This window comes from Pseudomonas sp. CFBP 13727 (assembly GCF_014841915.1).
Classification (GTDB): Bacteria; Pseudomonadota; Gammaproteobacteria; order Pseudomonadales; family Pseudomonadaceae; genus Aquipseudomonas; species Aquipseudomonas baltica.
In genome coordinates this window covers 1-57,671 of sequence record NZ_JACYUT010000004.1, presented here as the reverse complement: position 1 = coordinate 57,671, position 57,671 = coordinate 1, and the positions used below count along the sequence as shown (strand labels likewise).

At 62.0% G+C, this 57,671-nt stretch carries 39 protein-coding genes, 1 tRNA gene and 1 pseudogene (1 of these 41 running past the window's edge); 16 read left to right on the top strand and 25 right to left on the bottom strand.

The features are described 5' to 3' along the window. The 3 genes in view from IFT76_RS13550 to IFT76_RS13540 are tightly spaced (at most 2 nt apart) and all read left to right on the top strand, a layout consistent with a single transcriptional unit that may run on beyond the window. Positions 1-454, top strand: partial view of a MetQ/NlpA family ABC transporter substrate-binding protein gene (locus tag IFT76_RS13550; RefSeq protein ID WP_192058821.1) — the 3' portion only. Its footprint begins 338 nt before the window's first position; 454 of the gene's 792 nt are visible here — the last part of the coding sequence; its start codon lies beyond the left edge, outside the window; its stop codon occupies positions 452-454. A gap of 2 nt (positions 455-456) precedes the next feature. After that, positions 457-1,587 (top strand): methionine ABC transporter ATP-binding protein, encoded by a 1,131-nt coding sequence (locus tag IFT76_RS13545; protein ID WP_192058819.1) that lies wholly within the window; start codon positions 457-459, stop codon positions 1,585-1,587. Further along, entirely contained in the window at positions 1,577-2,221 is a 645-nt protein-coding gene (locus tag IFT76_RS13540; RefSeq protein ID WP_122480625.1) for a methionine ABC transporter permease, read from the top strand. The genes IFT76_RS13545 and IFT76_RS13540 overlap by 11 nt, the downstream gene beginning before the upstream one ends. A gap of 141 nt (positions 2,222-2,362) precedes the next feature. Here the strand turns inward: IFT76_RS13540 and IFT76_RS13535 are convergent, their stop codons facing one another. The 12 genes from IFT76_RS13535 to dibA all read right to left on the bottom strand — a co-directional run bounded on the left by IFT76_RS13535 (position 2,363) and on the right by dibA (position 16,652). After that, positions 2,363-5,422, bottom strand: a complete 3,060-nt coding sequence (locus IFT76_RS13535) for an efflux RND transporter permease subunit (RefSeq protein WP_192058817.1) — start codon at positions 5,420-5,422, stop codon at positions 2,363-2,365. Continuing rightward, on the bottom strand, positions 5,419-6,489 hold the full coding sequence (locus tag IFT76_RS13530; protein ID WP_122480627.1) for an efflux RND transporter periplasmic adaptor subunit: 1,071 nt from the start codon (positions 6,487-6,489) through the stop codon (positions 5,419-5,421). Before IFT76_RS13530 ends, IFT76_RS13535 begins: the two co-directional genes overlap by 4 nt. Beyond that, entirely contained in the window at positions 6,486-7,565 is a 1,080-nt protein-coding gene (locus IFT76_RS13525; RefSeq protein ID WP_192058815.1) for an efflux RND transporter periplasmic adaptor subunit, read from the bottom strand. The genes IFT76_RS13530 and IFT76_RS13525 overlap by 4 nt, the downstream gene beginning before the upstream one ends. A gap of 156 nt (positions 7,566-7,721) precedes the next feature. Then, positions 7,722-8,504 carry a MetQ/NlpA family ABC transporter substrate-binding protein gene (locus tag IFT76_RS13520; protein WP_122480629.1) on the bottom strand — a complete coding sequence of 261 codons (783 nt, stop codon included), beginning with the start codon at positions 8,502-8,504 and terminating at the stop codon, positions 7,722-7,724. 100 nt (positions 8,505-8,604) lie between these two features. Beyond that, positions 8,605-9,552 carry a sigma 54-interacting transcriptional regulator gene (locus IFT76_RS13515; protein WP_192058813.1) on the bottom strand — a complete coding sequence of 316 codons (948 nt, stop codon included), beginning with the start codon at positions 9,550-9,552 and terminating at the stop codon, positions 8,605-8,607. Positions 9,553-9,605: 53 nt separating this feature from the next. Beyond that, the gene (locus IFT76_RS13510) at positions 9,606-10,187 is read right to left on the bottom strand and encodes an alpha/beta hydrolase (RefSeq protein WP_192058811.1); all 582 of its coding nucleotides are present in this window, start codon (positions 10,185-10,187) and stop codon (positions 9,606-9,608) included. Between the two features lie 408 nt (positions 10,188-10,595). Beyond that, entirely contained in the window at positions 10,596-11,585 is a 990-nt protein-coding gene (locus IFT76_RS13505; protein WP_122480632.1) for a sulfate/molybdate ABC transporter ATP-binding protein, read from the bottom strand. A gap of 3 nt (positions 11,586-11,588) precedes the next feature. Then, a complete protein-coding gene (gene cysW, locus IFT76_RS13500; protein WP_122480633.1) occupies positions 11,589-12,455 on the bottom strand; it encodes a sulfate ABC transporter permease subunit CysW in 867 nt (288 codons plus the stop codon). A gap of 14 nt (positions 12,456-12,469) precedes the next feature. Continuing rightward, entirely contained in the window at positions 12,470-13,288 is an 819-nt protein-coding gene (gene cysT / locus IFT76_RS13495) for a sulfate ABC transporter permease subunit CysT (protein WP_056844570.1), read from the bottom strand. Positions 13,289-13,417: 129 nt separating this feature from the next. After that, positions 13,418-14,428 carry a sulfate ABC transporter substrate-binding protein gene (locus IFT76_RS13490; protein WP_192056525.1) on the bottom strand — a complete coding sequence of 337 codons (1,011 nt, stop codon included), beginning with the start codon at positions 14,426-14,428 and terminating at the stop codon, positions 13,418-13,420. A gap of 58 nt (positions 14,429-14,486) precedes the next feature. Further along, positions 14,487-14,669, bottom strand: coding sequence for a sulfur starvation response protein OscA (oscA, locus tag IFT76_RS13485; RefSeq protein WP_043191814.1), 183 nt, complete (start codon positions 14,667-14,669; stop codon positions 14,487-14,489). 117 nt (positions 14,670-14,786) lie between these two features. Then, positions 14,787-16,652 (bottom strand): phosphodiesterase DibA, encoded by a 1,866-nt coding sequence (gene dibA / locus IFT76_RS13480; RefSeq protein ID WP_192058809.1) that lies wholly within the window; start codon positions 16,650-16,652, stop codon positions 14,787-14,789. 146 nt (positions 16,653-16,798) lie between these two features. Between dibA and desA the strand changes: the two genes are divergently transcribed. The 3 genes from desA (at position 16,799) to IFT76_RS13465 (ending at position 19,809) form a co-directional block, all read left to right on the top strand. Beyond that, positions 16,799-17,983 (top strand): delta-9 fatty acid desaturase DesA, encoded by a 1,185-nt coding sequence (desA, locus tag IFT76_RS13475; RefSeq protein WP_122480636.1) that lies wholly within the window; start codon positions 16,799-16,801, stop codon positions 17,981-17,983. 161 nt (positions 17,984-18,144) lie between these two features. Next, positions 18,145-19,134, top strand: coding sequence for a GGDEF domain-containing protein (locus tag IFT76_RS13470; RefSeq protein ID WP_240998864.1), 990 nt, complete (start codon positions 18,145-18,147; stop codon positions 19,132-19,134). A gap of 279 nt (positions 19,135-19,413) precedes the next feature. Continuing rightward, positions 19,414-19,809, top strand: coding sequence for a hypothetical protein (locus IFT76_RS13465; RefSeq protein ID WP_192058807.1), 396 nt, complete (start codon positions 19,414-19,416; stop codon positions 19,807-19,809). 78 nt (positions 19,810-19,887) lie between these two features. Here the strand turns inward: IFT76_RS13465 and IFT76_RS13460 are convergent, their stop codons facing one another. Further along, complete coding sequence (locus IFT76_RS13460) at positions 19,888-20,025, bottom strand: hypothetical protein (RefSeq protein ID WP_192058805.1); 138 nt, start codon at positions 20,023-20,025, stop codon at positions 19,888-19,890. 454 nt (positions 20,026-20,479) lie between these two features. Between IFT76_RS13460 and IFT76_RS13455 the strand changes: the two genes are divergently transcribed. Then, the gene (locus IFT76_RS13455) at positions 20,480-20,875 is read left to right on the top strand and encodes a hypothetical protein (RefSeq protein ID WP_192058803.1); all 396 of its coding nucleotides are present in this window, start codon (positions 20,480-20,482) and stop codon (positions 20,873-20,875) included. 78 nt (positions 20,876-20,953) lie between these two features. Here IFT76_RS13455 and IFT76_RS13450 read toward each other — a convergent pair whose 3' ends face one another. The 3 genes from IFT76_RS13450 to gabD form a co-directional block, all read right to left on the bottom strand. After that, complete coding sequence (locus tag IFT76_RS13450) at positions 20,954-22,171, bottom strand: HDOD domain-containing protein (RefSeq protein ID WP_192058801.1); 1,218 nt, start codon at positions 22,169-22,171, stop codon at positions 20,954-20,956. Positions 22,172-22,359: 188 nt separating this feature from the next. Further along, positions 22,360-23,640 (bottom strand): 4-aminobutyrate--2-oxoglutarate transaminase, encoded by a 1,281-nt coding sequence (gene gabT / locus IFT76_RS13445; protein WP_192058799.1) that lies wholly within the window; start codon positions 23,638-23,640, stop codon positions 22,360-22,362. A gap of 124 nt (positions 23,641-23,764) precedes the next feature. Continuing rightward, positions 23,765-25,207: an NADP-dependent succinate-semialdehyde dehydrogenase gene (gabD, locus tag IFT76_RS13440; RefSeq protein WP_122480676.1), complete on the bottom strand. Its 1,443-nt coding sequence runs from the start codon at positions 25,205-25,207 to the stop codon at positions 23,765-23,767. A 308-nt stretch (positions 25,208-25,515) separates the two neighbouring features. Here gabD and IFT76_RS13435 point away from each other — a divergent pair. The 6 genes and pseudogenes from IFT76_RS13435 (at position 25,516) to IFT76_RS13415 (ending at position 30,812) form a co-directional block, all read left to right on the top strand. Next, positions 25,516-25,592: transfer RNA gene (locus IFT76_RS13435), tRNA-Arg, on the top strand. Between the two features lie 325 nt (positions 25,593-25,917). Further along, a pseudogene (locus IFT76_RS21045) lies at positions 25,918-27,033 on the top strand (methyl-accepting chemotaxis protein); the annotation flags it as partial. After that, positions 27,016-27,888, top strand: a complete 873-nt coding sequence (locus tag IFT76_RS21040; protein WP_446731103.1) for a methyl-accepting chemotaxis protein — start codon at positions 27,016-27,018, stop codon at positions 27,886-27,888. The pseudogene IFT76_RS21045 and the gene IFT76_RS21040, both read left to right, overlap by 18 nt. A 221-nt stretch (positions 27,889-28,109) precedes the next feature. Then, positions 28,110-28,739 carry a LysE family translocator gene (locus IFT76_RS13425; RefSeq protein WP_192058795.1) on the top strand — a complete coding sequence of 210 codons (630 nt, stop codon included), beginning with the start codon at positions 28,110-28,112 and terminating at the stop codon, positions 28,737-28,739. A gap of 111 nt (positions 28,740-28,850) precedes the next feature. After that, positions 28,851-29,738, top strand: coding sequence for a bestrophin family protein (locus IFT76_RS13420; RefSeq protein ID WP_192058793.1), 888 nt, complete (start codon positions 28,851-28,853; stop codon positions 29,736-29,738). Between the two features lie 78 nt (positions 29,739-29,816). Beyond that, the gene (locus IFT76_RS13415; protein WP_185794809.1) at positions 29,817-30,812 is read left to right on the top strand and encodes a zinc-binding alcohol dehydrogenase family protein; all 996 of its coding nucleotides are present in this window, start codon (positions 29,817-29,819) and stop codon (positions 30,810-30,812) included. A gap of 46 nt (positions 30,813-30,858) precedes the next feature. Here the strand turns inward: IFT76_RS13415 and IFT76_RS13410 are convergent, their stop codons facing one another. The 7 genes from IFT76_RS13410 to IFT76_RS13380 form a co-directional block, all read right to left on the bottom strand. Further along, a complete protein-coding gene (locus tag IFT76_RS13410; RefSeq protein WP_122480644.1) occupies positions 30,859-32,298 on the bottom strand; it encodes an efflux transporter outer membrane subunit in 1,440 nt (479 codons plus the stop codon). Then, entirely contained in the window at positions 32,295-33,185 is an 891-nt protein-coding gene (locus IFT76_RS13405) for an efflux RND transporter periplasmic adaptor subunit (protein ID WP_192047920.1), read from the bottom strand. The genes IFT76_RS13410 and IFT76_RS13405 overlap by 4 nt, the downstream gene beginning before the upstream one ends. Further along, on the bottom strand, positions 33,182-33,391 hold the full coding sequence (locus tag IFT76_RS13400; RefSeq protein WP_043191852.1) for a DUF1656 domain-containing protein: 210 nt from the start codon (positions 33,389-33,391) through the stop codon (positions 33,182-33,184). Before IFT76_RS13400 ends, IFT76_RS13405 begins: the two co-directional genes overlap by 4 nt. After that, entirely contained in the window at positions 33,388-35,478 is a 2,091-nt protein-coding gene (locus IFT76_RS13395; RefSeq protein WP_192058792.1) for an FUSC family protein, read from the bottom strand. Before IFT76_RS13395 ends, IFT76_RS13400 begins: the two co-directional genes overlap by 4 nt. Further along, entirely contained in the window at positions 35,475-35,927 is a 453-nt protein-coding gene (locus IFT76_RS13390; protein ID WP_122480647.1) for a MarR family winged helix-turn-helix transcriptional regulator, read from the bottom strand. Before IFT76_RS13390 ends, IFT76_RS13395 begins: the two co-directional genes overlap by 4 nt. Before the next feature lie 208 nt (positions 35,928-36,135). Further along, positions 36,136-37,512 carry an HlyD family type I secretion periplasmic adaptor subunit gene (locus tag IFT76_RS13385; protein WP_122714232.1) on the bottom strand — a complete coding sequence of 459 codons (1,377 nt, stop codon included), beginning with the start codon at positions 37,510-37,512 and terminating at the stop codon, positions 36,136-36,138. Next, positions 37,502-39,655 carry a type I secretion system permease/ATPase gene (locus tag IFT76_RS13380; RefSeq protein WP_122480649.1) on the bottom strand — a complete coding sequence of 718 codons (2,154 nt, stop codon included), beginning with the start codon at positions 39,653-39,655 and terminating at the stop codon, positions 37,502-37,504. Before IFT76_RS13380 ends, IFT76_RS13385 begins: the two co-directional genes overlap by 11 nt. Before the next feature lie 847 nt (positions 39,656-40,502). On the opposite strand from IFT76_RS13380, the gene IFT76_RS13375 reads away from it, so the two are divergent. Together IFT76_RS13375 and IFT76_RS13370 are read left to right on the top strand one after the other, a co-directional pair. Next, complete coding sequence (locus tag IFT76_RS13375; RefSeq protein ID WP_192058790.1) at positions 40,503-53,501, top strand: retention module-containing protein; 12,999 nt, start codon at positions 40,503-40,505, stop codon at positions 53,499-53,501. A gap of 121 nt (positions 53,502-53,622) precedes the next feature. Further along, entirely contained in the window at positions 53,623-53,961 is a 339-nt protein-coding gene (locus IFT76_RS13370) for a tryptophan synthase subunit beta (protein ID WP_122480651.1), read from the top strand. A 72-nt stretch (positions 53,962-54,033) separates the two neighbouring features. On the opposite strand, the gene lapD is transcribed toward IFT76_RS13370, so the two are convergent. Then, positions 54,034-55,986: a cyclic di-GMP receptor LapD gene (gene lapD / locus IFT76_RS13365; protein WP_192058787.1), complete on the bottom strand. Its 1,953-nt coding sequence runs from the start codon at positions 55,984-55,986 to the stop codon at positions 54,034-54,036. Positions 55,987-55,997: 11 nt separating this feature from the next. Further along, positions 55,998-56,660 (bottom strand): cysteine protease LapG, encoded by a 663-nt coding sequence (gene lapG / locus IFT76_RS13360; RefSeq protein ID WP_240998858.1) that lies wholly within the window; start codon positions 56,658-56,660, stop codon positions 55,998-56,000. Positions 56,661-56,920: 260 nt separating this feature from the next. On the opposite strand from lapG, the gene IFT76_RS13355 reads away from it, so the two are divergent. Further along, a complete protein-coding gene (locus IFT76_RS13355) occupies positions 56,921-57,613 on the top strand; it encodes an FCD domain-containing protein (RefSeq protein WP_192058785.1) in 693 nt (230 codons plus the stop codon). Positions 57,614-57,671: the final 58 nt, after the last annotated feature.

The window sequence follows — 57,671 nt, the reverse complement described above, 5'->3', positions numbered from 1 at the left end:
CTTCGACGAACTGCCCAAGGGCGCGACCGTCGCCATTGCCAATGACCCGATCAACAGCGGCCGAGGCCTGCAACTGCTGGCCAAGGCTGGCTTGATCACCCTCAAGCCGGGGGTTGGCTACAAGGCCACCGAAGAGGACATTCTCACCAACCCCAAAAACCTGAAGATTCTTCAGGTCGAGGCGGTGCAGCTGGTGCGCGCCTACGACGACGCCGATCTGGTGCAGGGCTACCCGGCCTACATTCGCCTGTCCAAGACCTTCGACGCAGGCTCGGCGCTGCTGTTCGATGGTCTGGATCATCCTGAATACGTCATCCAGTTCGTGATCAAACCCGAGCGCAAGGACGATCCACGCCTGGCCAAGTTCATCGACATCTACCAGCATTCGCCAGTGGTGCGCGCCTCGCTCGACAAGGTCAACGGCAAACTCTACCAAGTCGGCTGGAAGGAGTGAGCATGCCCACCACCAATGTGCAACGCAGGCTGGCCGCTACCGCCGGCATTGCCCGGCCTGCCGAGCCGCTGGAACTGCATCCACAACTGGCCAATGCGCTGGTGCGTTTCATCGGCGTCGGCAAGACCTATGAGGGCGCCCAGGGCCCCGTGCAGGCGCTGCAGGGCATCGACCTGACCATCGAGCGCGGCGAAGTGTTCGGCATCATCGGCCGCAGCGGCGCTGGCAAGTCGTCGCTGATCCGCACCATCAACCGGCTTGAGCAGCCCAGCAGCGGGCGCGTGCTGATCGATCAGGTGGACATCGGCGAGTTCGACGAGGACCGCCTGGTGGCCCTGCGACGGCGCATCGGCATGATCTTTCAGCACTTCAACCTGATGTCGGCGAAAACCGTGTGGCAGAACGTCGAGTTGCCACTCAAGGTCGCCGGTGTGCCCCAGGCCGAGCGCTGGCGCAAGGTCGGTGAACTGCTTGAGCTGGTTGGCCTGCAAGGCAAGCGCGACGCCTATCCGGCGCAGTTGTCCGGCGGGCAGAAGCAGCGTGTCGGCATCGCCCGGGCGCTGGTGCACGACCCGCAGATTCTGCTCTGCGACGAAGCCACCTCGGCGCTGGACCCGGAGACTACCGAGTCGATTCTCGCCCTGTTGCGCGATATCAACCAGCGGCTGGGGCTGACGGTCATCCTGATCACCCACGAAATGGCCGTTATCCGTGCCATCTGCGACCGCGTGGTGGTGCTCGAAGGCGGCCAGGTGGTTGAGCAGGGCCCGGTGTGGCAGGTGTTCGGCAACCCCCAGCATGAGGTCAGTCGGACCTTGCTGGCCCCGCTGCAACACGGCCTGCCCGAGGAACTGCGCGCCCGTCTGCGCAGCACGCCTGCAACGCCTGGCGCAGCGCTGGTACTGCGACTGCGCGTGACCGGGGCACAGGCCGGCGAGGCGGACCTGTCGTCGTTGTTCAACCTGCTGGGTGGCCAGGTCAGCCTGCTGCAGGGCGGTATCGAACGGATTCAAGGTCGCGCACTGGGCAATCTGGTCGTGGCGGTAAGCAATTCGCCCCACGACCGCGAGCATCTGCTGCAACGCGCCGGGCAATGGGCACAACGAGTAGAGGAGCTGGGCTATGTGGTTTGATCGTCTGTTGCAGGGCGCCCTGGACACCTTGCTGATGGTGGGCGTTTCCTCGTTGATCGCGCTGCCCGTGGGCGTGGTGATGGCCGTGGTGCTGGTCACCAGCGACCGTGGCGGTATCTACCAGGCGCCCGCGCTGAACCGCGTGCTGGGCGCGTTCGTCAACCTGTTCAGGTCGGTGCCGTTTCTCATTCTGATGGTGGCGCTGATCCCGTTCACCCGGTTGATCGTCGGTACCACCTATGGCGTGTGGGCGGCCGTGGTGCCGTTGACCATCGCTGCGACGCCGTTCTTTGCGCGCATTGCCGAGGTCAGCCTGCGCGAGGTCGACCATGGCCTGGTCGAAGCCGCGCAAGCCATGGGCTGCCGACGCTGGCACATCGTCTGGCACGTGCTGCTGCCTGAAGCGCGACCGGGCATCGTGGCCGGCTTTACCATCACCGTGGTGACCATGATCAATTCATCGGCGATGGCTGGTGCGATCGGTGCCGGCGGGCTGGGCGACATCGCCTACCGCTATGGCTACCAGCGATTCGACAGCCAGATCATGCTCACGGTCATCGTGTTGCTGGTGGCCCTGGTGACCCTGATCCAGTTCGGCGGCGACCGATTGGCGCGGGTGCTCAACAAGCGCTAGTCGCGGAACCGAGATGCGCCCTTCGCGGCCGCTGACCGCTCCTACGGGGGATAATGTCCTGCGTAGGAGCGGTCCGTGGCCGCGAACGCCACGCTGCGGTATCTCAGACGGAGCACCCTACTTTCTTTTGCCCAACCTGAATCAAGCTTCCTTCCCCTCGCCCTCGTCTTCCTTGATCCGGTACCAGGCCACATACAGCGCCGGCAGGAACAACAGGGTGAGCAAGGTCGCCACCACGATTCCGCCGATCATCGCGTAGGCCATCGGGCCCCAGAACACCTCGCGGGCGATCGGGATCATGCCCAGACTGGCGGCTGCCGCCGTGAGCAGGATCGGCCGGCGTCGATGCTCGGTTGCCTCCAGCACGGCATCCCACGGCTTGTAGCCATCGCGCTCGTAGGCGTCGATCTGGGTCACCAGAATCACCGAGTTGCGGATGATGATACCGATCAGCGCCAGTATCCCGAGAATCGCCACGAAACCCATGGGCGTCCCGGTCGGCACCAGCGCCAACACCACACCGATGATGCCCAGCGGCGCCACGCTGGCCACCAGGAACATCTTCTGCACACTGTGCAGCTGGATCATCAGGAAGGTCGCCATGAGGAACAGCATCAACGGCACCACCTTGGCGATGGGTCCCTGCGCCTTGCCGCTTTCCTCGACCGTACCACCGGTGGCCACCTTGTAACCCACCGGCAGGCCTTCGGCGAATTTCTCGATCTCGGGCTTGAGCTGGGCCACCAGATCGGTCGGCTGGATATCGTCGCTGACCGCCGCCTTCAAGGTGATGGTCGGCAAGCGATCACGCCGCCACACCAGCGGCTGCTCCAGCTCGTAGCGCACGGTGGCGAAGGCCAGCAGCGGAATCGAGGTGCCGCTGGGCGTGACGATCTGCAGGTTCTGCAAGGTTTCCGGCGAACCGCGCTCGGCGTCGTTGGCACGGCCGACCACGTTGACCAGATAGATATCGTCATTGACCTGGGTCACCGCCGAGCCGCTGACGATGGTGTTCATCAGCTTGGCCACGTCTTCGGACGACAAGCCCAACTGCCGCGCCTTGTCCTGGGCGATGTCGATGCGCAGCACTTTGCCCGGCTCGTTCCAGTCGTAGATCATCTCGCCGACGTGCGCGTTCTGGTCCAGCAAGGTTGCCAACTCGATGGCGTGCTTGCGCACCTGGTCGATGTCCTTGCCGCTGACCCGATACTGGATCGGCCGGCCCACCGGCGGCCCCATTTCCAACGCCTGGACGTAGGTGCCGATGCCGACGAAGTCTTCGCGCAGGCGCTTCTTCAAACGCTCGGTCAGCGCGCCACGCTGCTCCAGGCCTTTGCTGACGATCACCAACTGGGCGTAGTAAGGGTTCTCCAACTGCTGGTCCAGCGGCAGATAGAAACGGATCGCGCCCTGACCGATGTAAGTGCTCCAGCGCGCGATGTCCGGATCATCCTTGAGCGTAGCCTCGAGGCGGTCGACTGCCTTGCGCGTTTCGTTGATCGAAGCGTTTTGCGGCAGGTTCAGGTCCACCAGGATTTCCGGGCGGTCGGACGAAGGGAAGAACTGGTTCTGCACGAAACGCATGCAGAACAGCGCCGCAGCGAACAGCAGCAACGTGCCGATGATCGTCAGCCAACGGTGGCGCATGCAGCCCAGCAGACCACTGTGGAACCAGCGCGCGACACGCCCCGGCTGCTCCGGCTTGGGTTTGACGTTCTTGCTCAGGATGTGCACGCCGATGACCGGTGCGAACAGCACCGCCACCACCCAGGACACCAGCATGGCCACCGCGATCACGGCAAACAGGGTGAAGGTGTACTCACCGGCCGAGCTGGCGTTCAGGCCAATCGGCACGAAGCCGGCCACGGTGACCAAAGTGCCGGTGAGCATCGGGAATGCGGTCGAGGTATAAGCGAAGGTAGCCGCCTCCTCCTTGCTGTCACCCGCTTCCAGGCGAGTGACCATCATTTCCACGGTGATCATCGCATCGTCCACCAGCAGGCCCAGGGCGATGATCAACGCCCCCAGGGAAATGCGCTGCATGGTAATGCCGCTGTACTCCATGAACACGAAGACCATGGCCAGCACCAGCGGAATCGAGCAGGCCACCACCAGGCCGGCGCGCACGCCCAGGCTGATGAAGCTGACGATCAGCACGATGACCACGGCCTCGAACAAAGCGCTGGTGAACCCACCGACGGCCTTCTCGACCACCTCGGCCTGGTCCGAAACCTTGTGCACGCCCACGCCCACCGGCAACTGCGCGGTCAACGCGTTCATGCGCGCATGCAGCGCGGTACCGAATTCCTGAATGTTGCCGCCGTCTTTCATGGCAATGGCCAGGCCGATGGCGGGCTGGCCGTTGTAGCGGAACATCGGCGCGGCCGGGTCTTTGTAGCCACGTTCGATGTCGGCGATATCGGTCAGCCGGTAGAAGCGGTCGTTGAGCCTGAGGTTGACCGTTTCCAGGTCTTTTTCCGACTTGAACTGGCCCGAGGTGCGCACCGAAATGCGTTCCGGCCCTGCTTCGATCACGCCCGCCGGCGTCACCGCATTCTGTGCCTGCAGCGCGCCGACCACCTGTTGCTGGTCCAGGCCCAGCGCGGCCAGTTTGCGCGTGGAGAAATTCAGGTAGATCACTTCGTCCTGCTGGCCTACCAACTGAACCTTGCCCAGGTTCTCGACCTGACGGATCTCGGCGCGCACCTGCTCCACGTAGTCGCGCAGCTGCCGCATGCTCAGGCCGTCGGCAGTGAAGGCGTAGATGGAGCCGAACACGTCACCGAATTCATCGTTGAACGAAGGCCCCTGCAGGCCCTGGGGGAAGGTGCCGCGAATATCGTCGACCTTCTTGCGCACCTGATACCAGATCTCTGGAATCGCCTTGGCATTGGTGGTGTCGCGCAGGTACACGAACACCGTCGACTCGCCAGGCCGCGTGTAGCTTTTCACGTAGTCCAGGGAGTCCAGCTCTTCGAGCTTCTTTTCGATGCGGTCGGTGACCTGCTTGAGCGTTTCATCCTGGGTCGCGCCCGGCCAGCGGCTCTGGATGACCATGGTCTTGATGGCGAACGCCGGGTCTTCTTCACGGCCCAGGTTGAAATAGGAGAACACGCCCATCAGCAGGCCGACGAACATCAGGTACCAGACGAAGGACTGGTGCTTGAGCGCCCAGTCGGACAGGTTGAAACTTCCCTTCATTGCCGGCTCGCCTCGTCCAGTTTGATTTTCTGCCCGGGTTTCAGGCTGTTGACGCCAGCGCTGACCACGCGCTCACCCGCCTGCACACCGCTGCCCAGCACTACGACGCCACGGTCGCGGCTGAGCACGGTGACCGGGCGCGGGTTGACGGTCTTGTTCTGGACGTCCACCAGCCACACCTGGGTCTTGCCATCGACTTCCTGCACTGCGGTCTCCGGCAATTCCAGGCGCTGCGCGATACTTGAACTCAAGGTCACGCTGATCGCCGTGCCCAGGCGCAGGCCGGCGGGGCTTTCGCGCAGGGTCAGGCGTGCGCGACGGGTGCGCGTCGCACTGTCGGGCCGCGGCTCCAGCTCACGCAGGGTGCCGGTGGTGGCAACGCTCGGGTCGAGCTGGGACTGCACACGAAACTCCACGCCCTCGGGCAGGGTTTCGGCCAGCCCGTCTGGCAGGTCGATGACCGCCTCCTTGATATCGGGACGGGCCAATACCACCACCTCTTCACCGGCGCTCACCACTTGCCCGACTTCCACTTTCCATTGATTGACCACGGCGGCGTGGTCGGCGCGCAGCTCGCTATAGCCCAGTTGATCCCTGGCTTGGCTGACGGCGGCCTTGGCCTGGTCGAGCGAGGCCTGGGCGGTCTTCAGGTCGGTCTGGGCGATGTCCAGGCCAGCCTGCGCACCGACGCCACGGTCGAACAACTCCTGCTGGCGGCGAGCATTGGCCTGGGCATTGATGAACTGCGCCTGCACGCGGGCCAGATCACCCTGGCTCGAACGCAACTGGTTCTGCTGGTCGGTCGGATCGAGGGTGGCCAGCAGCTGGCTCTTCTCCACCTGGCTGCCGACATCCACCGCACGCCGGGCGATACGCCCCGATACGCGAAAGCCCAACGTGCTTTCGTAGCGCGCCTGGATATTGCCTGCGAAGCGACCCAGGCTCTGCTGGTCCAGGCCCTTGACCTCGACCGACAGCACCGGGCGGATCGGCTCGGGAGCTTGCTCTTCCTTCGAACAGCCTGCCAGCAACAGCACGGCCGCAGACAACGCGATCACCGCCTTCATGGCTGGCGCTCCTCGGCAATTTCCACCTGCATGTCCGGGTGCAGCAACTGCCCGCCGGCGACGACCACGCGGTCGCCGTTCTTCAAGCCATCGGCGATCACCACCTTGCCGGTCAGGTAACGGCCCACGTCGACCTTGCGCAGATTGACCTTGTCGCCTTCCCCCACCACCCACACGGCAGGCTCGGCGATGTCCTTGGTCAACGCCGACCAGGGCAGCTCGACGCTGGTCTTGCCCGGACCGTTGAGCGATGCGTTGACCACCGAGCCGAGGTCCATGCCCTTGGGCAGGCCTTGCAGGGCGATCTTCACGCGCACAGTACCGGTCTGCGCGGACACCGCTGGGGTGACTTCGCGCACCGTGCCGGTGGTCTTGATCGCCGGCTCGTCGAGCAGGCTGACGGTGATCGGCTGCTGGCCGGCCGGTTGGGCAAACAGCGACTCGTACACGTCGAATACCGCATCGCGGTCGCCATCGCGGGCCAGGCCGAAGATCGGCGCAGTGGCCTGTACCACCTGGCCAACCTCTGCCTGGCGGGCAGTGATCACGCCTGGGGCGTCGGCCACCAGGTCGGTGTAGCTCAATTGTTCACGGGCATTGGCCAACTGGGCGCTCGCCGCCGCCAACGAACTCTGCGCACCGCGCAGCGCCGCCTGGGCCGAGTCGTATTCACTCTGGCTGGTGTAGCCCTTGGGCAGCAGCTTCTGCTGGCGCACGAAGGCCGCCGATGTCTGTTTCACACGTGCCTGTTCGGCGGCCACTGCAGCCTTGGCCGAATCGACGTTTGTCTGCAGGTCCTTGGGGTCCAGGCGCGCCAGCACCTGCCGTGCGCTGACATGATCGCCCACGTCCACCAACCGCTGGATGATCTTGCCACCGACGCGGAACGACAACTGGGTCTGGATGCGCGCCTGCACATCGCCGGTGAGATTGACCGCAGCGGCGAACCCGCCGCTCTGTACATTCTCCACGCGCACGCGCGGATGCGTCGGCTCGATGGGCTTGTCTTCACCACACCCCGCCAGCGCAACCAACAAAAGGGAAACCCCTACAACCTTCCAACGAGGACCAGCCATGCAGGCTCCTTTGCGTGCGCTGTGATGCCAGGTGTGTATGCGACTGTGGCCGTGATGCGAGGTTCATTTGCCGGGAATGGCCCTGCCCGGACAAAGCAAAACGCCGACACTGTACAAGCTGTCGGCGCTCAGGTGAACCGTTGTCACACTCGGGAATCAGAACGCCGGCAATACCGCGCCGCTGTACTTCTTCTCGATGAAGGCTTTCACTTCGGGGCTGGTCAGCGCCTTGGCCAGTTTCTGCATGGCCGGGCTGTCCTTGTTGTCCGGACGGGCCACCAGGAAATTCACGTAAGGCGAATCCGATCCTTCGATCACCAAGGCATCCTTGGCCGGGTTCAGGCCGGCTTCAAGTGCGTAGTTGGTGTTGATCATGTCCAGGTCGACCTGGTCCAGCACGCGCGGCAGCATGGCCGATTCCAGCTCCTTGAACTTGAGGTTCTTGGGGTTGCTGGCGATGTCCTTGGGGGTGGCCAGGGCGTTGCTCGGGTCCTTCAGGGTGATCAGGCCGGCTTTCTGCAGCAGGATCAACGCACGACCGCTGTTGCTGCCCTCGTTGGGGATGGCGACGGTTGCGCCGTCCTTGAGTTCGCTCAGCGACTTGACCTTCTTCGAGTAACCGCCGAAGGGCTCGACGTGCACGCCGATCACGGTGACCAGGTTGGTGCCCTTGCCCTTGTTGAAGCTTTCCAGGTACGGCAGGGTCTGGAAGTAGTTGGCGTCCAGACGCTTTTCGTTCACCTGTACGTTGGGTTGCACGTAGTCGGTGAACACCTTGATGTCCAGCTCGACGCCTTCCTTGGCCAGGGTCGGCTTGATCAGCTCGAGGATCTCGGCGTGGGGAACCGGCGTGGCGGCGATCACGAGTTTTTCTGCCGCGTTGGCCAGGCCGAAAGACAGGGAGGCCGCCAGAGCGGTGAACAGCAAAGCCTTTTTCATGCTAAGTCCTTGAAATTGGGTGGCGGCGGCAGCAATCGGCCAGCCTTGCGCGGACAATACCGGGAATTAATATTCCTACAAATACCTTTTAGTTTGCTGCTTATGCCTTTTTACTCAAGCGCTCGACGCTGCGGTTCAGCAGCGCTGCCAAAGCAACCGGCTCGGCGTGCTCGGTGGCCTGCGTCAACAGCTGCTCGAGATGCACGAGCAAGTCCGTGTTCGCGGCCGCTGGCAGATTGAGATGCTCGGGCAGGATCTCGTCGCCGCGGCTGACCAGCAGGGCAAAATGGATGACGTTTTCCAGCTCGCGGGTATTGCCGGGCCAATCATGGCGCTCCAGCGCTCGCTGCGTATCGGCGCTGATCAGCGGCACCGCCAGGTTCAGACGGTGGCTGTAGATGCCCAGGAAATACTCGGCCAGGGCGAGGATATCGCCGGTCCGCTCGCGCAACGGCGGCAAGGTCAGGCGGCCTTCGCCCAGATAGGCGTGCAACCGTTCGTTGAATTTCCCCGCGGCCACGGCCTGGCCCAGATCGATGCTCGACGCCGCCACCAGGCGCACGTCCACGGGATTGGGCTGAGCCGCGCCGACGCGGGTCACTTCACGGGTTTCCAACGCCGCGAGCAGTTTGGTCTGGATCGCCAGCGGCAGGTCGGCGATCTCGTCCAGGTACAGCGTGCCGCCGTTGGCCGAGCCGAACCATCCGGCCCGGCTGCTGGCCGTGCCGCTGTGGGCTCCTGCGCTGTAGCCGAACAGCTCGGCATCGGCGTAGGTCGGGCTGATCGCGCCGCAATTGACCGAGACGAAAAGGCCGCCACGATCACTGCCGCGATGAATGTGGCGGGCAAGCAGTTCCTTGCCGGTGCCGCTTTCACCCTGAATCAGCACCGGCAGTGCCTTGGGCGCGAGCCGCTCGAGCTCCTCGCGCAAGCGTCGCGAGCGCGGATCGACGAACACCAGCGCCTTGGCGCGGATGCTCAGCGGGCTCTTGTCGGCGTCGGGAAAGGTCAGCAGCGGCTGGCCGAAGGTGTCGTTGTATGCGGTCATGGGCAAGGCTCCCACCGGCCTGGCTGCAGGCGGCGTACTCGGTTGTCGGGCATTCAGGCGCGCAGCTGGATGTGCTGGTCCATGCGACTCTGCAGGCGATAGAGGTAGGCAAACCCCTGTTCCCAGCGTCGATGCCCGGACTTGACGTTGATATGCCCGGCACCGGCCAGAATGCCGGCTTCGGCGCCCCAGTCGCGGGCCAGTTGCAAGGCTCGCGGAGCACTGGCCGCAGGGTCGTTGTCCGAGCCCACCACTTGGCTGGGGAATGGCAGCAGGTGTTTGGGGATGGGTGCGAAGTTGCGCAGGGCCGGCGAGCAGGCCGGGCGCTCTACGTCTGCAGGCGCCACCAGCAGGGCTCCGCGAACCTTGCGCAACGAAACCAGCGAGGCGGCGACCGACCAGTGGGCGACTGTCACGCATCCCAGGCTGTGAGCAATGAGAATCACCGGATCGGCGCTGGCATTCACCGCGCGGTCCAGCGCCGCGACCCAGTCTTCACGCCGTGGCGTGAGCCAGTCGTCCTGCTCGACACGCGCGCTGTTGGGCAGGGTTCGTTGCCAATGGCTTTGCCAATGGTCGTCGGACGAGCCCTGCCAGCCTGGCACGATCAGATAGCGGATCGACTCATTGCGCATGGGATGCGCCTCCTGCAAACGTTGCGTTGGAGGCCAGTATAAGGAAAGGAGTTATATTCGCTAAGGAATAAGAAGCTATTTATTAATAACCAAAATAAAGGTCAATCAGCCCCGTAGCAGCGCCGCAAGCCGCGTCGGCGGCACGCGCGGTCTGCCTGCTGCCACCGCATAACCCCGGACGCGGCTTGCGCCGCTGCTACAAGGTGCGCGTGATCTTCTGTAGCAGCGGCGCAAGCCGCGTCGGCGGCACGTACAGTCTGCCTGCTGCACCGCATCGACCCCGGACGCGGCTTGCGCCGCTGCTACAAGGTGCGCGTGATCTTCTGTAGCAGCGGCGCGAGCCGGTTCGGCGGTACACGCGGTGTCTCTGACGCACCGCGTTGAATTCGGACGCGGCTCGCGCCGCTGCTACAGACCTGACGCCTTCTGCCAGACCTTGGGCTTGAAGAACAACGTCTCGCCCCGCGCCAGGCCACTCAGGCTGTCATGGTCCTTGACCACTTCGGCCTCGATCAGCTCGCTCTGCCCCTCGACCTTGAGCGTCACCCGCGTGGTTGCGCCCAACGGGCGAATGTCACGCACCTCGGCGGCATGATGGTCGTCCAGCTCGTGGCGCGACAGCGACACTTCGTGCGGACGAAACAGCACATGCTCTTCACCACCCAACTGCAAGCGGTTGGAGTCGCCCAGAAAGTGATAGACGAAGTCGCTGGCCGGGTTCTCGTACACCTCGCCTGGCGAACCGATCTGCTCGATGACACCCTTGTTCATCACCACGATGCGATCCGCCACTTCCATGGCTTCTTCCTGGTCGTGGGTCACGAAGACCGAAGTCAGGTTGATGTCCTCGTGCAAGCGCGCCAGCCAGCGACGCAGCTCCTTGCGCACCTTGGCGTCGAGCGCGCCGAAGGGTTCGTCGAGCAGCAACACCTTGGGCTCGACCGCCAGGGCACGGGCCAGGGCAATACGCTGGCGCTGGCCCCCGGACAACTGCTCGGGGTAGCGATCGTGCAACCAGTCCAACTGCACCATGTTCAACAGCTCATGCACCTTCTGCGCAATCACCGTTTCAGTCGGCCGCTCGCGCTTGGGCTTCATGCGCAAGCCAAAGGCGACGTTGTCGAACACTGTCATGTGTCGGAACAGCGCGTAGTGCTGGAACACGAAACCGACGTTGCGATCCCGCACATCGTGGCCTGAAACGTCCTCGCCGTGGAACACGATGCTGCCCTGGTCGGGCGTCTCCAGGCCGGCGATGATGCGCAGCAAGGTGGTCTTGCCGCACCCGGAAGGGCCCAGCAGAGCCACCAGCTCGCCACTCTGGATGTCCAGATTGATGGAGTCCAGGGCCTGGAAGGCATTGAAGCGCTTGCTGACGTTACGAACTTCGATCGACATTAATCATTCCTCCGCGGCGCTGTTGCGCAGGCGGTCAATACGGGACTCGCTCCACTGCTTGAGCAGCAGGATGAAGAGCGCCAGGATCAGCAACAGGCTCGCAACGGCAAAGGCAGCGACATGGTTGTATTCGTTGTAGAGAATTTCCACGTGCAGCGGCAGGGTATTGGTCACGCCGCGAATGTGCCCGGACACCACCGACACGGCACCGAACTCGCCCATGGCCCGCGCGGTACACAGCACCACGCCGTAGATCAGCCCCCACTTGATGTTCGGCACGGTGACGTACCAGAACATCTGCCAGCCATTCGCACCCAGCAGACGCGCCGCTTCCTCTTCCTGCGTGCCTTGTTCCTGCATCAGCGGGATCAGCTCGCGGGCCACGAACGGCACGGTGACGAAGATGGTGGCCAGCACGATACCCGGCAAGGCGAACACGATCTGGATGTCGTGATCCTGCAGCCACGGGCCGAACAGCCCCTGAGCGCCGAACATCAGCACATAGACCAGACCGGCAATCACCGGCGACACCGAGAACGGCAGGTCGATCAACGTGACCAGAATGCTCTTGCCGCGAAACGAATACTTGCTCACGCACCACGCGGCGCTGACGCCGAACACCAGGTTCAGCGGCACCGAAATGAGCACGGCGAACACCGTCAGCTTGAGCGCCGACAGCGCATCGGGCTCGAAGATCGCCGCGAAAAAGGTTCCCAGGCCCTGCTTCAAGCCCTGGGACACGACGATCAGCAACGGCAGCAACAGAAACACGGCGAAGACCAGCCAGCCAAGGGCGATCAACACCCGCCGCGAGGTTGCGCTGCCACGCCGGGCCGCATTGGTGGAGGCAGCAATGGAAGATGCAGACATGTGCGGAGCCTCCTTCAAGGGGTTTCGATGCGCCGCTGCAACAAGTTGATCAGCAGCAGCAGAATGAAGGAAACCACCAGCATCATCACGCCGATGGCCGTGGCGCCGGTGTAGTCGTATTGGTCCAGCTTGACCATGATCAGCAGCGGCAGGATTTCGGTCTTCATCGGCATGTTGCCGGCAATGAAAATGACCGATCCGTACTCACCCACGCCGCGGGCGAACGCCAGGGCAAAACCGGTGAGCCAGGCAGGCAACAGCGCCGGCGCGAGGATGAAGCGGAACACCTGCAGCGGCTTGGCACCCAGGCAGGCCGCGGCTTCCTCGACCTCGCGCGGAATGTCGGCCAGCACCGGCTGCACCGTGCGCACCACGAACGGCAAGGTGACGAAGGTCAGGGCCAGGGTGATGCCCAACGGGGTGTAGGCGATCTTGAAACCCAGGTCGGCGGCGAACTGCCCAACCAGGCCGTTGGGTGCATACAGCGCCGTCAGGGCAATGCCTGCCACGGCCGTGGGCAGGGCGAATGGCAGGTCGATCATCGCATCGATGATCTTGCGTCCGGGAAAGGTGTAGCGCACCAGCACCCAGGCCAGCAGGGTGCCGATCACTCCATTGATGATCGCCGCACACAACGCCGTGCCGAAACTGAGTTTCAGTGCGGCGAGTACGCGGGGTGCGGTAACGATGGTCCAGAACTGTTCCCAGGTCAGCTGTGCGGCATGCACGAACATGGCGGCCAGGGGGATCAGCACGATCAGGCTGAGGTACACGACGGTGTAGCCCAGCGTCAGCCCGAAGCCGGGTATGACGGGGGAGATACGACGCGACATAGAAGTCCTTGATGAATACGGTTTACGCAATCGGGCCTCTTCGCGGGCAGAGCCCCGCTCCCACGGGCTTTACGGTGACCTGTGGGAGCGGGGCTCTGCCCGCGAAGAGGCCAGTCGCCTCAACGAATCTTATTGAGCCTGATAAATCTGATCGAACACCCCACCATCATTGAAGAATTTAGGCTGTGCGGTTTTCCACCCGCCGAAATCCTTGTCGATAGTAACCAGATTCAGCGCTGGAAATTGCTTCGCATACTTGGCTGCCACATCCTTGTCGCGCGGACGATAGAAGTTCTTCGCAGCGATTTCCTGGCCAGCCGGGCTGTACAGGTGCTTGAGGTAGGCTTCGGCGATTTCCTCGTTGCCTTTCTTCTTCACGTTCTTGTCGACCACGGCCACTGGCGGCTCAGCCAAAATCGACAGCGAAGGCACGACAATGTCGAACTTGTCCGCGCCACCGTCTTCCTTCAATGCCAGGAACGCCTCGTTCTCCCAGGCCAGCAACACATCACCCTGACCATTGTTGACGAAGGTGATGGTCGAGCCACGGGCACCGGTGTCCAGGATCGGCACGTGCTTGAACAGCGTCTGTACGTACTCTTTGGCTTTGCCTTCGTCGCCACCGCCGGCTTTCAGGCCGTAGGCCCAGGCTGCCAGGAAATTCCAGCGGGCGCCGCCGGACGTCTTCGGATTCGGCGTGATCACCGAGACATCATTCTTGATCAGGTCGCCCCAGTCCTTGATGCCCTTGGGGTTGCCCTTGCGCACCAGAAACACGATGGTCGAGGTGTAGGGCGTGCTGGCGTCCGGCAGACGGGTCTGCCAGTTCTCCGGGATGGACTTGCCCAAGCGGCTGATCTCGTCGATGTCACCGGCCAGCGCCAGGGTCACCACATCGGCGGGCAGGCCGTCGATCACCGCGCGGCCCTGTTTGCCCGAACCACCGTGGGATTGCTTGATCGACACGGTGTCGCCCGCGTGTTCCTTTTTCCAGAAGTTAACGAACTCGGCGTTGTATTCCTGGTACAGCTCGCGGGTCGGATCGTAGGACACGTTGAGCAGCTCGTAGTCCTTGGCGACGGCGGAGCCGGCAAATACGGCGCTGGCGAGGGCTGCCAAGGCATAACGGCGGATAGACATGGACGAAGCTCCTGGAATGGCGGGTATTTTTCTTATGGCTGCTACGCAGGACGCGTACTCAGCTGGGCTTGTTGCCCGGGTTCTGCAAACGGAATTTTTCCTTGCGTTCGATCTGCACGACTTGAGCGTTGTGTACGGTGATCTCCACCGCACCGAAACGCAGGTCGCGCAGCGCACTCTGAATTTCCCGTAGAATGGTGGCTTCGTCCTGTCCTTCGACGCTGCGTAGCGATGCGCTCATGATCATGCTCCTGGGTAAGGGGTGCCAAGGTGGCGTGAGCGCGATAGTAGAGCGGTCTTATTATTCTTAAAAATACTGTTTAAGAATTTTCATATAACCAGAAGTTTTTATCTGCACCTACTCGACCTGCCATTGCAGCGCAGCGGCTTGCACCGGACGACCGAACCAATAGCCCTGGCCCAGTCCGCAACCGTGCTCCAGCAGGAACTGCGCCTGATTCGCCTGCTCGATGCCCTCGGCGTGCACCTGCATGCCCATGCTGTGCGCCAGCGCGATGATCGCCGTGGTGATCGCCACATCGTCTTCGTCGCCGGGCAGGCCGGCGACGAAACCCTGGTCGATCTTGAGCTTGTGGACCGGCAGGCGCTTGAGCCTGAGCAGGGATGAATAACCGGTGCCGAAGTCGTCGATCGCCAGTTGCAAACCCAGATCGCGCAGGTGATGCAATTGCTCCAGTGCGCGGTCCGGATCATCCATCACCGCACTTTCGGTCACTTCCAGTTCCAGATGCGCAGGCGCCAGCTCTGTCTCGGCCAGGACCCTTTCGACCTGCCGGTAGAGATCATGGTGGCTGAACAGACGGCTAGAGATGTTCACCGCGACGAAATCCAGTGCCTTGCCCTCGACCTGCCACTGCCGCATCTGGCGGCACGCGGTGGCCAGCACCCAGGTGTCGATCTCGGCGATCAAGCCACTGCGCTCGGCGATCGGTATGAACTGCCCCGGCGGTACCAGGCCGCGCTCCGGGTGCTGCCAGCGCACCAGCGCCTCCACCCCGACCATGGCCTTGTCGCGCAGGGCATGCACCGGTTGGTAGTGCACCCGCAACTGCCCGTCGGCCAGGGCCTGGCGCAGTTCTGCGGTCACTTCGATCTGCTGCTGGGCGCGGGTGGTCAGCTCTTGGGTATACAGGGCATAGCTCGAACGGCCCCGTGCCTTGGCCTGGAACAGCGCCGAGTCGGCGTTGCGCAACAGCTGCTCGGCACCCTGCGCGTCGTCGGGAAACAGACTGATGCCCATGCTGGCGCTGATGAACAAGGTGTGCCCGTCGATGGCGAAGGGCGCGCGCAGGCCTTCGAGCAACCCCTGCCCCAGCGCCGTCGCCTGCCCTGTGCGCAACTCGCCTTCCATCAGCACCGCAAACTCGTCGCCGCCCAGCCGAGCCAGGGTCACCTCCTCGCCCAACCCGCACTGCAAACGCTCGACCACGGCCATCAGCAACCGATCGCCCACGCCATGACCGAAGCTGTCGTTGACGTTCTGGAAGTGGTCGAGGTCGATGAGCAACAACGCGCAGCAGCGTTGCGCAAGCCGGGCCGTACTCAAGGCGTGCTCGGTGCGGTGGCTGAACAGCAGGCGGTTGGGCAACCCGGTCAGCGGATCATGGTGTGCCAGATGGGCCAGCTCGCGCTGCGAATGCCTGATCGCGCTGATGTCGGAGAACACCGCCACATAGTGGCTCTGCTTGCCCCGATCATCGCGGATCGCGCGGATGGTCTGCCACTGCGGGTAGCTGTCGCCGCCCTTGCGCCGGTTCCAGATCTCGCCGCTCCACTGGTCGTGCTCGGCCAGCGTGCGAAACATCTGTTGATAGAAGGCCGGCGGATGCTGCCCGGATTTGAACGTGTTCGGGTTCTGCCCGAGCACTTCGTCCTCGGCATACCCGGTGATCGCCATGAAGGCCCGGTTGACCTGCAGGATGCGCCCTGCAGTGTCGGTCACCAGCACGCCGTCGGCGGTGCAGTCGAAAACCGCTGCCGACAAACGTCGGCTTTCGCGGTTGGCCTGCCGCGCGCGCAGCCAGCCAAAGGCGAACGCACTGCCCAGCAACCACACACCGCAACCGGCCAGATGAACCCCCCATCCGGCCGACGACGCTCCGAAAAGGCCGTTTGCCACACGACTGCACAACAGAAACCACACCACACAGACAATCAGGTAAATCACAACGCCGCGCGCTGTAACCCGAGATAAAACAGACATAGGGTCAATCGGCCACACAAAATGTGTACCAATTATAGAATAGAAACATTCAGCGACTCTTATCTAAAAGAGCGACTGGCTTTATCTGATAGCTAGTCGATAATGCGCTGCACGCATTACCCACCCAACCGAGGGCCTTCCCGCCTATGTGGTACAACGGTTTTCTCGATCTGTCCGCCTGGCAAGTGGTGGCAGTCACGTTGTTGCTGACCCATGTGACCATCATCAGCGTCACTGTCTACCTGCACCGCTATTCCGCCCACCGCTCGCTGGAACTCAACGCCGGGCTCAAGCACTTCTTCCGTTTCTGGCTCTGGCTCACCACTGCCCAGAACACCCGCGAGTGGACCGCCATCCACCGCAAGCACCACGCCAAATGCGAAACCGTCGACGATCCGCACAGCCCCGTGATCAAGGGCCTGGGCACCGTGATGCGTACCGGCGCCGAGCTCTATCGCAAAGAGGCGGAAAACCCCGACACCTTGCGCATCTATGGCAAGAACTGCCCCGAAGACTGGATCGAGCGCAACCTGTACTCGCGCTTCCGCCACACTGGCGTGGTCCTGATGCTGGTCATCGACCTGTTGCTGTTCGGCGCTCTCGGCCTGACCGTGTGGGCCGTGCAGATGATGTGGATTCCCTTCTGGGCAGCCGGTGTCATCAATGGCCTCGGCCATGCCGTGGGCTACCGCAACTTCGAATGCCGCGACGCGGCCACCAACCTGGTGCCGTGGGGCATCATCGTCGGCGGCGAAGAACTGCACAACAACCACCACACCTACCCCAATTCGGCCAAGCTGTCGGTCAAGAAATGGGAGTTCGACATGGGTTGGGCCTGGATCAAGCTGTTTACCTGGCTGCGCCTGGCCAAGGTCCAGCGCGTGGCACCGATTGCCCACCGCGTGGAAGGCAAGGGCCAGCTCGACATGGACACCGCCATGGCGATCCTCAACAATCGCTTCCAGATCATGGCGCAGTACCGCAAGCTGGTGATCGCGCCGCTGGTGCAACAGGAGCTGAGCAGGGTCGACGAATCGGTACGTCACCAGTTCCGCCGGGCCAAGCGCCTGCTGTCGCGTGAAACCAGCCTGCTGGACGAAGGGCATCACCTGCACATCCAGACGATGCTCGAACACAGCCACGCATTGCGCGTCATCTACGAAAAACGTCTGGCTCTGCAACAGATCTGGGCGCGCACCAGCTCCAACGGTCATGATATGCTCGCCGCCATCAAGGATTGGATCCAAGAGGCCGAAGCCAGTGGCATTCACTCGCTGCGCGACTTCGCGACCCAGCTCAAGACGTACTCACTGAGGCCTGCTGCAGCCTGAGCCGTTTATCGGTGCGCCTTGGCCCCAGGGCGCGCCGTTCGGAACTTCGTTACAATTTTCCGCTCTCAGACTCATAGCGCTACCGCCTGGGATCATGCCTTGGCCGCGCCTTTTCGCGCATCCGTTCGCAGTAATCCCAACGCCTCTGAGATGCCGTGATGATGGTCAATAAAAAATTACCTTCTACACCCGTCAAACCTCTACCCGAAGCCGCTGAAACCCTATTGGCCTTGATGCATGCCCAGGGTGAGGTCGCGCGGCTCAAGGAGCGCGAGCAGCTGTTCAGCTCGCTGTTGGTCAGCGTCAACGCGGTACTCTGGGCGTTCGATTGGGAAACCCAGCAGATGATCTACGTCAGCCCCGCCTACGAACGGATTTTTGGCCGCTCGGTGGGTTTGCTGCTGGCCGACTACAACGAATGGCGCGACAGCATCTACCCGGATGACCTGGACTACGCCGATCGCAGCCTGGCCGAAGTGCTCGACAAGGGCGCCGTCGAAGACCGCGAATACCGCATCATCAGCGCCGATGGCCAGATCCGCTGGCTCAGCGACAAGTGCTTCGTCAGCCATCAGGTGGATGCAGGCCAACGCGTGATCGTGGTGGGTATCGCCGAGGACATTACCGAAAAGAAGCACCTTGAAGGCGAGCTCCAACGCCTCGCCACCACCGATGTCCTGACCCAGAGCAGCAACCGTCGACACTTCTTCGAATGCGCCCACCGCGAGTTCGAGCAGTCCCGCCTCAACGACACGCCCATGGCCTTCCTGCTGCTGGACATCGACGATTTCAAGATGATCAACGATACCTATGGCCACCAGGAAGGTGACCACGTGCTGCAACGCATCGCCGAAACCGGCCGTGCTGTACTGCGCCGTGGCGATTTGTTCGGGCGTATTGGCGGTGAAGAATTCGCCGCCGTGTTTCCGGGCTGCGCGCCGGACATGGCCATGCAGATCGCCGAGCGCCTGCAGCGCGAAATCCAGCGCCTGAGCTTCCACCACAATGGCAAGAACTACGGCGTGACGGTAAGCCAGGGCCTGACCAGTATTCAGCCGCAAGACGAAATGCTCGACTCCCTCTTCTCGCGCTCCGACGCCGCCATGTACCAGGCCAAGCGCCAAGGCAAGAACCAGATCGTGCCGGCCTAGTCAGCGAACCATTGGTGTCCCCGGCCACCTGTTCAATTGCGACACGCCTATTTTATGCAACTGTGCTGGATTGATCGCGTCTGGCCCATTAGGGAATTCAAGCATGTTGTATCAATTTGCAGAATTATCTACCTAGATCAAAGCCCATTGGGTGTAGGTTGTGCTAGCCAACTTCATTGTTCTCTATTGAAAAGACATATTCGTTTCCTTGAGCTATATGTTAGGTCATGGTTTACTTTTCCATGAAGCTACGGAGAATAACTACTCAAGGAGTTACACATGAAACAATTATTTATAATTGCCACACTTATCCCGCTATCGGTTACGGCTAATTGTGGTAGCGAAAACTGCCTAAGCTTTCCCCCTGCTTATTCCAGGTTAACCAAAGTTGATTTGGAGGACTGGGAGTCTGTCACAAAAGAATTCAGAGACAACGCTCTTTGGAATCAAAACACTACTGAAATCCAGTCATGTGAAAGCCTCTATACCTTGCCGGTTACCACATCGCGCGAAGGTAATGTCAGCTTTGGCGGTATCTGCACCATCGCAGGCTCTGGCCAAAAGGTATTCATCTGCACCGACCGCATGCTGGGCCGCTTCGAGGTATTTCCAGAATATCAGCGCGACCTGCCGTGGATCGCGCAGAAGATTTTCGACAACTGCTGGGGTGGTTGATCCCCACCTCTCTCGATCGCCGCCAAGGCCAGTGATCAGATAGAGGCCTTTATTCATGTCCCGGCATAGCCCAGCGCATCAGCGAATCATTGGCGCGCCCCGCCACCAGTTCAGCTGCGACACGCCTATCTTGACCAACCGTGCTAGTTTGCCCTTAGTGATTTTGTTTATATCCTCGCCTGATGAAAGTCCCGAAATATCCGTCAGAATGTTCATCAGTGAGGTCTCCCGCTATCGAATTGTAGTCTTATGAACACCAGTGGCAATGTGCGGGAGCTATCTTAGATTTTGAGCAAATGAACGCCATGGCTTGTTAGAACCACCGATTCGTTTTTTCGCTTAACTCTATGATCGCTTTCGGGTTCAGGCCTGACCCAGTAGTCACTGACAATCAGCGCCAAATCCTGGATCGGAGATACTTCCTATGCATGTGACGGAGGGGTGGCTGGATCGGATATTGATTGATCGCTTCTTGTCCACTAGAAATCTAACCATATCGTATCAATTTGCAGAGTTATCTACTTAGATCAAAGCCCATTGGGTGGAGGGTTGTGCTAGCCAATTTCATTGATCTCTATTAAAAAGACATATTCGTTTCCTTGAGCCATATGTTAAATCATGGTTTACTTTTCCATGAAGCTACGGAGAATAACCACTCAAGGAGTTACACATGAAACAATTATTTATACTTATCCAGCTCATACTGGTTTCCACTGCAGCTATTGCAGGCAGTGAGTCAGAGCTCGAATTTCCGCCAGCGAACTCGGTTTTGATGACAGTAGATCCGGAAGACTGGAAATCTGTAACGCAAGAATTCAGAGATATTGCACTATGGAACAAAAGTACTACCAAAATACAATCATGTGACAGCCTTTATACTTTGCCTGTGTCAGTATCGCGCGAAGGCAATGTTAGCCTTGGCGGTATATGCACCATTGCCGGGTCTGGCCAAAAAGCGTTCATATGTGTAGACCGCATGCTCGGCCGCTTCGAGGTCTTCCCAGAATTCCAGCGCGACCTGCCATGGATCGCGCAGAAGATTTTCGACAACTGCTGGGGTGGTTGATCCCCACCTCTCTCGATCACCGCCAAGGCCAGTGATCAGATAGAGGCCTTTATTCATGTCCCGGCGTAGTCCAGCGCGTCAGCGAATCATTGGCGCGCCCCGCCACCAGTTCAGCTGCGACACGCCTATCTTGAGCAACCGTGCTGGTTTGCCTTGGGCTATCTGGGTGACGTCTTCGTCGGCGCCCAGCGATGCCATCTGCGCAGCAATATTCACGATCAGTTTTTCCCTTGAGTACACCCCGCCGCCCAACTGGTAGGCCGCGGCGATCATCTCGCGCAGCTCGAGCGGCAATCGCCAGCGTCGGCGTAATTCCGAGCCATAAGGCGCAGCAAACGTTCGTAGCGCGTAAGTCAGCTTCGTCTGGTCAAGCTCACCGCCTGCCAGACGCCATTCCTGCAAAACGCGCAGCAGCGCCAGATCGCCCAGGCAGTGCAACACGCCTGCGCAATAGCAGCGCCACTCGTCCACATTCTGTTGGCGGGCAATGTTGCGAGCGAATTCGGCTGTGTGGGTCGAGCGGTTCCAGCAGATTTCGGCTTGTTCGAGCAGCAGCGGGTCACTCAGGTAGGCACTGGGCCGGGTGGTCATGCCCAACAGCAGATTCATGCTCTGCGTAGGGCCCAGCGCTTGCAAGGCCTGCATCAGCGTCAACACCGGCGCCGCGCCCTGTTTCGCCGCACTGTTGGCGGCGCTTACCAGCACCCCGGTGACTTGCGGGTCGCTACGCACGTTGGCTTCCAGCACCTTCAGGTTCAAGCCCTCTGGCCCCAGCGCCCGCTGCACCGCCGCCTGCACGTCGCACAGCAGCGGCCCACCGTCGCAGTCCGCGCGGCGACGCGTCAGATACTGTTCCAAAGTAGTACCGGCAGCGATCTGCGGAATCCGGCAAACCATCGCCTCTGCGGAGCCAGACAACAGCGTCTGCAGGCGCGCCTTCAAACTGGTCATATTCAAGGGTTTGGTCAGATAGGCCGTCGGCGCTAGGGGTAGCACTTCGCGCACGCTCGCGCTGTCGCTGCGCTCGCTCAACAAGATGAACGGCAAGGCCGACAGACGAGGGCTCTTGCGCACTCCGCGCAGCAAGTCCAGACCGCTGATGCCCAGCAACTCGCGCGCTGCAATCACCAAGTCCGGTGGCTCGCGCAGATGCTCCAGCGCCTCAGGTCCCGTGGCGCACGCCTGCAGGCGTGCATCGCAACGTACATCGAGCAGCATCTGCGACAACAGATCACGCATCCAAGGGTCGGATTCGGCGATCAACACACGAGGAGGCATGCTGGTAGCGGTATTCATAGGCGCACTCCATGGGCCAAGGGTGACAGCATGACTCTCGGTAGTGAGTCTGAACGGTACTGCAAAAAAACGGATTAAGCAGAGGGTTTTAGCGCATCACCCGCCTGGCTGCAAACGAGGTGCAAACTAAAACCACCCCATAAAAAAACCCGCCGAAGCGGGTTTTTCCTACCAAGCACTCACATCACTCACGCCAGCTCAGCGAAGCACTCTTCGATGATGGCCAAACCTTGGTCCAACAGCTCGTCAGGCGCAGTCAGTGGAACCAGGATGCGCAGGACGTTTCCGTAAGTACCGCACGACAGCAGAATCAAACCCTTGTCGCGCGCCTTGGCTACGACTTGGGCCACTGCTGCGGCGTTCGGCTTGTGGGTGTCGCCGCCTTCGAACAGCTCGATGGCAATCATCGCGCCCAGTGCGCGCACATCACCGATCACCGGGTACTTGGCCTGGATGGCGCGCAGGCCCGCTACCAAGTGCTCGCCGACTGCCCTGCTGCGATCAAGCAGGTTCTCTTCCTCGAACACTTCCATCACGGCCAGTGCCGCCGCGCAGGCGATCGGGCTGCCGGCGTAGGTGCCGCCCAGACCACCTGGAGCGATGGCGTCCATGTACTCGGCTTTGCCGCACACGCCGGCCAGAGGGAAACCGCCAGCGATGGATTTGGCGAAGGTGGTCAGGTCGGGCGCAACACCCATTTGCTCCATGGCGAAGAAGGTACCGGTACGGCCTGCGCCGGTCTGCACCTCATCGGCGATCAGCAGGATGCCGTGCTGGTCGCACAGGGCGCGCAGACGCTGCATGAAGGCTTTCGGCGCGACATAGAAGCCGCCCTCACCCTGCACCGGCTCGAGAATGATCGCTGCGATGTCACGCGGTTCAGCGTCGTTCTTGAAGATGCGCTCGATGCTGGCAATCGAATCGTCGACGCTCACACCGTGCAGTTCGCAGGGGTACAGCGCGCGGAACACACCGCCGGGCATCAGGCCCATGCCAGCCGAGTACGGCACGACCTTGCCGGTCAGGCCCAGGGTCATCATGGTGCGGCCGTGGTAGGCGCCGGTGAAGGCGATCACCCCGGCGCGACCGGTGGCAGCGCGCGCAATCTTGATGGCGTTTTCGACGGCCTCGGAGCCGGTGGTGACCAGCAAGGTCTTCTTGTCGAAGTCACCGGGCACCTTGGCGTTGATCTTCTCGCAGACTTCAACGTACGGCTCGTATGCCAGCACCTGGAAGCAGGTGTGAGTCAGCTTGTGCAGTTGTGCCTGCACGGCCGCGATCACTTTGGGGTGGACATGGCCGGTGTTGAGCACCGCGATGCCGCCGGCAAAGTCGATGAACTCGCGGCCTTCGACGTCGGTAACCGTGGCGTTCTGCGCTGACTCTGCAAAGATCGGGTGAATCTGGCCCACACCGCGTGGCACGGCAGCCTGGCGGCGTTGCATCAGGGATTCGTTGGTCTTGCTCATGACATTCCTCATTCGCCGCTCATCGGTCGGCGTGATTCAAGGATAAAGCGGCCGGTACGTACCGCAGCAGCATACGATGATCGACTGCTGCGGCCGCCGGCCGCCAAGGGTTCTGCGCGGTGGGTTACACCGAAATGCAGAGGTATTTTATTTCCAGGTAATCTTCGATGCCGTACTTGGAGCCTTCGCGGCCCAGGCCCGAGGCCTTGATGCCGCCGAACGGCGCCACTTCGTTGCTGATCAGGCCGGTGTTGATACCGACCATGCCGTATTCCAGCGCCTCGGCAACACGGAACACGCGGCTCATGTCGCGGGCATAGAAGTACGAAGCCAGGCCGAACTCGGTGTCGTTGGACATGGCAATTACTTCGGCCTCGTCCTGGAAGCGGAACAGTGGCGCCAGCGGGCCAAACGTTTCTTCCTTGGCCACGGCGGCATCCTTGGAGACGTTGACCAGCACGGTCGGCTCGAAGAAGTTGCCCTGCAGCGCGTTGCCACCGGTGAGTACGGTTGCGCCCTTGCTGACCGCGTCGGCGATGTGTTCCTTGACCTTGGCCACGGCCTTGTCGTCGATCAGTGGCCCGGTAGTGGTGCCTTCTTCCAGACCGTTGCCGATCTTGAGCTTGCTCACTGCAACCTTCAGCTTCTCGGCGAACGCGTCGTAAACGCCGTCCTGCACATAGATACGGTTGGCGCAGACGCAGGTCTGGCCGTTGTTGCGGTACTTGGAAATGATCGCGCCTTCGACCGCCTTGTCCAGGTCGGCATCGTCGAACACGATGAAAGGAGCGTTGCCACCCAACTCCAGCGAGACTTTCTTGATGTCCTTGGCGCACTCGGCCATCAACTGGCGACCGATCTCGGTCGAGCCAGTGAAGCTCAGCTTGCGCACGATCGGGTTGCTGGTCAGCTCACTGCCGATGTCGCCAGCGCTGCCGGTCACGACGCTGAACACACCCTTGGGAATGCCTGCGCGTTCGGCCAGCTCAGCCAGCGCCAATGCCGAGAACGGCGTCTGCGAGGCAGGCTTGAGCACCATGGTGCAGCCTGCGGCCAGCGCCGGGCCCGCTTTGCGGGTGATCATCGCGGCCGGGAAGTTCCACGGGGTGATGGCGGCGGTCACGCCGATTGGCTGCTTGATCACGATCAGACGCTTGTCCGGCTGGTGGCCGGGAATGGTGTCGCCGTAGACGCGCTTGGCCTCTTCGGCAAACCACTCGATGAACGAAGCGGCATAGACGATCTCGCCTTTGGATTCGGCCAATGGCTTGCCCTGCTCCAGGGTCATCAGACGGGCGAGGTCATCCTGGTTTTCGATCATCAGCTCGAACCAGCGGCGCAGCTTGTTCGAGCGCTCCTTCGCGGTCAGCGCACGCCAGGCGGGCAGTGCCTTGTCGGCAGCCTCGATGGCGCGGCGGGTTTCGGCGGCGCCCATTTTCGGCACGGTGCCGAGGATTTCGTTGGTGGCCGGGTTGCTGACCTTGATGGCCTGCCCACTGTCGGCGCCCAGCCACGCACCATCTATATAGGCTTGCTGGCGGAACAACGAGGTGTCTTTGAGCTGCATGTCGGCTTCCTTGATGGCGCCGTACGTGACGGCACGAATGGAGGGATGAAAAGGCGCCCGGGCTGAGGTGAAATACCGCATGGATGAACGCATGCGCATCAGCAACCAGACAAGAGCGTTTGAAATCTCAAACGAATCCTAGGATCTATGGCGGTAAAGGACAATAGCCGTTCGAAAAAAAGAACGACAAGCCTTGCAAGCCTGGGTATGCCCGGCTTGCGCGAGTGTCACCGTAGCAGATTACAAACGATGTGCCGGTTATCGCAATGGACGACCACCCCCGACATGGGTATCATGGCGCCCGCGTCGCACCAGTAGCTCAGCTGGATAGAGTACTGCCCTCCGAAGGCAGGGGTCATGGGTTCGAATCCCGTCTGGTGCACCATCTTCTCCTTTTCGTCCAGCACGCCCTCGTGCTGCACGATCTCAGCTTGATCGCTTCAACCCCTCGCACCCTTTCAAATCATTTTCGCATCCAAAAATGGCGCACGCACGTCGGGTACAAACGTCAGTGTTCGTGTCTATGGCGTCAGGCCCACCCCAACGTGACGCTGTTGCTGCCATTCTGCGAGCGAGCAGTAGCTTCCTGGCGCTTCGACCCGCTACATTTAATATTAAAAAAATTGAACTTTTATGCTTCAAGCAGCATGTAAGAAAACCTCATTTTCGTGAAAATCTTCGCTAAAGATTCCCTGTGCGCTGCCGATTGGATGAACGCAGCACTGGCATGGAGGAGCCGACCGGAGAAACTAAAACAGCGATTTCGAGAGGCTCACATGTTGAAAAGTGCTTTAACCAACTTAACGGTCAGATCGAAGTTAATACTTGGCTTCACACTGGTTATCATACTTACCGTATTGATTGCCTTGACGGGCTGGAGAGGCATCGCCTCCATGAGTGAGCGCAGCGAGCGCATCACGGACATTGCCAAGCTCAGCACACTGACGCGAGACATGCGCATAGCACGGCTGGTCTATGGCCAGACCTCTGACGACGCCAATGCCACGACTTGGCTGAAAGCCTACGAAAATCTCGATAACCATCTCGCCTACCTCAACAGCGTATTGAATTCCGAGCTTAATATTCCTCACGTGAAAGCGGCCATGGCGGCCATGAAGGAATACAAGGATCATTACAACAGCATCATTGCTGCCACCCACACGCGTGAAGCCAGCAGAGATGTCTTCGGCACTGCGGCCGACACCGCAGACGCCAAGTTGCGACAGCTGAATGGGCGGGCCAATTCTATGGATGGCGACGCCGCGCAACGCGATGCAGTGCTCCGGGCAATCATGCTGTTTCAAAAGATGCGCTTCGATGTTCGTGGGTACACCTACACCCTTAAACCCGAGGCTCAACAGCTGGCCGTCGCCTCGATTGCCGCAGCCTCCGACTACATGAAAAGCCTGACAAGCTCCGGCCTGGATACCTCCGCTGTCTCCAGCCTGGTGGACTCGATGAACGCCTATGGATCCGCCATCAATGGATTCTCGTCTTCGCAAGCCACCATCAACCAAGGCCAGGCTGGGATCTCGAAGAACATCGAAGTCTTGCTCGGTTCGGCCAACCAACTGGCGCAGAACCAGGTTGACCTGCGCCTTGCAGACGTCAATCAGGCCAACCGGATGTTGGTTTTGTGGCTCACCGCAGCACTCGTCATGAGCGCCCTGGCGGCGTGGATCATCACTCGCCTCATAGTCGTTCCACTGCGCGAGACACTGCAGTTGGCTGACCGTGTGGCCCGCGGTGATCTGACCCACAATGAGCCGAGCACGCGCAAGGACGAAATCGGCATGCTGCAGACCAGCATGTACCAGATGACCCTGAACCTGCGCCAGTTGATAGGCGGCTTGCGTGATGGCGTCACTCAGATCGCAGGCGCGGCCGAACAGCTTTCAGCCGTCACCGAGCAAACCAGCGCTGGTGTGAACAGCCAGCGCACTGAAACCGACCAAGTCGCCACCGCCATGAACCAGATGGCCGCCACCGTGCAGGAAGTTGCCCGCAATGCCGAGCAGGCTTCGGATGCCGCCGTCAGTGCCTCTCGAGAAGTGCGCGAAGGCGATGCCGTCGTTTCCAAGGCCGTCATTCAGATCGAAACACTCGCCACTGAGGTCGGGCGCTCCAAAGTTGCAATGGACGAGCTGAAGCAGGAAAGCAACAAGATCGGTGGCGTGCTCGACGTGATCAAGGCAGTGGCCGAGCAGACCAACTTGCTGGCCCTCAATGCCGCCATCGAAGCCGCGCGCGCCGGTGAGGCCGGACGCGGCTTCGCCGTGGTAGCCGATGAAGTCCGAAGTCTTGCCCAGCGTACTCAGACGTCAACCGAAGAAATTGCCACCCTGATCGACGGCCTGCACAGCCGAACTGCCCAAGTGGCGACCACCCTGGAGAACAGCCGCCTGCTGACCGATGACAGCGTGGCGCTGACCCGCGATGCAGGCACTTCGATAGGCAACATCAGCCGCTCCATTGCAACCATCGAATCAATGAACCAGCAGATAGCCGCCTCTGCCGAAGAGCAGAGCGCAGTGGCTGAAGAAATCAACCGCAGCGTGATCAATGTCCGGGACATCTCCGAGCAGACAGCGTCGGCGAGTGAAGAAACCGCATCGTCCAGTGTTGAACTGGCACGACTGGGTGTGCATTTGCAGGGGCTGATGAGTAAGTTCGTGCTTTAACTAAGTCAGCAGCAAGGACCTCGGACTCAATATCAAAGCCTCAAGTGAAAGCTCAGGGCTTTTTTATGGGTGGCAAATAACGAGTCAGGTCAAGAACTGGTGGACCATTTTCTATTTTTTCGGCAACTTTATAGAGAACGTCGACTACTTTGACTACCTATAAGCCAATGCGAGCGGCTTGGCCGGCTCATTCGTTCCAATCACTGTCAATGGAAAGCCCCATGGACCTCACCACCCTCCTGCTTTTCATCCCCGCCTGCTTTGCCCTGAACATGGCCCCAGGGCCGAACAACCTGTTGTCCATCAACAACGCCGCCCACCACGGCTACAGGGCCGCGTGCCTGGCCGGGTTCGGGCGGCTGGTAGCATTCAGCGCGATGATCGCGCTGGCGGCCATGGGGCTGGCGGCGGTGTTGTTTGCATCCGAATGGTTGTTTCTGGCCATCAAGACGGTGGGCGCGCTCTACCTGCTGTGGCTGGCGTGGAGCCTGTGGACCAGCGATCCCGTCGACATGGCAGGGGACTCCACGGCCGGTGGTACCAACCTGTGGCGGATGCTGCGCCGCGAGTTCCTGATCGCCGCGGGTAACCCCAAGGCGATCCTGATATTTACCGCATTCCTGCCGCAGTTCGTCGATCCGCAACAACCCGTTGGGGCCCAGTTTGCGGTGCTCGGCGCGCTGTTTCTGGCTTTGGAATGGATCGCGGTTGGGCTGTATGCGTACCTGGGCGTAAACCTCAAGCGCTGGCTGAATACGGTGCAGGCCAAACGTCGCTTCAATCGCTTCTGTGGTGGCTTGCTGGGGCTGGCAGGCATTGGCCTGCTGTTCGCCCGCCGCGGACATACCTAAAACGCCACCATCACCCTGTAGCAACTGGTAACGGCCATTCGTTAGCGTGCAACGAACCTTGTTGCAAAGCCGGCGTCCGACCTAGGCACGCTCATCGCCTAGGGTCCGCTTATGAAAGAAGCCATCGCCAAGAAATACCGTTTGATCATCAAGACCATGGGCTACGTCGGTTGGTCGCTGTTCTGGCTGCTGCTGTGGGATATCGCGGTGACCGTCGACTTCATGCTGTTTCTCAACACCAAGCTGAGCTTGCCAATCATGCCGCTGACGCTGCTGGGTTCGGCGCTGATCGTGCTGATCAGTTTTCGTAACAGCAGCGCGTACAACCGTTGGTGGGAAGCGCGAACGCTGTGGGGGTTGCTGGTCAATGCGTCGCGCAGTTATGCGCGCCAGGTGCTGACCTTGATCGACGACGTGGGCGATGACGTGAATCCGGTCAAGGCCACCTTGCTGCGGCGCCATGTGGCCTATGTAAACTGCCTGGCAGCGCACGTACGGCACATACCCTGCCCACCGGAAGTGGCAGCCTTCATCAGCGCCGAAGAATTTGAACGACGCGACAGCACCAATAACTTTTCCAACGACCTGCTGACCGGCTCGGCGGCCTTGCTGGCCCGCGAGTACAAGGCCGGGCGCCTGGACAGCATCCGCCTGGCGCGCCTGGAGTCGACGCTGGTGGACATCTCCAACTGCCAGGGCGGCATGGAGCGTATCGCCAACACCCCGCTGCCCTATCCGTACGTCTATTTTCCGCGCCTGTTCATCACCGTGTTCTGCCTGATCGTACCGATCGGCCTGGTGGATTCGCTGGAATGGTTCACACCGCTGGCGTCTACCGTGGTCGGTTTCATGCTGCTGGCCATCGAGCGGATCGGCACCGACTTGCAGAGTCCGTTCAAGGTCAGCGAACATCAGATCCAGATGGATTCGCTGTGTGAGAACATCGAACGCAACCTGCAGTCGATGCAGCGAGATACTCAGGAAATGCGCTCCGCCTAGTCCTCTGCCCTTTTCGTGACCCGCCAGCGCCCTTTGCGAAGGGCGCGCCGGCCCATAGCACCCACTTGGGAACCCCTTATGAAAGCCATTGCGTATACCCAGAACGGCACGGCGTCCGTGCTCACCGACCTGCAACTGCCCGCGCCCACCCCGGGCCCGCGTGATCTGCTGGTGCAGGTCCAGGCCATTTCGGTCAACCCGGTCGACACCAAGGTGCGCAGCGGCGCCGCCGTCACCGAGCCGCGCGTGCTGGGCTGGGATGCGGTCGGCGTCGTTCAGCAGGTGGGCGATCAGGTGAGCCTGTTCAAGGTCGGCGACAGCGTGTTCTACGCCGGCGCCATCGACCGCCCGGGCAGCAACAGCGAGCTGCATCTGGTGGACGAGCGCATCGTCGGGCACAAGCCGCAAAGCCTGGACAACGCCCATGCCGCCGCCCTGCCGCTGACTTCGATCACCGCGTGGGAGTTGCTGTTCGACCGCCTGGGCGTGCCCGAGGGCGGTGGCGAAGGCCAGAGCCTGCTGATCATCGGCGCGGCCGGTGGCGTCGGCTCGATCCTCACCCAGCTGGCGCGCAAGCTGACCAGGCTGACCGTGATCGGCACCGCCTCGCGGGACGAAACACGCCAGTGGGTGACCGACCTGGGCGCCCACCATGTTATCGATCACAGCAAGCCGCTGGTGGCGCAGCTGGAAGCCATCGGCGTCGGCCAGGTCGACCATGTCGCCAGCCTGACCCACACCGACACGCACTTCGCGCAATTGATCGAGGCCCTGCGCCCCCAGGGTCAGCTAGCCCTGATCGACGATCCGAAGAGCCTCGACGTGATGCCGATGAAGCGCAAGGCGCTGTCGCTGCACTGGGAGCTGATGTTCACACGCTCACTGTTCCAGACCCCGGACATGATCAAGCAGCACGAGCTGCTCGAGCGAGTGGCCGAACTGATCGACAGCGGCGTGCTGCGTACCACTCTGGGTGAGCACTACGGCGCGATCAATGCCGCCAACCTGATCCGCGCTCACGAGCTGATCGAAAGCGGCAAGGCCAAGGGCAAGATCGTTCTGGAAGGCTTCTAAGCCCCTCAACCGGCCCATTCAACCAGCCCGACCAACGTGGCCCGACTCAACGCGCGCCCGGCGCCTGCCGGGCGCTTTCCCAACCACCGCCCAGGGCCAGGAACAGGTTGATCTGCTCCATGGCCACCTGGGTGTTGGCCGCCGCCAGTTGGCCACGCACGTCGGTGTAGGTGCGTGTTGCCTGCAGATCCGCCAGGAACGACGCACGGCCGGCTGTGAAGAACCGATGCGTCTGATCCGCTGCCTGCTTCGCTGACTGCTCGGCGTCGGCCAGGGCATCGCGGCGTTGCAACAAGGCGGCGTATTGCGCCAGGCCCGTTTGGGTTTCGCGAATGGCGTTGAGTACCACACCGTCGAAATTGGCCAAGGCGGCCTGGGTCGAGGCTTCGGTCTCACGAATCCGCGCACGCGCCCCGTTGGTGGGAACGTTCCAGTTGATCAAAGGGCCGATGCCCCAGCGATTGGTCGCCGGGTGCCCAAGGTCGTCGAGAATACCGACCGTGCCAACCGTGGCGCCAATGCTGATGTCTGGATACAACTGCCCGGTCGCCACACCGATGTTGGCGGTGGCTGCCGCCAGCCGGCGTTCGGCCTGGCGGATGTCGGGACGGCGCTTGAGCAACGCGGCGCCGTCGCCAACCGGCATCAGCTGGCTGATGTGGGGCAGTTCCGCACACCCGACCACATCGGCCGGAAGCTGTGCCACCGGTGTCGCCAGCAGCATCGACAGTTTGTACAGGCCCGCCTGGCGTGATGCCTGATAGCGAGGCAGCTCTGCGCCCAGGGACTTGTACTGGGTTTCGGAACGGGTGACCTGGGTCTCGTCGCCACGGCCGGCATCGCGCAGGCGCTGGGTCAGCTGCACGCCTTCTTGCTGCAACTGCAGCGAGTGCCGGGCGATCTCGTATTCCTCGTTGGCCGCGCACACCTGGGTATAGGCACGTACCACATCCGCCACCACGGTGATGCGCGCCGTGTCGGCAGCCGCCTGGGTGGCATCGGCATTGGCGCGCGCCGCTTCGATGCCGCGCTTAAGCGTGCCCCACAGGTCGAACTGATAGGACAGGTTGATGGACGCGCTGCCCAGGTTATCCACAGGCAGCTTTTCCGTCATCAGGAACGCCTCGCCCGACTCCTGCAACCGCTGCGCCTCGGCTTTGGCGTTGAAGTCGAAACCGCCTTCGGCCTGGGCCTGCTCGATCTGCGCGCGCGAACGGGCAATGTTGGCGGCCGCCACGCGCAGGTCGGTGTTGGAGGCCATGGCCTGGCGCACCAGCGCATCCAGGCGCGGGTCGTGGTACAGCTTCCACCAGTCCTGCGGCACCGGTGCCGAGACCACGTTGCTGTCACCTTCGGCCAGCGCACCCTGCAGGTCACTGCGGTTGAGCGCGGCCTCCGACGGGGTGTGGTAGTCGGGCCCGACCATCTGGCAGGCCGACAGCAACAGCGCGGCAGCGAGGCTGGATAGGCGCAGGGCCTTGCTCATGGCGTCGCTCCCGCCACCGCACCGTCTTCGATGATGGACACCGTGGCGGTGCGGCCGGCAATCAGGCGATAGCCGTCGGGCAGGTTCTCGAAAGCGATGCGCACCGGAATCCGCTGCGCCAGACGCACCCAGCTGAAGGCGGGGTTGACGTTGGGCAGCAGGTTGCTGCCACTGCTGCGATCGCGGTCTTCGATGCCCGCCGAGATGCTCTGCACCCGGCCCTGCAAGCGGGTGTTATCACCCATCATGCGAATGTCCACCGCCTGGCCAACATGGATCACGCCCAGTTTGGTCTCTTCGAAATAGCCATCGATATGAAACGAGGTACCATCCACCACGGCCATTACGGCGCGGCCTGCGGTGACGAATTCATGCGGGCGTGGTGCGCGATCATTGATAAAGCCGTCCACCGGGCTGCGGATCACCGAACGATCGAGGTTCAGTTGCGCGGCGTCCACCGCGACCTGGGCCTCGGACAAGGCGGCCTGGGCACGCAGCTGGCGCGACTGGCTCTCTTCGAGCTGCTCGCGGGCCACCAGATTGCCGAGGCTGCGGTTACGCCGCAGCTCGCGTTCGGCCTGGGCCACGGTTTCCTTGCGCTCGGCCATGCTCGCCTGGGCCTGGCGCAGGGCCAGGCGAAAGCGGTCCTGGTCGATGGTGAACAGCACGTCGCCGGCCTTGATCGATTGGTTGTCGTGCACGTTGACGTGTTCGATCAGGCCGGACACGTCCGGCGCGATCTGGATGATGTCGGCGCGCACGTGCCCGTCACGGGTCCAGGGCGCGTACATGTAGTACATCACCATGCGCCAGACGATGAACGCGGCCAGGCACACGAACAGCAGGGTCAGGACCAGGCGGCCAAAGGTGAGGATCGGTTTTTTCATAGCATCAGGCTTCGACAGATGGCGTCTACCGCGCCGAGCAGCACAGCGTAGAGAGCGACGTTGAAAAGAGCCCGGTGCCAGACCAGGCGGTAGAAATGCAGGCGGTTGAGCACGCCATGCAGTAGCAGAAACAGGCCGTAGGTGAACACCATCATCACCAGCACGGTGGGCAGGAAGATCCCGCTGATATCCAGTTCACCAATCACAGCGGTGCTCCATCGATGCCATGCGGCAGGTGTTCGGCGGCATCGCCCGCCTCGGTGACCACTTCGGCACCTGGCAGCAGCGCCAGGCGCAGACCGCTCAGCGCGTGCAGCAAATGCTCGCGGGCTTCTTCGGCCTCGCCCATGGCTTGCACGGTCAGGCCACGGCGCGCGCGGTCCATGGTCATGAGCAGACCCATGGGGGCAGGCAGGCGTTCACTGGCCTTGCGACAGGCCTGGAAATACCCACCCACCTCTTCTATCACCTGATGCAGCAACGGCCGTACGGCAGCGGGCACCCGCGGGCTGTAGGCCTGCATGTCGAGCAGGTTCAGCGCCACGCGCACATCGCGCAGCGCGGCACTGGTGTCCTGGCCGGTCATGGTCAGGCGCGGCAGGTGCTGCATCAACCGGTCGAGCATCTGCACACCCATCGCCCGCTGTTCCGCCAGGCTCGCCGGACGGGTGATATGCACCACGTCGCGCCAACTGAAACGGGTCAGGCGCTTGGCCGCCAGCTCCACGCCGAAGGGGCGCACCACCAGGGTCCAGATGAACGCGAACAGCAGCCCGACAGGACCTGCCAGGTTGCTGTTGGCAAAATTCATGAAATCCGCGTCGTAGGCGCCCTGGATGCTGATGAACGACGACGTGTTGACGATGGTCAGCAAGGTGCCGAGGAAGAAACGTGGCTGCACGGTCAGCGTGCCGACGACGATGAAAGGCACTGAGAAGGCCAGCACCAGCATCGGGAAGTCATGCAGGTTGGGCAGCACCAGAAACAGATAGAGGCTGGCAAACACCACCGACATCACGGTCCAGAAGAAGAACCGGTAGATCTGTGGCGCCGGGTCGTCCATGGCCGCGAAGAAACTGCACGCCACCGCCGCCAGAATCACCGCGCTGGCACCGTCGGTCCAGCCCAGCAGAATCCACAGTACCGAAGCGACGATGATCGCCGTGACCGTGGAAAACACCGAATACAACATCAGGCCGCGATCCAGGAAGGGCTTGAGTCGGCCCAGGCGCCAGTGCCGGTAGACCGCCCGCCAAGGCACGCGGCTATCGGTCTTGATCGCCCGTTCGAGGCTGCGCAGGTCCTGCCACAGGTCGACCCATTCGCCCAGTCGGTATACCGCGTTGGAAAACAGCAGCTCGCGACGGTCGTCCAGTTGCGCAGGGCTCGGGCGGATGGCTTGCAGCTCATCGCGCAGGGCTTGCCAGCGGGCCTGGCTGGGGTCGTCGACGCTGTCCTTGAGCCACTGCCGCGCCAGGGCCATGACCGGCGCCAGGCGTGCCACCAGGTCGGGGGTGCGGCGTTCGATGGCAAACAGCGCATCGTCCAAGGCATCGATGACCGGCAGCAGATGGATCATGCGCCCGCGCAGCTCCCCGGCGTTGCGCACCAACTGCGGCCGCGCGCCTTCGTGGGGAAGCTGGCCGATCATCATCTCAAGCGAGTTGAACGTGCCGACCATGGCCGAACGCAGCGGGCCTACCTCGTCGGCTTTCACGTCGCGCGCCAGAAAGTGGTCGCTGTAGCCGGCGGCATCTTCGAACCACTTGCCGGCGGCGCCGATGAACACCGGCGTGAGCCGACGCGGCCAGAACATTGCGCCCACCACAGCGGCGCAGACGATGCCCAGGCAGATCTCCTGGAAACGCGAGCTGGCGATGTCGAACACGGCGGTGGGGTTGTCCACCACCGGCAGGGCGATCAGCGGCAGGGTGTAGCCCGACAGCATGAAGGCGTAGCTGTTGGCCGTGCGCAGGTGCAACGACAGGTACAGCAGCGTGCCGGTCCACAGGGCGATGACCGTGGCCAGCAGGAAGGGCGTCTGCACGAACAGCGGCACGAACAGCACCGCAGCGGCAGCGCCGGTGAAAGTGCCTACCGCACGGTACACCGCCTTGGAACTGGTGGGCCCGACGAAGGGGCTGGAGACGATGTAGACGGTGGCCATCGCCCAGTAGGGCCGTGGCATCTGCAGGAGCATGGCGATGTACAGCGCAATCATCGACGCGGCGAAGGTTCGCACGCCGTAGAACCAGTCACGGGCCGGTGGTACGTCGCTGAAGAAACCTTTCACGGGTAGCCACCCGGCGTGCCCTGTCCCGCTTCCTCGAAGGCACGCACCACACGCAATGCCGCTTCCAGATCCGCCGGGGCGATGTCCTTGAGCACTTCGCGGCGCAGGCGTACCAATTCGCCTTCGATGGATTCGGCCAGATCGCGGCCGCTGGTGGTCAGGCTCAGGGCCTTGGCGCGGCGGTCGGTCGGGTCTTCGGTGCGGACCACGAAGCCAGCCGTGCAGAGCTGGTCGAGCAGCCGCACCAGCGAGGGGCTTTCCAGGCCGGCCGCCTGGGCAACCGTAACCTGCCGGACGCCGTCACCCAGGCGCACGATGAGCAGCAGCGGCACGGCGCAGGCTTCGGACACGCCATAGTTGGCCAGGGTGGCCTGACAGATACGGCGCCAGTGCCGCGAAGCGACCACCATGCCGCTGCTGATGTTCAGCTGGAGTTTGTCGATATTCATCGGGAGCGAATATTCATAGTTTGCTAACTATCTATATTCGCGGAACGGAAACATTTCGTCAAGAATTGGCGACCGAATGCAATCCCTTGTAGGAGCGGTCATCGGCCGCGAAGAACACGCCGCAGGGTGTCAGACATACCCCACAAGCCCTTCGCGGCCGCAGACCGCTCCTACAGCGGAGCATAAGCGGCCGCGAACGGGTGAATCCTTACCGCTCGTGCAACGCTTCGGCGCGGGACTTGATGATGGGCTTGAGCAGGTAGCTCAGCACGCTCTTCTTGCCGGTAATGATGTCAACCGACGCCACCATGCCCGGGATGATCAGCAACGGCTTTTCATCGGAGCCCAGGTGGCTCTTGTTCGTCCGTAGCTTGATCAGATAGAACGTGTTCTTCTTTTCTTCATCCTGCACCGTGTCGGCACCGATCTGTTCGAGAGTGCCTTCCAGCCCGCCATAGATGGTGTAGTCATAGGCCGTGAACTTGATCATTGCCTTCTGCCCGGGGTGCAGGAACGCGATGTCCTGCGGACGAATGCGCGCCTCCACCAGCAAGCTGTCATCCAGCGGCACGATCTCGGCCATGTCGCTGCCGGGCTGGATGACCCCACCTACGGTGTTGACCAGCACCTGCTTGACGATGCCTCGCACCGGCGAGGTCACCATGGTACGGCTCACCCGATCTTCCAGGCCCTTGGCCGTGGCCTGGGTCTTGGCCAGATCGGTACGCGCCTCGTTCAACTGGGTCAGCGCCTCGCTGCGGAACTTGCCGCGCGTTTCGTCGATCTTGCGCTGCACCTCGCCAATCGCCGCCTGGGCCCGCGGCACTGCCAGCGTGGTACCGTCGAGCATGCCGCGGGTCTCCACTTCCGAGCGCCGCAGACGCAGCACTTCGACCGGCGAAATCGCACCCCTGGCCACCAACGGCTCCGACATGCTGATCTCCTGGCGCAGCAGGTTCAGGCTGTTGCGGTACTGTTCGGCCTTGGAACTGAACTCACGCAATTCCTGCTGACGCTGCACCAGCTGTTGCTGCAAGCCACCGATTTCATCGGCCAACTGCTGCCGACGGCTCATGTACAGCGACTCTTCGTTGGCCGCCTGGTTGGGCACCGACTTGCGTGCCTGGGCGGTAATGTTCAACGGTCGGTTCTCGACCTCGGCACTCAGGCGCTCCACGCGCAGCTCCATGGCCACGCGATCGGCTTCGGTTTCACCGACGTTGGAAGCGAAGCGTGTGTCGTCCAGACGAATCAGCGGTGCGCCCGCCTCCACGATCTGCCCTTCCTTGACATAGATCTGGGCAACAATGCCGCCCTCCAGGTTCTGGATCTTCTGGATCCGCGACGAAGGGATTGCCTTGCCGTCGCCCTTGGTCACCTCGTCGATCACCGCGAAGTGCGCCCAGGTGAGGAGGAACACGAAGAATGCAATCACCCCCCAGATAGTCAGGCGCACGATGCGCGGCGCATCGTCGATCAGCGCCTTCTCGACCTCGGGCAAGGGCTGGCCTTCCAAGGAATCGGAGCCCTTGAAATAACGTACGAGGGAATTCTTGAAACCGCCGGAAGAGGATTTAAGCAACACTGATCTGCCCCTTCTTCAACGCTTCCATGACAGCAGCCTTCGGCCCGTCAGCCAGAATCTGCCCACGGTCGATCACCAACAGGCGGTCGACCAGGCTCAGCAGCGAAGCACGGTGGGTAACCAGAATCACGGTCTTGTTCTCGATGACGGCTTGCAGACGCGCCTTGAGGCGCTCCTCGCCGGTGTTGTCCATGGCGCTGGTCGGTTCGTCCAGCAAGAGAATCGGTGGGTTGAGCAACAATGCCCGCGCCAGCGCCACGTTCTGCCGCTGGCCGCCGGACAGGTTCTGTCCGCGCTCGCCGACCTGCAGTTCATAACCCTGCGGATGCAGGCGAGCAAATTCGTGCACACCGGCCAGTTCGGCGGCCTGCAGGACCATTTCATCATCGACGTAGCGGGCCCCGGACACCAGGTTGTCACGCAGCGTGCCGGACAGCAGCTGAATGTCCTGCGGCACATAACCGATGTTGTGGCGCAGTTCGCTGACGTCGATCTGGCGAATGTCCACGCCATCGACCAGCAACGAGCCGGCATCGGGCTGGTACAGCCCCACCAGCAACTTGGCCAGCGAACTCTTGCCTGAACCACTGCGGCCGATGATGCCGATCTTCTCGCCGGGGCGCACGGTCAGGTTGATCCCGTGCAAGGCCTGGTTCTGCTGGTTGGGGTAGGTGAAGTCGACGTTGCGAAATTCCATTGCGCCCTGCAGCACCTGACGGCTCAGCGGACGCTCGTCGAAGTTGCGCTCTTGCGGCAGCTCCATCATCTGGTCGACCGAGACCATGGTGACCTTGGCCTGCTGGTAGCGAGTCAGCAGACCAGACAACTGTGCCAATGGCGCCAGCGCGCGACCGCTCAACATGTAGCAGGCCACCAGGCCGCCCATGCTCAGGTTGCCTTCGATGATCTGATACACACCGAAAATGATGATCGCCACACCGGCCAGTTGCTGAATCAGCAGGGTGATGTTCATGGCCAGGCTGGACAGGGTCTTGACCCGCAATTCCAGGCGGCTGAGCGTACCGATGGTCTGTTCCCACTGGTACTGGCGCTCGCTTTCGGCGTTGTTGACCTTGACCGCATCGAGGCCGCCCAGGGTCTCGATCAGGCTCGACTGACGCTCGGCGGCCAGGGCCATGGTCCGCTCCAGAGTCTTGGTCAGCGGTTTCTGCAGGAAATGACCGATGCCCAGCGCCAGCGGGAAGGCGATGATCGGAATCCATACCAGGTGCCCACCCAGCAGGGCGATGACCAGCAAGATCAGAATGGTGAACGGCAGGTCGATCAGGCTGGTCAGGGTCAGCGACGTGAGGAAGTCGCGCATGCCCTGGAATTCGTGAATGTTCTGCGCGTAGCTGCCTACCCGAGCCGGGCGGCTTTTCATCGACATGCCGACGATGCGTTCGAACAGCGTGGCCGAGATGATCAGGTCGGTCTTCTTGCCGGCCAGATCCAGGCACAGGCTGCGCAGGCCCTTGAGCAAGAGGTCGAACAGGTAGGCACCACAGATGCCCACCGCCAGCACCCACAGGGTCGCGGTGGCCTGGTTGGGCACGACTCGGTCGTACACGTTCATCACGAACAAAGGTGCAGCCAGGGCGATGATGTTGATCACCAGGCTGGCGGCAATGGCATCGGCATACAGCCAACGCGAGCGCTTGAGGGTGTCACGGAACCAGGAATGGGCGCGGGGGATCAGCGAGCCGTTGGTCACGTCGAACTTGTGCTGCGGCTGGGCGAAAAACACCCGGCCGGTGAAGTCTTGAGTCAGCACCTCGCGCGCCACGCGCACTTCACCGCCATCGCTTTCGCTGAGCAGCAAGCGCGCGGTATCGCCTTCCCAGCCCAGCAGCACGGCGCACCGTGCATCCTTGAGCATCAGCATGGCCGGCAGTGCGATGGACGGTATCTGCTCCAGCTTGCGCTGCAACACGCGGCCCTGCAGACCGGCACGCGCGGCGGCGCGCGGCAACAGGTCGGCGGTCAGGCGCTGCGAAGGCAGCGGCAGGCCTGTGGTGAGCATGGCCCGGCTGGCGGGCTTGTGATGCAGCGAGCACAGGGTCAGCAGGCCATCGAGCAACGGGTCGTCGTGCTGGCTGCGTGGATCCTGGCTGAGTAGTACCGAACTTAATTCCGAATCCACGCTGACACTCTCTTATCGCTCATTGAACACCTTGGTCCCATCGGGATCGCTTCATCCCGCCTGGTCTTGTAGCGGTTTGGGTTGTATTTGCACAACGGATGCCAGCGTACACGGGGGTGGCTGGCTGCGCATGGGCTCGTTTGATGAATGGCCGTCCAGGGTGTTTCACCGCTGAGCCAAGTCACCCGCTTCTGCAGCCTCATTCGCCAAGCAACGGTCGGTCGCCATTCGCTGCCCCGAGTGTCACTCAGCGATTTTCTTCAATAAACACAAAGAGTTAACCGTTATTACTTGCACACTAAGTATTACGAACTTTCCAATGCGATATATGTCCATCGGTCGGCACTATCAGTGCGGCATTCATCGATGACTTGCCAACATGCGTTTCACATCCATGACTTGCATCATTGGCGCAGGGCTGACCTCGCGCTCATGCACAGGCTGCGCGGCGCCCAACCTGTGCCTGGCAGGATTCGTGCTACGTGCAGCCTGTGGTTAGGCCAAGTAGCGCGGACATCTCTCGTGTCGTCCCTGCGATATTTCACAAGCGACTTTTTTTGTCACATCCATCTGCAAAAAACGTCAGTCGCAGCCGTCTTGACGTCAATGAACTCACCCTGTTGAGGCGTTTTGCATAGCCGAGAAATATCAATGTGACATTACACAATGGATTGTTTAGGATGGCGCCAAATAGGTCAATACATTGTCAGAAAGTTCATTTCTGCGACTTTTAGACAATTAGTTGGCGTCAATATTACAGCATAAAAATGTACCGAATGCCCGTCGCCGTCTCTGGTGATGTTCAGGCACCGTACCAACGAATGGTCACCCCCGGAGAGTCCCCTACATGAGCAGTGTTGTTGCCATCGTCAAAAGCATTGTTGGCCAAGTGTTCGCAGTATCCCCAGAGGGGATTCGCCGTGTGCTCATCGAAGGGGATCGTCTGTTCGCCGGGGAGCAGGTGGTTACCGGCGCGGCGGGTGCCGTTACGCTGGAGCTGGCTGACGGCCGCACCATCGATCTGGGGCGCGAAACGCAATGGAGCGCCAACACCCCGGACTCCAGCACTGATCTGAGCGCTGCCACTGCCCAGGCGGCCCCTTCGGTAGCGGAATTGCAGCAGGCCATCGCGGCCGGCGCTGACCCTACCCAAGACCTCGAAGCCACCGCTGCGGGCCCCGGCGCCAATGACACCGGCGGTGAAGGCGGCGGCAGTCACAGCTTCGTATTGCTCAGTGAAACCGCGGGTGAAGTCGATCCAACCGTGGGCTATCCCACCGAAGGCCCGAACGGTGCTGCGGGCCCCAACGCGCGGGAGATCGTGGGCGATACCAACCCGATCAACGCTGACACCGATGCCGACGGGCCAGTCCTGCGTACCGCTACGCTGACCGTGACCGCGACTACCGCCATCACCGAAGCCGGCGGCGTGATCACCTACACCGCCACCCTGACCCAGGCGCCGTCCAGCGACCTGACCGTCACCTTGTCCAACGGCCAGTCGGTGCTCATCCCCGCAGGCCAGACCACGGGCGCGGTCAACGTCACCGTACCGGACACCAACACGCCATATATCGACCCGTCGCAGATTTCCGTGGTGGTCACCGGCACCACGGGTGGTGGCGATCTGGTGGTCACTACCGACCCGACCCCAGCCGTTACCCGTGTCGACGACACCATCGACGTCACCACCGTGACCCTGACCGTGGGCAACAACCCGGTCACCGAAGGCACCACCATCACCTACACCGCCGTGCTCACCAACCCGGCGCAGACGCCGGTGACCGTGACCCTTTCCAACGGCTCCACCATCACTATCCCGGCAGGCCAGTCCTCGGGGTCGGTCGATGTCGCCGCGCCGGCCAATGACGTCTACAACAACCCGACGACCATCAACACCACGATCACCGGTGCTACCGGCGGCAACTTCGAAAGCCTGGTGCCAAGCCCGGCGCCCGCAGTGGTCAATATCGTCGACTCGATCGACACGACAACCGTCGTTCTGACCGCTGCGGTCCCTGCGGGCGGCGCCCTGGAAAACGGCACTATCGTCTACACCGCTACCATCGGTGCGCCAGTGACTGGCTCGCCTGTTGTCGTGACCCTGTCGAACAACCAGACCATCACCATTGGTGTGGGCGAAACCAGCGGTTCGGTTTCCTTCCCTCTGGGCAACGATGTCTACAACGGCGCTGATACAGTCAGTACCGCGATCACCGGCGTAACCGGTGGCAACTATGAGCAACTGACTCCGAACACCACTCCGGTAGTAACGCTAGTCGGCGATAGCATCGACGTCACCAACGTTGTCCTGACCGCTACCGTCCCTGCGGGCGGCGCCCTGGAAAACGGCACCATCCTCTATACCGCCACCGTTGGCGCGACAGTGACTAACTCCCCTGTCGTCGTCACTCTGTCGAACGGCCAGACCATCACCATCGGTGTGGGCGAAACCAGCGGCACCGTTTCCTTCCCTCTGGGCAACGATGTCTACAACGGCGCTGACACCGTTAGCACTGCCATCACCGGCGTAACCGGTGGTGACTTCGAACAGCTCACCCCGAACACCACTCCGGTCGTGACGCCTGTAGGCGACAGCATCGACGTCACCAACGTTGTACTGACCGCCACCGTCCCTGCGGGCGGCGCCTTGGAAAACGGCACCATCCTCTACACCGCCACCGTCGGCGCGCCTGTCACCGGCTCGCCTGTTGTCGTGACCTTGTCGAACAGCCAGGTCATCACCATCGCCGTCGGTGAAACCAGCGGTTCGGTGTCCTTCCCGCTGGGCAATGACGTTTACAACGGTGCCGACACAGTTTCTACAGCCATCACCGGCGTGACTGGCGGTAACTTCGAACAGCTGACCCCAATCACCACCCCAGTCGTGACGCCAGTGGGCGACAGCATCGACGTGACCAACGTCGTACTGACCGCCACCGTCCCTGCGGGCGGCGCTCTGGAGAACGGCACCATCCTCTACACCGCTACCGTCGGCGCGCCTGTCACTGGTTCGCCGGTCGTCGTGACCCTGTCGAACAGCCAGATCATTACCATTGCCGTAGGCGAAACCAGCGGCTCGGTCTCCTTCGCGCTGGGCAACGACGTCTACAACGGTGCCGACACCATCAGCACGGCGATCACCAGCGCCACCGGTGGCGACTACGAACAACTGACTCCAATCACCACCCCAGTCGTGACGCCAGTCGGCGACAGCATCGACGTCACCAACGTCGTGCTCACCGCCACCGTCCCTGCTGGCGGCGCTCTGGAAAACGGCACCATCCTCTACACCGCTACCGTTGGCGCGCCTGTCACCGGCTCGCCTGTTATCGTGACCCTGTCGAACAACCAGGTCATCACCATCGCCGTCGGTGAAACCAGCGGTTCGGTGTCCTTCCTGCTGGGCAACGACGTCTACAACGGTGCCGACACCATCAGCACCGCGATCACCAGCGCCACCGGTGGCGACTACGAACAACTGACTCCAATCACCACCCCAGTCGTGACGCCAGTCGGCGACAGCATCGACGTGACCAACGTCGTACTGACCGCCACCGTCCCTGCAGGCGGCGCCTTGGAAAACGGCAACATCCTCTACACCGCCACCGTCGGCGCGCCTGTCACCGGCGCGCCGGTTGTCGTTACCCTGTCGAATAACCAGACCATCACCATCGGTGTGGGTGAAACCAGCGGTTCTGTTTCTTTCCCTCTGGGCAATGACGTCTACAACGGTGCCGACACTGTTTCTACAGCCATCACCGGTGTGACTGGCGGCAACTTCGAACAACTGACGCCGATCACCACCCCGGTCGTGACGCCAGTCGGCGACAGCATCGACGTGACCAACGTCGTACTGACCGCTACCGTCCCTGCAGGCGGCGCCCTGGAAAACGGCACCATCCTCTACACCGCCACCGTCGGTGCGCCCGTCACCGGTGCGCCGGTTGTCGTTACCCTGTCGAATAACCAGACCATCACCATCGCCGTCGGCGAAACCAGCGGCACGGTTTCCTATGCGCTGGGCAATGACGTCTACATAGGCGCCGACACGGTCAGCACCGCAATCACCGGTGTGACCGGCGGCAACTACGAGCAACTGACCCCGATCACCACGCCAGTCGTGACCCCGGTCGGCGATATCATCGATGTCACCACCATCGGCCTCACCGGCGATGCGTCGGTCACCGAAGGCCAGTCGGCGACCTATACCCTGACATTGAGCAACCCGACCAATGTCGACACGCAGATCACCCTGAACCTGAGCTACGGCGGCACTGCTTCGCGCAGCGACTTCCAAGGTCCGGATACGATCACCGTGACCATCCCGCGCGGCCAGACCAGCGTGCAATTCCAACTGCCGATTCTCGATGACAGCCTGGTGGAAGGCCGCGAGAACGTCGTGGTGACCATTGCCACGCCGACCGGCGACAACTTCGAAAGCCTGGTGGTCGATCCCCAGGCATCCAGCGTCGACACCACGATCATCGACAACGATGCTCCTGTGGTGGGTGACAACGACGGCGTTCCAGGCAACAAACTGACGGGCACCGAAGACACCGTACTGGCACTGGACTGGGCCTCGTTCAACATCCAGCCGACCGCCAACCCCGGCCTCGACCTGGGCATCAAGTTCACCAGCCTGCCGGCGAACGGCTCGCTGCAGTTCAACGACGGCACGGGCTGGAGAGACCTGACTCAGGCCGATCTGGGCACCACCTTCAGCAAGGCCCAGATCGACACCGGCGCACTGCGTTTTGTCCCGGTAGCCGACGAGTCGGGCAGCGACGCCTACAACAACGGTGGCACGGGCGACCAGCGCAGCGATTACGCCAACTTCACCTTCACCCCGACGGTCGATGCCCTGGTGGGCAAGCCGGGCACCATGGTCATCGACATCAGGCCGGTGGCTGACGTCCCCGTGCTGTCCGTAGCCCAGGGCATCTCCGGCCTGATCAAGTACACCTACACCGACTTGCAGGGCCTGGGCACCAACGGCGAAGGCGCGGATCCTGCGCTGATCAAGTCCACCATCGAAGCGGCCGGCAGCCGTCCGGGCGTGATCATTTCCGATGTGGGCGACGCCAACATCGTGCAGGGCACCGGGACCAAGGTCACCGGCCTGATCTTTCTCGAGGCGGGCAAGGTCTACACCTTCAGCGGCAAGGCCGACGACGGACTGCTGATCAATGTCGGCGGCAAAGACCTGGACGGCGCTCACTGGGGCGCAGGTATCGACCCAACCTCGGGCGACTACAGCGGCAGCATCACGCCGACCGAAACCGGCTACTACAGCATCGACCTGTACCACTACAACCAGAACGGCCCAGGCTTCTACGGCCTGAACCTCTCGGTCGACCAAGGTCCTGCGACCTCGATCGGCCAGAGCGGCGTGCCGGTCTACAGCGATATCAGCGACATCATCAAGCAGGGTATCGATGTGGTTCCGCACGTCGACGCCAATGGCGATGGCTACTACGCCGGCTACGAACTGAACCACGGCGCCGAAGACACCGCCATCCAGCTGAGCTCCATCGTTGTTTCCTTCGGCGATGTGCGCGACGGCTCCGAGCAGCACGTTCTGCAGATCAGCGGCATTCCGGTCGGTGCAGAACTGCGTGACGCCGCTGGCCACAGCTACACGGCCCAAGCCGGCGGCAACGGCACGGCCAACATCACCGACTGGGATCTGACCACCCTGACGTTCACCCCACCGACCGATTTCAACGGCACCGTGGCCCTGACCGTCACCGCCATCGCCACCGAAAACGCCGACCCGGCGAACCCGGCGTCGGTCAGCCAGCAATTGAACGTCATTGTGGACCCGGTCACCGACGTGACCAACGTGGTCCTCACTGCCGAAGTTCCAGCAGGCGGCGCTGTCGAGAACGGCACCATCGTCTACACCGCCACCGTCGATTCGCCGGTGACCGGCGCACCCGTGGTGGTCACCCTGTCCAACAGCCAGGTGATCACCATTGCCGTCGGCGCCACCAGCGGTTCGGTGTCCTATGTCATCGGCAACGATGTGTACAAGGGCGCTGATACCGTCAGCACTGCAATCACCGGTGTGAGCGGCGGCACCTACGAGCAACTGACCCCGAACACAACCCCGGTCGTGACCCCGGTCGGCGACAGCATCGACGTGACCACCATCGGCCTGACCGGCGATGCGTCGGCCACCGAAGGCCAGTCGGCCGTCTACACCCTGACCCTGAGCAACCCGACCAACACCGACACCCAGGTGACCCTGAACCTGACCTACGGCGGCAGCGCGACACGTGCCGATTACCAAGGTCAGGACAGCATCACCGTGACCATTCCGAAGGGCCAGACCAGCGTCCAGTTCCAGCTGCCCATCGTCGATGACAGCTTGGTCGAAGGTCGCGAAAACGTCGTGGTGACCATCGCCACGCCGACCGGCGACAACTTCGAAAGCCTGGTGGTCAACCCGCAGGCTGCCAGCGTCAACACCGCCATCATCGACAACGATGCTCCGGTGGTCGGCGATAACGGCGACAACAACGGCGTGGCGGGCAACAAGCTCAGCGGTACCGAAGACACCGCTGTGGCGCTGAACTGGGCCTCGTTCAACATCCAGCCGACGGCCAACCCCGGCCTCGACCTGGGCATCAAGTTCACCAGCCTGCCGGTCAACGGCTCGCTGCAACTCCAAAACGACAATGGCGAGTGGAGAGACCTGACCCAGGCCGACGTGGGCACCACCTTCACCAAGGCCCAGATCGACAACGGCGCACTGCGCTTTGTGCCGGTAGCCGACGAGTCGGGCAGCGATGCCTACAACAACGCCGGCACCGGTGATCAGCGCAGCGACTACGCCAGCTTCACCTTTACCCCGACGGTCGATGCCCTGGTGGGCAAGCCGGGCACCGTTACCATCGACATTGCGCCGGTGGCCGACGCACCGATCCTCAGTCTGACCCCGGGCTACGTCGTTCCGACCGGTCTGATCAAGTACACCTACACCGACCTGCAGGGCCTGGGCACGACCGGCGAAGGCGCCGATCCCGCGCAGATCAAATCGACCATCGAAGCGGCAGGCAGCCGTCCGGGCGTGGTCATCGCCGATGTCGGTGACACCAACATCGTGCAAGGCACCGGGACCAAGGTCACCGGCCTGATCTTCCTCGAAGCCGGCAAGACCTACACCTTCAGCGGCAAGGCCGACGACGGCCTGCTGATCAACGTTGGCGGCAAGGACCTGGGCACTGCCCATTGGGGTGCCGGTGTCGACCCAACCTCGGGCGATTTCAGCGGCAGCATCACGCCCGCTGAAACCGGCTACTACAGCCTCGACCTGTACCATCACAACCAGAACGGTCCAGGCTTCTACGACCTGAACCTGTCGGTAGACCAGGGTCCTGCGACCTCGATCGGTCAGAGCGGCGTGCCGCTGTACACTGATATCGCCGATCTGGTGAACCAGGGCATCAACGTCACCTCGCACGTCGACAGCAATGGCGATGGCTACTACGCCGGCTACGAACTGAACCACGGCGCCGAAGACACCGCGATCCAGCTGAGCACCATCAACGTCTCGTTCGGCGATACACGTGACGGCTCCGAACAGCACGTGCTGCAGATCAGCGGCATCCCGGTGGGCGCAGTGCTGCGCGACGGCGCCAACCACAGCTACCTTTCCAACGACGGCGGCACCGGTACAGCCGACATCACTGGCTGGGACCTGAAAACCCTGAGCATCACGCCACCGGCCAACTACAACGGCACTCTGGCCTTGACCGTTACGGCCACTGCCACCGAAAGCGCCGATGTCGCCAATCCAGCGTCGGTCAGCCAGCCGTTGAACGTCATTGTCGATCCGGTTACCGACGTCACCAATGTCGTGCTCACGGCACAAACGCCTGCAGGCGGCGTGCTGGAAAACGGCACCATCGTCTACACCGCGACCGTAGGTGACACTGTGACCGGCACACCGGTCGTCGTGACGCTGTCGAACAACCAGACCATCACCATTCCCGTCGGTCAGACGTCGGGTTCGGTGTCCTACGTGGTTGGCAACGATGTGTACAAAGGCGCCGACTCGATCTCCACCACGATCACTGGCGCCACCGGCGGCACCTACGAGCAACTGACCCCGAACACCACCCCGGTCGTGACCCCGGTCGGCGACAGCATCGACGTGACCACCATCGGCCTGACCGGCGATGCGTCGGCTACCGAAGGCCAGTCGGCCGTCTACACCCTGACCCTGAGCAACCCGACCAACACCGACACCCAGGTGACCCTGAACCTGACCTACGGCGGCAGCGCGACACGTGCCGATTACCAAGGCCAGGACAGCATCACCGTGACCATTCCGAAGGGCCAGACCAGCGTCCAGTTCCAGCTGCCCATCGTCGATGACAGCCTGGTCGAAGGTCGCGAAAACGTCGTGGTCACCATCGCCACGCCGACCGGCGACAACTTCGAAAGCCTGGTGGTCAACCCGCAGGCTGCCAGCGTCAACACCGCCATCATCGACAACGATGCTCCGGTGGTCGGCGACAACGGCGACAACAACGGCGTGGCGGGCAACAAACTCAGCGGCACCGAAGACACCGCCGTGGCACTGGACTGGGCCTCGTTCAACATCCAGCCAACCGCCAACCCCGGCCTCGACCTGGGCATCAAGTTCACCAGCCTGCCGGTCAACGGCTCGCTGCAACTCCAAAACGACAATGGCGAGTGGAGAGACCTGACCCAGGCCGACGTGGGCACCACCTTCACCAAGGCCCAGATCGACAACGGCGCACTGCGCTTTGTCCCGGTAGCCGACGAGTCGGGCAGCGATGCCTACAACAACGCCGGCACCGGTGATCAGCGCAGCGACTACGCCAGCTTCACCTTTACCCCGACGGTCGATGCCCTGGTGGGCAAGCCGGGCACCGTCACCATCGACATCGCGCCGGTGGCCGACGCGCCGATCCTGAGCCTGACCCCGAGCTACGTCGTTCCGACCGGTCTGATCAAGTACACCTACACCGACCTGCAGGGCCTGGGCACGACCGGCGAAGGCGCCGATCCCGCGCAGATCAAGTCCACCATCGAAGCGGCAGGCAGCCGTCCGGGCGTGGTCATCGCCGATGTCGGTGACACCAACATCGTGCAGGGCACCGGGACCAAGGTCACCGGCCTGATCTTCCTCGAAGCCGGCAAGACCTACACCTTCAGCGGCAAGGCCGACGACGGCCTGCTGATCAACGTTGGCGGCAAGGACCTGGGCACTGCCCATTGGGGTGCCGGTGTCGACCCAACCTCGGGCGATTTCAGCGGCAGCATCACGCCCGCTGAAACCGGCTACTACAGCCTCGACCTGTACCATCACAACCAGAACGGTCCAGGCTTCTACGACCTGAACCTGTCGGTCGACCAGGGTCCTGCGACCTCGATCGGTCAGAGCGGCGTGCCGCTGTACACCGACATTGCCGACCTGGTGAACCAGGGCATCAACGTCACCTCGCACGTCGACGCCAATGGCGACGGTTACTACGCCGGCTACGAACTGAACCACGGCGCCGAAAACACTGCGATCCAGTTGAGCACCATCAACGTGACTTTCGGCGACACCGCCGATAAATCCGAGCAGCATGTGCTTCAGATCAGCGGTATCCCGGAGGGCGCGGTGCTGCGCGACGGTGCCAACCATAGCTATGTTTCCGAAGCCGGTGGCAACGGCACGGCCGATATCACCCAGTGGGATCTGAAGACCCTCACCATCACGCCGCCGACCGACTTCATCGGCACTCTGGCCCTGACAGTCAAGGCCATCGCCACCGAGAGCGCTGACTTGGCCAACCCTGCGTCGGTCACCCAGCCGCTCAACGTCATCGTCGACGCCGTGAACACCGCGCCAGTGGTGGTCATGGACGAGCAGGTAGTCTTCAACGAAGGCTCGGCAGAATCGGTCAACCTGGTCTCGGGCCTGAGCATCAGCGACAAGGACAACAGCGCCGGCGATCAACTGCAGGGCGCAAAGATCGTCATCCAGAACACCATGGCCGGTGACACCCTGAGCTCGGCGTTCGAAACCGGCAATGGCACCACTGCCCAAGGCATTGGCTACAAGGTCGGTGGCGTTGCCAGCGATGGCACCATGACCATCACCCTGGAAGGCATGGCCAGCCGTGCCGCGTATCAGGAGCTGATCAACTCGATCAAGTTCCAGGCGACCGGCGAGCATCCGGAAAGCACCGTGCGCCAGGTGTCGGTCGAAGTGACCGATACTGGCGTGCAGAGCAATGGCGTGAACGGCGCAACTTCGGTGGTCGCCAACAGCATGCTGGCAGTCAAGCCAGCGGTGGTCGTGACCCTGTCCGCCGAACCGCAGGCAGTCGAAGGCGGTGTGATCAAATACACCGCGACCCTGACCGATCTGCACGGCAATACCGTCAACGCCTTGGAAACCGTCCGGGTCGACATCGGCAATGGCGACAGCATCAGCATTGCCAAAGGTGCCTCGGCAAGCGCCATCACGGTCGCTGCGCCGCTGGATGACGTCTACAAGGATGCCGACTCGGTCAGCCGCACTATCCAAAATGTGACCGGTGGCGGCGACGTCACGCTGGTCCCAGGCACCACGCCGGTCAATGTGCTGGTAAACGACACCATCGACGCCACCAAGGTCACCTTGAACGCCACCTCGGCGGTCAACGACGGCGGCGTGATCACGTACACCGCCACGCTCGACCATGCCGCCGACAAGGCATTGAAACTGGTACTGTCGAACGGCCAGACCATCGATATCGCTGCCAATGCCAAGCAAGGCTTCGTCAACTACACGGTGGGCAACGATGCATCGCGCGCCGGTATCCTGACCGTTGCCATTGCCGGCATCGCCAGCGCTGCCGACGGCAAGCTGATCGACGGCAACTTCGAAAACCTGCAGTACCAGGGCGTTTCGGCCACCACCGCCGTAACCGGTCCACAAACCACCATCGGTATCACGGGCGCCGAGCGGATCATCGAAGGTCAGTCGGCGATCTACACCCTGACCCTGAGCAACGAAACCAAGAGCCAGGTTACCGTCACTCTGAACTACTCGGGCAAGGCCGCCAACGGCGCGGACTTCCAGGGTCAGACCACCGTGGTCATCGACGCCGACAAGTCCTCCGCGACCTTCCCCATCAGCGCCCTGAGCGATCAACTGCGCGAAGGCACCGAACAGCTGGTGGTGACCATCGACTCGGTCACCGGTGGCAACTTCCAGAGCCTGACCACGGATCCGGCCCACGCCAGTGTCGCCATCAACATCATCGACAACAACCTGGTGGTCGATACCGCCACGGTCGATGAAGGCGCCACGCTGAACGGCAACGTGCTGACCAATGATCGCGACGGCGACAACAGCCTGACCGTGGCCAAGTTCAGCATCGGCGGCACCAGCTACGCGATGGACGCCAGCGGCCATGCCTCGGCGCCGGTCACCGCAACCGTCGGCAACCAGTCGGTAACGGTCGGCAACCTGACCATCGCCAGCGATGGCAGCTACACCTACACCCCGATCAAGGCCTACGAAAACTGGAGCGGCAGCCTGCCGACGGTTACCTACACCACCGATACCGGTGCCGTGAGCACCTTGAACGTCACCGTGGCGCCCGTCAGCGACACCCCGCTGCTCAGCGTTGCCAGCCCGACCACCTGGTCGCTGGCAGCCGATGCCAATACCGTTACCAGCGCTCAGGTCAGCCAACTGGGCGAGGCATGGAAAACCCACAACGCCGGCAACTACATCGAGGTCAATCCCTACAGCGTCTACAACGGCACGGCCAGCACCACCAAGGTCATCGAACTGGAAGGCCGCGAAAGCGATGCCAGCGACCTCTACACCGTCGTGTCCAACGCCAAGGCCGGTTCCCTGTACACGCTGGACTTCGACTACTCGCCGCGTAAAGGCCATGAAGGCGATTCCGACATCAAAGTCATGTGGGGCGACAAGGTTGTGGCCGTGATCAACGGCACCACACCGGGCATGGTGCATTACAGCCTGCAATTGCCGGTGGACAGCACGGCGAGCAAGACCTTGACTTTCGCTTCGGTGGACAAGAACTCGTTCGGCGGCCTGCTGGACAACATTACGCTGGCCACCACCAGCAACACCGGCGTGGCCGGCAAGGCAATCGCGCTGTCAGCGATCTCTTCGGAACTGGTCGACCGTGACGGCTCCGAAACCCTGACCACGACGATCTCCAACATCCAGGCCGGTGCCACCCTCAGCGACGGTACCCACAGCTTTACGGCGAGCAGCACTGCCCAGACGGCGGATGTCAGCACCTGGAACCTGTCTGCCCTGACGCTTACCACCGCAGCCAACGCTCCGGTCGGCGACATCAACCTGAAGGTCAATGCCACTGCCAAGGACGGCAATGCCGAGGCCGCATCGGCGGCCGAGCAAACGCTGACCGTGCACGTCGTGGCGACCCAGCAGAGCTACAGTGTGATCACCGGCAACGCCGGCACCGAAACGCTGGACGGCACCACCGGCCGCGACATCATCGTCGGCGACGTGACCCCGACCCAGACCCAGAACGGCGCCAGCTACAACATCGCCTACATCCTGGATCGCTCGGGCAGCATGAAGGATACCTTGGCCAGTGCGAAGGACTCGGTCGCCACCGCAATCCAGCAGCTCTCGCAGAACCTGGGCGGCGGTACGGTCAAGGTGACCATCGTCGACTTTGGCACCGACTCCAAGCAAGGCGCCACGCTGACGCTGACGCCGAACATGTCGGTGGATGCCATCAAGGCAGGCCTGGGCCTCAATGCGATCACGGCAACCGGTGGCACCAACTACGAGTCGGCGTTCTTCAAGGCGGCGACCTGGTTCAACGGTACCGAGGCCACCAGCAACACTGGCGCGGTGAAGCTCAGCTACCTGATCACCGACGGCGAACCGAACTACTACCTCGACGCTGCCGGCAATCGCCAGGGCAACGGCTCTACCACCACCAGTGCCGTCATCGATGGCTCCGCCGAAGGCTTCGCAGCCTTGGCCAAGGTGTCGACCGTGGAAGCCATCGGTGTTGGCAACAACGCCAACAGCGCCACCGTGGCAACCTTGCAGAAATTCGACAGCGATGGCGAAGTACAAAGCAAGATCGACGTCACCAATATCGCTGCGGCACTGAAAAACAGCCTCATCACTGCCGGTGGCGACACCATCAACGGCGGCGAGGGTCACGACATCCTGTTCGGCGACACCATCTCCTTCACCAAGGCAGGCGTCACCACCGAGGGCACGACGGCGCTGAGCGAGTACGTGAAGTCGGTCACCAACACCAGCTCCGTCACCTCCGAGCAGGTGCATGACTACATCACCAAGCACGCCAGCGAGTTCAACGTCGGCGCTGCCAGCTCAGACGGCCAGGCCGGCCTGTTCACCGTCGCCAAGGGGGGCAACGACTTCCTCAACGGTGGTGATGGCAACGACATCATCTATGGCCAGCGCGGCGATGACACCATTCGCGGCGGCGCGGGCAACGACGTGCTCTTCGGCGGTGCCGGCAAAGATACGTTCGTGTGGAAGACCGGTGACGTAGGTACCGACACCATCAAGGACTTCAGCCATGCCGAGGGCGACAAGCTTGATCTGTCCGACCTGTTGCCATCGGACGCCGAGACCAACCTGGCGAACTACCTGAAGCTGAGCACCGACACGGCCGGCAACTCGACCCTGCAGATCAGCACCAAGGGCGGCATGACCTCGGCTTCGGCCACGGTCACGCCAGACGTCACCATCAAGGTCGACAATGCGCACTGGGGCAGCGGCACCGATGCCATCAAGTCGCTGATTTCCGGTGGCGACCTGCTGGTCAAGCACCACGACTGATGCAGTCGGCGGCCGGCCCAGCAAGTCGGCCGCCAGCGGCATCCACTGGTTCTGAATCCGTGTAATCTCTGCCGAGACTGCCCTGCAGTCTCGGCAGGTTTTTTTCGATGGGAGCGCTTCGATGTTCTACGTGCAACGCGATCGACAAGGTGCATTGGTCCGCGTGGAAGCGGCAGCCTTTGCCGAGGCCACAGAAACCCTGCCTGCCGATCATCATGAGATACAGGCGTGGTACGCCAACGATGTGGTCGAAACCAGCCTGAAACAGCTCAAGCAGAGCGACCTGGACATGATTCGGGTACTCGACGACCTGATCCAGGTACTGACCAGCAAGGGCATCATCCGTGTGACCGATCTACCAGCAGCGGCCCAGGCCAAGCTCAAGGATCGTTCCAGCGCTCGGGTAGCGCTTGGTGGCCTGAATCAGTTGATCAACGACGACGAAACCGGCTTGATCTGAAGCCTGCGCCCCCTCCACCACCGCGCCCGAAACGGCACGGTCCGAAGGTAGGCGAAGGCACGCGCAACAGCCCTAGCCAAGCTTCCAGGGCTGCGGCTCGCCCACCAGCTGTCCTTGCACGCCGGCAATACCCATCTCGCGAATCACCTGCAACTCCCCTTCCGTCTCGACCCGCTCGGCAATCAGCGGCAAGTCGATACTGTGCGCTGCCCGCTGAATGGCTTCGATGAACAGACGCTTGTGGCTTTCCTCGTTGATCGCGCGAATGTAGCTACCGTCGATCTTCAGGTAGCCAAGGCCCAGGTGGGCCAGGTTGCCGATCATGCTGAAACGCCCGCCAAAACGCTGCAGGCTCAGGCTGTAGCCCAGGCTGCGCAAACGCCGCGTGAGCTGCTCGAGCACGTTCTGCTCGGGAATCTGCTCCTCGCCTATCTCCAGGGTAAGGCGCGGGCCCAGGGCAGGATACTGCGCCAGTCTGTCGAACAAACCCTCCAGCGCCTGGGGATCGTTCAAAGTGGCCGCCGACAGGTTCAAGGCGAGTGTGGCATCGTGCTTGCGCAGATGCTCAAGGACCAGCTCCAGCATCAGCCGATCCAGTCGCGCCGACCAGCCGAAGCGTTCCAGCCAGGGCAGGAATCGCCCAGCAGCGACCGCCTGGCCCTGCTCGTCGATCAGCCGCGACAGCACCTTGTGATGCAGCACATGCGTGGTATCCACGCTGCTCACTACCGGCTGGAAGTACAGCTGGAAGCGGCCTTTGGCCAAGGCCTCGTCGAGCAGCATGTGCCAGGCGTGGTGATCGTTCTCCACGGTCGCCAGCGCCATGTGCTCCAGACACACCCAATTGCACTCGCCGGCACCCTCGGCTTGCGCCAGGGCCTCGTCCGCCAGCTTGAGCAATGCCTGCGGGTCGTCACCGGGGGTGTACGGCGCCAGTCCCAGGTGAGCCACCGGCAGCAGATCGGTAGCGCCGGTCTGCGCCAGACTGCGCAGGTTCGCGTCGAGCTCCTGAGCGAGCTGCTGAGCCTCTTCGCGCACCATGCCGGGTGCCAGTATGGAAAACTCGCCACCACGGCTGCGGGTGATCAGGTTGTGCGTCTCAGGGTGGCGCGCACAGGTGCGCAGCAACTGCTGCCCCACTGCCTGCAGTAACTGATCGGTTCGCTGTCCGCCCAGGCGCTGGTTGAGGCCCGCAAGGTCGTTGATGCGCAACAGCACCAGATAGCCTGCACTGGCTTCCTCGAGATTGCTGACACGGGTGTGCAGCTGCATCTCGAAATAGCGTCGGTTGGCCAGGCCCGTCAGACTGTCCTGGTACGACTCGATACGCAGCCGTTCGCTGCGCACGGTCTGCTCGTGGAACAGTGCCTTGAGTTTTTCCACCATCTGGTTCATCGCCTGCACCACCCGGCGCAGCTCGGGAGTGCGCGGCAGATCCGGCAGGCTGAGGAATTCCCTGCGCGCAATGGCGTGCGACTGCTCGACCATGTAGTCCAGCGGCTTCAGCTGGCGCCGCAACAGCAGCGCGCCCAGCGCGGCGCTGACCGCGCCGCACAGCAACAACCAGCCCAGGCTGCCCAACGCGCCCTGCCACAGCTTGGCCACGGCAAACATCGGGTGGCTGACCACCTCGACCCGGGCTGCCTGCTCCCAACCGCGGCTGACGATCGCGTCACCGCCGGCCGGCGCCAGGTTGATCATCTTGACGAACCAGGCCGGCACGCCGCTGCCGTCCGGCTCGGCCGCACGTTCGACGATGACACTGTCGTCCGCCAGGTTGACCACGCGAATACTGGCGTAATACCCGCTGTCGAAGATCGAGCTGACCATCAGTTCGACCATTGCCGGGTCATCGATATTGGGCGTGAGCGACAACGCCAGCGCCGTGGCCGCATCCTGGGCGTGGGAGCGCAGCTGGTTGACGTACTGAGTGCGCGAACTTTCCAGGCTGACCATGAAGCTGCCAGTGAAAGCCACCACCAGAAACAGGCATATCGCGATCAACAGTTGTTTGAACAGAGACATCGTTGCTCCACTTAATTATCCAGACTCGCCGGAAAGCCTTCTGCGGTCATTTTCTTCAGTACGTCCTGCCAACGCGACAGGCGCTTGGTATCCCCTACCTTCTTGTTGCCACCAGCGCCGGTGAGCCACAACCCCTCACCGTTGAAGGCGTAGACGGGCAGCAGGTCCTGGCGCTGGCTGGCAGGCAGAATTGGGTCCATCAGACTGTCTAGCACCAGGGGCATGGCCGTCGGTGTGGCGTAATAGGTGAGTACCATGTGCGCACGGTTCTGTCGCAACGCCTTGACGTAAGTGATGCGCAGCTTGTCGGCGGCAACGCCCAAATGGCGCAGGCTGAAGTACTTGGCGATCGCGTAGTCCTCGCAGTCGCCGGCACCCTTGAGCAGCGACTGCACCGGCGTGGCCCAATAGTCGACTTCGCGCCACAGATCGAGATCCTCTCGATACCGCAGTTGATGATTGAAGAACTGGTTCACCACTTCCAGCTGCTCGCCCTCGCTGAGCGGCTTCTGGGTTGCCAACAACCGTTGCCACGCATCAATGCGCTGCGCACCTTCACCTAAAGGCCCATACAGCGCCTCGGCACGGCGACTGATCTGATTGAAGTCCCAGTCGGCGCGAAGCCCGCCCAGCAACGTGCCTGCCAAGGCAAAGGCGATCGCGAGACAGCGCACCGTCTGTAGGTACTTCAGCCGTGTAACCAACGTGTTCGATCCGCCAGGGAGGCAATTCAGCCCACCATGGTGCGGGGGCGCATGACAAAAAACAATGGCACGATGAAATCACTTTCTCATGACCCTGTGCAGCCTGTTCGTCGCTTCGGCACTGCACTTCGTCTGGCTATCGGCTTGGCTGGGACGTTATTCAAACCTGCCATCTTTCAATGTGTAACTGCTTACGTCAGGATGGCGCAAATTGACTGAGGCTGTTTGGCGTGACTGAAAAATCCACTGTGCTGGCCAGCATCCTGGGCAGTGAACAGGTGCCCGCGCACTTGGCACGCTCGGTGATCGAAGAAAGGATTCGCGCAGCGATCTACGACGGGCGCCTGCCCTGTGGCATGGCCATCCGGCAGCAAGAACTCGCCACATTGTTCGGCGTCAGTCGAATGCCCGTGCGCGAAGCCCTGCGTCAACTCGAAGCACAAGGCCTGCTGAAAGTCGTGCATCACAAGGGCGCGGTGGTAGCCCCCCTGATCAACCACGATTCCGTGGAAACCTACGCCCTGCGCATGCTTCTGGAGTGCGAAGCCTTGCGCCTGTCGGTGCCCCTGCTGGAAGAGCCTGATTTCGCCTTCGCCCAGGACTGTATCGAGCGCCTGGAACGAACCTCGGACTACGTCGAGATCAGTCGTCTCAACCGGGCCTTCCACTGGACGCTTTACGCACAGGCCGGTAACCGCCGGTTGTTGAACCTAATAGATGAAGGGCTGATCGAGGAGGAGCGCTTCCTGCGCTTCAATCTGGAAGCCATGGGATTGCGCAACACGGCTCAGGACGATCACCGGAACCTGTTGCAGGCTGCAAGACAGCGCGATGCAGTACGGGCTGTCGAGTTGCTGCGAGAGCATCTACAGCGCGGCGTGGACGCCATCCAGCGCTACCTGACCCAACGCGCGACAACTTGAGATACAGGCTGCACTAAGGTTGTGAAGCCCGGAAAGCAAAAACCCCTGTCTGCGTGGG

Excerpts from the sequence above, each read along its gene's own strand:
- desA (WP_122480636.1), top strand. The coding sequence starts at position 16,799 with ATGTGGTACAACGGTTTTCTCGATCTGTCCGCCTGGCAAGTGGTGGCA.
- IFT76_RS13545 (WP_192058819.1), top strand. The coding sequence starts at position 457 with ATGCCCACCACCAATGTGCAACGCAGGCTGGCCGCTACCGCCGGCATT.
- IFT76_RS13520 (WP_122480629.1), bottom strand. The coding sequence starts at position 8,504 with ATGAAAAAGGCTTTGCTGTTCACCGCTCTGGCGGCCTCCCTGTCTTTC.
- oscA (WP_043191814.1), bottom strand. The coding sequence starts at position 14,669 with ATGAGCGCATCGCTACGCAGCGTCGAAGGACAGGACGAAGCCACCATT.
- cysT (WP_056844570.1), bottom strand. The coding sequence starts at position 13,288 with ATGTCGCGTCGTATCTCCCCCGTCATACCCGGCTTCGGGCTGACGCTG.
- IFT76_RS13515 (WP_192058813.1), bottom strand. The coding sequence starts at position 9,552 with ATGACCGCATACAACGACACCTTCGGCCAGCCGCTGCTGACCTTTCCC.
- IFT76_RS13530 (WP_122480627.1), bottom strand. The coding sequence starts at position 6,489 with ATGAAGGCGGTGATCGCGTTGTCTGCGGCCGTGCTGTTGCTGGCAGGC.
- IFT76_RS13470 (WP_240998864.1), top strand. The coding sequence starts at position 18,145 with ATGGTCAATAAAAAATTACCTTCTACACCCGTCAAACCTCTACCCGAA.
- cysW (WP_122480633.1), bottom strand. The coding sequence starts at position 12,455 with ATGTCTGCATCTTCCATTGCTGCCTCCACCAATGCGGCCCGGCGTGGC.
- IFT76_RS13390 (WP_122480647.1), bottom strand. The coding sequence starts at position 35,927 with ATGAATATCGACAAACTCCAGCTGAACATCAGCAGCGGCATGGTGGTC.
- IFT76_RS13425 (WP_192058795.1), top strand. The coding sequence starts at position 28,110 with ATGGACCTCACCACCCTCCTGCTTTTCATCCCCGCCTGCTTTGCCCTG.
- IFT76_RS13370 (WP_122480651.1), top strand. The coding sequence starts at position 53,623 with ATGTTCTACGTGCAACGCGATCGACAAGGTGCATTGGTCCGCGTGGAA.
- IFT76_RS13455 (WP_192058803.1), top strand. The coding sequence starts at position 20,480 with ATGAAACAATTATTTATACTTATCCAGCTCATACTGGTTTCCACTGCA.
- gabT (WP_192058799.1), bottom strand. The coding sequence starts at position 23,640 with ATGAGCAAGACCAACGAATCCCTGATGCAACGCCGCCAGGCTGCCGTG.
- IFT76_RS21040 (WP_446731103.1), top strand. The coding sequence starts at position 27,016 with ATGTACCAGATGACCCTGAACCTGCGCCAGTTGATAGGCGGCTTGCGT.
- IFT76_RS13490 (WP_192056525.1), bottom strand. The coding sequence starts at position 14,428 with ATGTCTATCCGCCGTTATGCCTTGGCAGCCCTCGCCAGCGCCGTATTT.
- dibA (WP_192058809.1), bottom strand. The coding sequence starts at position 16,652 with ATGTCTGTTTTATCTCGGGTTACAGCGCGCGGCGTTGTGATTTACCTG.
- IFT76_RS13535 (WP_192058817.1), bottom strand. The coding sequence starts at position 5,422 with ATGAAGGGAAGTTTCAACCTGTCCGACTGGGCGCTCAAGCACCAGTCC.
- IFT76_RS13505 (WP_122480632.1), bottom strand. The coding sequence starts at position 11,585 with ATGTCGATCGAAGTTCGTAACGTCAGCAAGCGCTTCAATGCCTTCCAG.
- IFT76_RS13465 (WP_192058807.1), top strand. The coding sequence starts at position 19,414 with ATGAAACAATTATTTATAATTGCCACACTTATCCCGCTATCGGTTACG.
- IFT76_RS13525 (WP_192058815.1), bottom strand. The coding sequence starts at position 7,565 with ATGGCTGGTCCTCGTTGGAAGGTTGTAGGGGTTTCCCTTTTGTTGGTT.
- IFT76_RS13420 (WP_192058793.1), top strand. The coding sequence starts at position 28,851 with ATGAAAGAAGCCATCGCCAAGAAATACCGTTTGATCATCAAGACCATG.
- lapD (WP_192058787.1), bottom strand. The coding sequence starts at position 55,986 with ATGTCTCTGTTCAAACAACTGTTGATCGCGATATGCCTGTTTCTGGTG.
- IFT76_RS13405 (WP_192047920.1), bottom strand. The coding sequence starts at position 33,185 with ATGAAAAAACCGATCCTCACCTTTGGCCGCCTGGTCCTGACCCTGCTG.
- IFT76_RS13460 (WP_192058805.1), bottom strand. The coding sequence starts at position 20,025 with ATGAACATTCTGACGGATATTTCGGGACTTTCATCAGGCGAGGATATA.
- IFT76_RS13375 (WP_192058790.1), top strand. The coding sequence starts at position 40,503 with ATGAGCAGTGTTGTTGCCATCGTCAAAAGCATTGTTGGCCAAGTGTTC.
- IFT76_RS13410 (WP_122480644.1), bottom strand. The coding sequence starts at position 32,298 with ATGAGCAAGGCCCTGCGCCTATCCAGCCTCGCTGCCGCGCTGTTGCTG.
- IFT76_RS13510 (WP_192058811.1), bottom strand. The coding sequence starts at position 10,187 with ATGCGCAATGAGTCGATCCGCTATCTGATCGTGCCAGGCTGGCAGGGC.
- gabD (WP_122480676.1), bottom strand. The coding sequence starts at position 25,207 with ATGCAGCTCAAAGACACCTCGTTGTTCCGCCAGCAAGCCTATATAGAT.
- IFT76_RS13415 (WP_185794809.1), top strand. The coding sequence starts at position 29,817 with ATGAAAGCCATTGCGTATACCCAGAACGGCACGGCGTCCGTGCTCACC.
- IFT76_RS13540 (WP_122480625.1), top strand. The coding sequence starts at position 1,577 with ATGTGGTTTGATCGTCTGTTGCAGGGCGCCCTGGACACCTTGCTGATG.
- IFT76_RS13450 (WP_192058801.1), bottom strand. The coding sequence starts at position 22,171 with ATGAATACCGCTACCAGCATGCCTCCTCGTGTGTTGATCGCCGAATCC.